The sequence below is a fragment of the Paenibacillus sp. FSL P4-0081 genome (assembly GCF_000758565.1).
GTDB classification, from domain to species: domain Bacteria; phylum Bacillota; class Bacilli; order Paenibacillales; family Paenibacillaceae; genus Paenibacillus_AQ; species Paenibacillus_AQ phytohabitans.
Window position 1 is genome coordinate 6,052,833 of the sequence record NZ_CP009280.1, and the last position, 57,671, is coordinate 6,110,503.

At 47.0% G+C, this 57,671-nt stretch carries 42 protein-coding genes and 1 pseudogene (2 of these 43 cut by a window edge); 15 read left to right on the forward strand and 28 right to left on the reverse strand.

Annotated features, from left to right (window positions below):
• Positions 1 to 412: the 3' end of an ATP-binding protein gene (locus tag P40081_RS36645; RefSeq protein ID WP_052422000.1), read on the forward strand. 920 nt of this gene lie to the left of the window's left edge; 412 of the gene's 1,332 nt are visible here — the last part of the coding sequence; its start codon lies beyond the left edge, outside the window; it ends in the stop codon at positions 410 to 412.
• A gap of 297 nt (positions 413 to 709) precedes the next feature.
• On the opposite strand, the gene P40081_RS25805 is transcribed toward P40081_RS36645, so the two are convergent.
• The 13 genes from P40081_RS25805 to licT form a co-directional block, all read right to left on the reverse strand.
• Positions 710 to 2,053 (reverse strand): GH1 family beta-glucosidase, encoded by a 1,344-nt coding sequence (locus P40081_RS25805; RefSeq protein WP_042141469.1) that lies wholly within the window; start codon positions 2,051 to 2,053, stop codon positions 710 to 712.
• Between the two features lie 5 nt (positions 2,054 to 2,058).
• Positions 2,059 to 3,636, reverse strand: coding sequence for a glycoside hydrolase family 43 protein (locus P40081_RS25810; RefSeq protein WP_042139071.1), 1,578 nt, complete (start codon positions 3,634 to 3,636; stop codon positions 2,059 to 2,061).
• A 33-nt stretch (positions 3,637 to 3,669) separates the two neighbouring features.
• On the reverse strand, positions 3,670 to 6,333 hold the full coding sequence (locus P40081_RS25815; RefSeq protein ID WP_042139072.1) for a glycosylhydrolase-like jelly roll fold domain-containing protein: 2,664 nt from the start codon (positions 6,331 to 6,333) through the stop codon (positions 3,670 to 3,672).
• Between the two features lie 112 nt (positions 6,334 to 6,445).
• Complete coding sequence (locus tag P40081_RS25820) at positions 6,446 to 8,026, reverse strand: type 2 periplasmic-binding domain-containing protein (protein WP_042139074.1); 1,581 nt, start codon at positions 8,024 to 8,026, stop codon at positions 6,446 to 6,448.
• 61 nt (positions 8,027 to 8,087) lie between these two features.
• On the reverse strand, positions 8,088 to 8,957 hold the full coding sequence (locus P40081_RS25825; protein ID WP_042139075.1) for a carbohydrate ABC transporter permease: 870 nt from the start codon (positions 8,955 to 8,957) through the stop codon (positions 8,088 to 8,090).
• Between the two features lie 2 nt (positions 8,958 to 8,959).
• The gene (locus P40081_RS25830; RefSeq protein ID WP_042139076.1) at positions 8,960 to 9,865 is read right to left on the reverse strand and encodes an ABC transporter permease; all 906 of its coding nucleotides are present in this window, start codon (positions 9,863 to 9,865) and stop codon (positions 8,960 to 8,962) included.
• 155 nt (positions 9,866 to 10,020) lie between these two features.
• Positions 10,021 to 11,790 (reverse strand): family 43 glycosylhydrolase, encoded by a 1,770-nt coding sequence (locus P40081_RS25835; protein WP_042139077.1) that lies wholly within the window; start codon positions 11,788 to 11,790, stop codon positions 10,021 to 10,023.
• A gap of 105 nt (positions 11,791 to 11,895) precedes the next feature.
• The gene (locus P40081_RS25840; RefSeq protein ID WP_042139078.1) at positions 11,896 to 13,488 is read right to left on the reverse strand and encodes a type 2 periplasmic-binding domain-containing protein; all 1,593 of its coding nucleotides are present in this window, start codon (positions 13,486 to 13,488) and stop codon (positions 11,896 to 11,898) included.
• 301 nt (positions 13,489 to 13,789) lie between these two features.
• Positions 13,790 to 15,373 (reverse strand): response regulator, encoded by a 1,584-nt coding sequence (locus tag P40081_RS25845; protein ID WP_042139079.1) that lies wholly within the window; start codon positions 15,371 to 15,373, stop codon positions 13,790 to 13,792.
• Positions 15,370 to 17,220, reverse strand: a complete 1,851-nt coding sequence (locus P40081_RS25850; protein WP_231575196.1) for a sensor histidine kinase — start codon at positions 17,218 to 17,220, stop codon at positions 15,370 to 15,372. Before P40081_RS25850 ends, P40081_RS25845 begins: the two co-directional genes overlap by 4 nt.
• Positions 17,221 to 17,435: 215 nt before the next feature.
• Positions 17,436 to 18,848 (reverse strand): 6-phospho-beta-glucosidase, encoded by a 1,413-nt coding sequence (gene ascB, locus P40081_RS25855; protein WP_039298797.1) that lies wholly within the window; start codon positions 18,846 to 18,848, stop codon positions 17,436 to 17,438.
• Between the two features lie 28 nt (positions 18,849 to 18,876).
• A complete protein-coding gene (locus P40081_RS25860) occupies positions 18,877 to 20,763 on the reverse strand; it encodes a beta-glucoside-specific PTS transporter subunit IIABC (protein ID WP_042139081.1) in 1,887 nt (628 codons plus the stop codon).
• Positions 20,764 to 20,914: 151 nt separating this feature from the next.
• Complete coding sequence (gene licT / locus P40081_RS25865) at positions 20,915 to 21,751, reverse strand: BglG family transcription antiterminator LicT (protein WP_042139083.1); 837 nt, start codon at positions 21,749 to 21,751, stop codon at positions 20,915 to 20,917.
• 414 nt (positions 21,752 to 22,165) lie between these two features.
• Between licT and P40081_RS25870 the strand changes: the two genes are divergently transcribed.
• Positions 22,166 to 23,815: an S-layer homology domain-containing protein gene (locus P40081_RS25870; protein WP_042139084.1), complete on the forward strand. Its 1,650-nt coding sequence runs from the start codon at positions 22,166 to 22,168 to the stop codon at positions 23,813 to 23,815.
• 124 nt (positions 23,816 to 23,939) lie between these two features.
• On the opposite strand, the gene P40081_RS25875 is transcribed toward P40081_RS25870, so the two are convergent.
• Together P40081_RS25875 and P40081_RS25880 are read right to left on the reverse strand one after the other, a co-directional pair.
• Positions 23,940 to 24,887 carry an oxidoreductase gene (locus P40081_RS25875; RefSeq protein WP_042139085.1) on the reverse strand — a complete coding sequence of 316 codons (948 nt, stop codon included), beginning with the start codon at positions 24,885 to 24,887 and terminating at the stop codon, positions 23,940 to 23,942.
• Between the two features lie 61 nt (positions 24,888 to 24,948).
• On the reverse strand, positions 24,949 to 25,410 hold the full coding sequence (locus tag P40081_RS25880) for a MarR family winged helix-turn-helix transcriptional regulator (protein ID WP_042139086.1): 462 nt from the start codon (positions 25,408 to 25,410) through the stop codon (positions 24,949 to 24,951).
• 254 nt (positions 25,411 to 25,664) lie between these two features.
• On the opposite strand from P40081_RS25880, the gene P40081_RS25885 reads away from it, so the two are divergent.
• On the forward strand, positions 25,665 to 26,816 hold the full coding sequence (locus P40081_RS25885; RefSeq protein WP_042139087.1) for a YhgE/Pip domain-containing protein: 1,152 nt from the start codon (positions 25,665 to 25,667) through the stop codon (positions 26,814 to 26,816).
• 66 nt (positions 26,817 to 26,882) lie between these two features.
• Positions 26,883 to 27,410 (forward strand): PadR family transcriptional regulator, encoded by a 528-nt coding sequence (locus tag P40081_RS25890; protein ID WP_042139088.1) that lies wholly within the window; start codon positions 26,883 to 26,885, stop codon positions 27,408 to 27,410.
• Positions 27,411 to 27,800: 390 nt separating this feature from the next.
• Here the strand turns inward: P40081_RS25890 and P40081_RS36650 are convergent, their stop codons facing one another.
• On the reverse strand, positions 27,801 to 28,367 hold the full coding sequence (locus P40081_RS36650) for a TetR/AcrR family transcriptional regulator (protein WP_052422001.1): 567 nt from the start codon (positions 28,365 to 28,367) through the stop codon (positions 27,801 to 27,803).
• A 114-nt stretch (positions 28,368 to 28,481) separates the two neighbouring features.
• Here P40081_RS36650 and P40081_RS25900 point away from each other — a divergent pair, with 114 nt between their 5' ends.
• Positions 28,482 to 29,543: a sugar phosphate isomerase/epimerase family protein gene (locus P40081_RS25900; protein ID WP_197074272.1), complete on the forward strand. Its 1,062-nt coding sequence runs from the start codon at positions 28,482 to 28,484 to the stop codon at positions 29,541 to 29,543.
• Here P40081_RS25900 and P40081_RS40135 read toward each other — a convergent pair.
• Positions 29,536 to 29,631 (reverse strand): hypothetical protein, encoded by a 96-nt coding sequence (locus P40081_RS40135; RefSeq protein ID WP_081970540.1) that lies wholly within the window; start codon positions 29,629 to 29,631, stop codon positions 29,536 to 29,538. The genes P40081_RS25900 and P40081_RS40135 overlap by 8 nt on opposite strands.
• 413 nt (positions 29,632 to 30,044) lie before the next feature.
• On the opposite strand from P40081_RS40135, the gene P40081_RS25905 reads away from it, so the two are divergent.
• On the forward strand, positions 30,045 to 31,214 hold the full coding sequence (locus P40081_RS25905; protein WP_042139089.1) for an MFS transporter: 1,170 nt from the start codon (positions 30,045 to 30,047) through the stop codon (positions 31,212 to 31,214).
• 63 nt (positions 31,215 to 31,277) lie between these two features.
• Here P40081_RS25905 and P40081_RS39105 read toward each other — a convergent pair whose 3' ends face one another.
• The 5 genes from P40081_RS39105 to P40081_RS25925 all read right to left on the reverse strand — a co-directional run bounded on the left by P40081_RS39105 (position 31,278) and on the right by P40081_RS25925 (position 35,291).
• Positions 31,278 to 31,505 (reverse strand): hypothetical protein, encoded by a 228-nt coding sequence (locus tag P40081_RS39105; protein ID WP_197074273.1) that lies wholly within the window; start codon positions 31,503 to 31,505, stop codon positions 31,278 to 31,280.
• On the reverse strand, positions 31,474 to 31,857 hold the full coding sequence (locus tag P40081_RS39110) for an SDR family NAD(P)-dependent oxidoreductase (protein ID WP_052422003.1): 384 nt from the start codon (positions 31,855 to 31,857) through the stop codon (positions 31,474 to 31,476). The genes P40081_RS39105 and P40081_RS39110 overlap by 32 nt, the downstream gene beginning before the upstream one ends.
• 320 nt (positions 31,858 to 32,177) lie before the next feature.
• Entirely contained in the window at positions 32,178 to 32,558 is a 381-nt protein-coding gene (locus P40081_RS25915; protein WP_081970112.1) for a carbohydrate kinase family protein, read from the reverse strand.
• A 288-nt stretch (positions 32,559 to 32,846) separates the two neighbouring features.
• Entirely contained in the window at positions 32,847 to 34,220 is a 1,374-nt protein-coding gene (locus P40081_RS25920; RefSeq protein ID WP_042139090.1) for an LLM class flavin-dependent oxidoreductase, read from the reverse strand.
• Between the two features lie 189 nt (positions 34,221 to 34,409).
• Positions 34,410 to 35,291 carry a LysR family transcriptional regulator gene (locus P40081_RS25925; protein WP_042139092.1) on the reverse strand — a complete coding sequence of 294 codons (882 nt, stop codon included), beginning with the start codon at positions 35,289 to 35,291 and terminating at the stop codon, positions 34,410 to 34,412.
• Positions 35,292 to 35,458: 167 nt separating this feature from the next.
• On the opposite strand from P40081_RS25925, the gene P40081_RS25930 reads away from it, so the two are divergent.
• From P40081_RS25930 to P40081_RS25960, 8 genes and pseudogenes are all read left to right on the forward strand, one after another.
• Complete coding sequence (locus P40081_RS25930) at positions 35,459 to 36,145, forward strand: carboxymuconolactone decarboxylase family protein (RefSeq protein ID WP_052422004.1); 687 nt, start codon at positions 35,459 to 35,461, stop codon at positions 36,143 to 36,145.
• A 37-nt stretch (positions 36,146 to 36,182) separates the two neighbouring features.
• The gene (locus P40081_RS25935) at positions 36,183 to 37,373 is read left to right on the forward strand and encodes an amidohydrolase (protein WP_042139093.1); all 1,191 of its coding nucleotides are present in this window, start codon (positions 36,183 to 36,185) and stop codon (positions 37,371 to 37,373) included.
• Between the two features lie 159 nt (positions 37,374 to 37,532).
• The gene (locus tag P40081_RS25940) at positions 37,533 to 39,137 is read left to right on the forward strand and encodes an ABC transporter substrate-binding protein (RefSeq protein ID WP_042139094.1); all 1,605 of its coding nucleotides are present in this window, start codon (positions 37,533 to 37,535) and stop codon (positions 39,135 to 39,137) included.
• Positions 39,138 to 39,219: 82 nt separating this feature from the next.
• Positions 39,220 to 40,164, forward strand: a complete 945-nt coding sequence (locus tag P40081_RS25945) for an ABC transporter permease (RefSeq protein WP_156118690.1) — start codon at positions 39,220 to 39,222, stop codon at positions 40,162 to 40,164.
• A 25-nt stretch (positions 40,165 to 40,189) separates the two neighbouring features.
• Positions 40,190 to 41,065, forward strand: a pseudogene (locus P40081_RS39500) (ABC transporter permease); the annotation flags it as partial.
• 42 nt (positions 41,066 to 41,107) lie between these two features.
• Complete coding sequence (locus P40081_RS39505; protein WP_231575436.1) at positions 41,108 to 42,145, forward strand: ABC transporter ATP-binding protein; 1,038 nt, start codon at positions 41,108 to 41,110, stop codon at positions 42,143 to 42,145.
• A gap of 3 nt (positions 42,146 to 42,148) precedes the next feature.
• Positions 42,149 to 43,144 carry an ABC transporter ATP-binding protein gene (locus P40081_RS25955; protein WP_042139096.1) on the forward strand — a complete coding sequence of 332 codons (996 nt, stop codon included), beginning with the start codon at positions 42,149 to 42,151 and terminating at the stop codon, positions 43,142 to 43,144.
• A 42-nt stretch (positions 43,145 to 43,186) separates the two neighbouring features.
• A complete protein-coding gene (locus P40081_RS25960; protein ID WP_042139097.1) occupies positions 43,187 to 44,563 on the forward strand; it encodes an LLM class flavin-dependent oxidoreductase in 1,377 nt (458 codons plus the stop codon).
• A gap of 211 nt (positions 44,564 to 44,774) precedes the next feature.
• Here P40081_RS25960 and P40081_RS25965 read toward each other — a convergent pair whose 3' ends face one another.
• Positions 44,775 to 45,383, reverse strand: coding sequence for a TetR/AcrR family transcriptional regulator (locus P40081_RS25965; RefSeq protein ID WP_231575197.1), 609 nt, complete (start codon positions 45,381 to 45,383; stop codon positions 44,775 to 44,777).
• A gap of 141 nt (positions 45,384 to 45,524) precedes the next feature.
• Between P40081_RS25965 and P40081_RS25970 the strand changes: the two genes are divergently transcribed.
• Positions 45,525 to 46,508 carry an NADP-dependent oxidoreductase gene (locus tag P40081_RS25970; protein WP_042139098.1) on the forward strand — a complete coding sequence of 328 codons (984 nt, stop codon included), beginning with the start codon at positions 45,525 to 45,527 and terminating at the stop codon, positions 46,506 to 46,508.
• Between the two features lie 126 nt (positions 46,509 to 46,634).
• Here the strand turns inward: P40081_RS25970 and P40081_RS25975 are convergent, their stop codons facing one another.
• From P40081_RS25975 to P40081_RS25995, 5 genes are all read right to left on the reverse strand, one after another.
• Positions 46,635 to 47,363, reverse strand: coding sequence for an NADPH-dependent F420 reductase (locus P40081_RS25975; RefSeq protein WP_042139099.1), 729 nt, complete (start codon positions 47,361 to 47,363; stop codon positions 46,635 to 46,637).
• 136 nt (positions 47,364 to 47,499) lie between these two features.
• Entirely contained in the window at positions 47,500 to 48,240 is a 741-nt protein-coding gene (gene nfsA, locus P40081_RS25980) for an oxygen-insensitive NADPH nitroreductase (RefSeq protein ID WP_042139100.1), read from the reverse strand.
• Between the two features lie 332 nt (positions 48,241 to 48,572).
• Positions 48,573 to 49,994 (reverse strand): glycoside hydrolase family 32 protein, encoded by a 1,422-nt coding sequence (locus P40081_RS25985; RefSeq protein ID WP_042139101.1) that lies wholly within the window; start codon positions 49,992 to 49,994, stop codon positions 48,573 to 48,575.
• A 112-nt stretch (positions 49,995 to 50,106) separates the two neighbouring features.
• Positions 50,107 to 56,403, reverse strand: a complete 6,297-nt coding sequence (locus tag P40081_RS37820; protein ID WP_081970120.1) for an S-layer homology domain-containing protein — start codon at positions 56,401 to 56,403, stop codon at positions 50,107 to 50,109.
• A 197-nt stretch (positions 56,404 to 56,600) separates the two neighbouring features.
• A protein-coding gene (locus P40081_RS25995) for a GH32 C-terminal domain-containing protein (protein WP_042139102.1) crosses the window boundary here: on the reverse strand, positions 56,601 to 57,671 show its 3' end. Its footprint extends 1,206 nt past the window's final position; 1,071 of the gene's 2,277 nt are visible here — the last part of the coding sequence; the start codon falls outside the window, past its right edge; its stop codon occupies positions 56,601 to 56,603.

Here is a 57,671-nt window from a genome sequence, read left to right on the forward strand (position 1 = left end):
TGTGATTCTCTACAAGAAGCAGCTTTATTGTGAAAAAAATGGGATTAAGATGAGTTGTATGGCAGATGGCCGCTGCTTAACTTTTATCTCCTCTACTCATTTATATTCTCTGCTAAGCAATGCCATAGAAAATGCTTTGGAAGCCGTGCAAGCCGTCAATAATGACAAGAAACGGACAATTTCTATATCAATAGGTAAAGTAAACGGTTTGACCGGAATTCACGTCACCAACTATTTCAATGATGATCTTACAATTAGTGACCATTTGCCGCAAACCAGCAAGAAAGATAAGGACCGCCACGGGTTTGGGATCAAAAGCATGCGCCATATTGCTGAACAATATAACGGAACACTATCATTTCAGACAGAGGATGATATTTTTTATCTTCATATTTATTTTCCGAATTCCTGAACCAATCTTTCTTGAGAGCCTTGTCTGTCATGCTGGACGCGGCGTAACTATGTTTTCTGTTTTCGCAAGCTCCATCTTCACGACTAATGCGATGCTCAAACAGATCAGCTTCACGCAAGCCTTTGGTATTCTGATCGATGTCTTCTTCATCCGGATAACGCTCGTTCCGACCTTCCAAAACATTAAAAAACAGGGTGTGCTGATAAAATTATCTGCACGCCCTGTTTTTATATAGTCCTCAACCCGAAATTCTTAATTTTCATCAACCTTATCCATAATCAATGCTAACTTAAGCTATCAAATGGTCATCCATCTATTTGCTATAACCTTTTTATACCAGAAAAAGCTGTCTTTGGGCGTTCTTTTCAATGTGTTGAAATCCACATGAATCAGGCCGAAACGCCTGCTGTAGCCATCAGCCCACTCAAAATTATCAAGTAAAGACCAAGCGAAATAACCCTTCACAGAAACCCCCGCCTCAATCGCCCGGTTTAACTGAGTTAAATGTTTGCTTAGATATGCAATACGCTTGGTGTCCTGAACCTTTCCCTGGACAGGATTGCCATCATAACATGCTCCGTTCTCGGTGATATAGATTGGAATCGGCCCATAGCGATCTGTAATGTGGACGAGTACCTTGTACAGTCCTTCAGGGTAAATCGGCCAGTTAAAGTCGGTTCTTTCATAGCCTTCATCAATATCCTCAAGATCAAATAATCCATTATCCTTCTGATATCGTCCTAATGAGCCCGTATAATAGTTGATTCCAAGAAAATCGATGGGTTGATTAATATCTTCCATATCCCCATGCTGAATTTCAACCTTCGCTCCCGCGGCCTCAAAAGCTGCGGCCATGAACTCAGGATACTCTCCCTTGAAAAGCGGGTCCATAAACCATTCTACCATCCAGCCTATTCTACGGCGGCATGCATCGACATCCTCCTGCTTAGGACTAAATGGTGTGCGCCAGCTTACATTCGGTGCATAGCCGATTTGCCCGGGAACTCCCAGCTTCCGGAACAGCTTGACGGTCCTGCCGTGGGCGATCATCAGATGATGGGCAACATCAAGCGCACTTTGCAGATTCTTCTCTCCGGGAGCCAAATCTCCTATGTAGTGGGCTTTGAAAGAGACACACCATGGCTCATTGAAGGTAGTCCAGTATTTAATTTTCCCTTGGAATGACTGGAACATTATCTCGGAGTACTGGGTAAAGGCCTCGATAGTCTCACGATTCTTCCAGCCTCCTATATCCTGTAGTGTCTGCGGAAGATCCCAGTGATATAAGGTACAGAAAGGTTCAATTCCATTCTCAAGTAGCTTGTCCACCAGACGGTGATAGTAGGCAAGTCCTTCCTTGTTAAGCTCTCCCGTACCATTGGGGAAAACTCTGGACCAGGATATTGAGAACCGATAGGTACGAAGCCCGAGCTCCTTCATATAAGCAATATCCTCTTCATAACGGTGATAGCTGTCACAAGCGATATCCCCGTTGTCACCATTACGGATATTCCCGGGAGCATGCGCGTAAGTATCCCAAATTGACTGGCCACGTCCCCCCTCATTCCACGCTCCTTCTATCTGATAAGCTGCCGTGGCTGCTCCCCAATAAAAATCTTCTGGAAACTGTATTATAGACAATCCGATCACTCACTTTCCTTATAAATAAAGTAATCAAAATCAGCATGCTGCCTGTTGCCTCCCAAATCCTGCACACACATTCCTACGAATGTACCGGTAAAACGCAATGGCTCCGAAGCTTCGTCCGAAAGATGCAGAATATTGATCTCCCCGCCAATAGAACACCAACTCCCAGCTTCAATTGCATAGTAGAACTGCAGACTATCCCGATTGACAACAGCCTTTAATCGGACCGGACTGGAATTCGGCAACTGCAGATCAGCCACTAGCAGCTCATCGTATACTCCATGTTTCGATTGGATAATCCCAATCACTCTGCCTTGCTGCTCAAGATGAGTAATCCTTAAGTACACATAATCTTCTGTGTTATAATAAAGGATCAGGCCGCCCATTTGCTGAAAGCTCTCAGGATCAAATTCGATTACCGTCTCCGCTACCATACAAAATGACTGCTGCCGGCGGGCAACCAAACTCTGCCTGTGGCAGGAGCTTAATGATTCCATTCCCTTTAGCCGCAGAAAGCCTTGCCGCTCACTAAGCGAGATCCAACCCTGGTCCGGAGGTATCCGCAGGGTGTTCCACTGGTTACCCAGCATGGGTGCGTCAAAATCATCCCGCTCCAGCTCCGGTTCAAACGGATGAAGCGGCAAGACTGGTGCCTGTACCGTAGCAGAAGGAGAATTTCCTCCCCCTTCCAGACGAAGCCAGCCTTTGTCGTCCCAGTAACATTTCTGTAGAGCTGTTTCCCTGCCCAACGTACAATGATGGCCGTCCGCCGGCCTTGCACATAAGTGGGCCATATACCATTCACCATTTTGAGTTTCAACCAGGGAAGCATGCCCTGCTTTTTGCAGTTCCAGCCCTGCATTACCGCTGCTAGTCAGCATCGGATTGAGCGGATCAACCTCGTACGGTCCGAGAAGCGAAGTGGATCGCGCAACAGTAACGGCATGCTGATAACGGGTTCCGCCTTCCGCCATAACCAGATAGTAATAGCTGTCCCGCTTATATACATGCGGACCTTCCGTAAATCCTATATCTGTTCCAACAAAGATTGTAGTAGCCGAACCAACCAGTCTTTCTTCGGCCTGCGAATATTCCTGAATGACAATGCCGCCGAACTTGTTCTTCCCCTTGCGGAAATCCCACAACATATTGAGCAACCATTTCCGGCCGTCGTCATCATGAAATAAAGACGGGTCGAATCCACTACTGTTCAAATATACCGGTTCCGACCATGGACCTTCTATATCTGCTGCTGTCACCAGATAGTTATGGGTGTCCTTAAAGGCACCTTTATGAGATTTAACATCTGTATAAATTAAATAGAAAAGACCGTTATCATACGTCAGGCAAGGTGCCCAGACACCATCGGAATCCCCGTTCCCCTGCATGTTCAGTTGTGATATCCGGTCCAATGGCCGATTCAGTAATCTCCAATGAGTCAGATCCTTGGAATGATGAATCTGAACTCCCGGGAACCACTCAAAAGTAGAGGTGGCAATATAATAATTGTCTCCTACGCGTACAATAGACGGATCAGGATTGAATCCCCGCAGTATGGGATTAGTAATGGTGTTCATCTAAATACCTCCTCATCAGGTCTAGTTAGTAGCTCAGCTGCCAGTCACCGGTGTAATTGTCACAGGACCAATAAGGCCGCTAGGCTCTTGCTGGGAGAAGGAAGACAAGAAGTCCCGCTGGTCTTTAACAAGCGTATTTGTAACCTCAATCACTAGGCTGTTGGTCCCTTGGCGAATCTGACCAGCTATCTCCAACCGATACGGTGGGCAAAGGTTCATACCTACATGCTCACCATTAATCCATACTTCTGCCGTTTCATAGACTTCTCCTAGTGCAAGCAATGCGCTGTTACAAGAATTGTTCCACTCAAATTCCGTCTCGTAACGGAACGTGCCAGAAAAGCTGGGCAGGTCTCCACGACCGCTCATATTCTTCAATACTGTTAATGTCTCCCACTCCTTGAACTGCGGGTAATGATCTGCATCGGCAATGGAGACTGTCCACTCTTCTTTTAATTCAAAGGTTGAGCCTGTTGCCCTCTGCAGCGGAGCGGCAGGGTAATCTTTTAGGGAAGGGCCATGCAGCAGGACAATCGATTCATACGGATGCAAAACAAGCTCTACAGTTCTTGCACCTGACAGCCCAACTACCTCTAACCTTCTTATCTGATTAAGAAAAGCATTATAAGCATAAACATCTCCTCGAACCGGTAGAACAATCTTCGTGGATATCACCTGATTCGGGCTTTCGTTAAAAAACATAAAAACATCTAAATCATCATGAGTATAATGATAATTCCGGAGATAGGGCTCGTATTGCTGAGCTCTGACCTCATAATAACCGTCTGCAATAAGCCCTTGCGCAAGCTTGCCTAATTCGCAAGTCTTAACATTCGGATGAGCCGATAGTGATGACAGTTCACCGGATACATCTATACCCTCACTCGAGCGTTCCGGGAATCCGTCAACAAAACAGACGGGTAAGCCTTGTTCGGCAAACTGGAGCAGACGCTCTAACATCGCTGCCGGGAGTGCTTCCGCATAAGGTATAATAAGGCAGCTATAATCCTCGCGGTTCACCACTAATTTATGGTCCTTCACACTAGCTGCCTCCAGAAGAACATCAACAGGAATCACTTCACAATCGATTTGATGCTGCATCAAAGCCTTAACCGGCTTATGAAAGTACATCGCGTTCCCTGACCATTCAGCTTCAGCATGATAGACGACGGCCGCAGACGCTACATGTGTCCCCCCTGAAATCAGGTGGCTAATCCGGTTAATGTAACGGTTAAGATAGCCATAATAGCGGTACTGTGGATTCTGTCCGCCTGCATACATATGCGGCGGGCAATCCGGTTCCGGAAAAGCTTTTTGGGTAAACGCATGCGGAACAAAATGGTTTACGCCGCGGACGAGCATGTGATCTGTCAGCCATTTCATCAGCTTTAAGCCTTCTGTCCAGCCATATGCCCCATATACTTCACACATTGTCCGGCCTTGTTTCTTAGGATCAATATGCCCGAGCGACACACCAAGCTTAGCGAGGCCATAGTGGAAGAATTCACTATCCGTCTCTCCCCCCATTGGCTGGCGGAAAGACAATTGATCAAAGCCGGGAACAATTTGCCACAGCACCACATCAAGGCCAGACATATCTTGTCCCCAGAGTGAACGGAAGAAATGTCCGGTGCCCGGTCCAAGTCTTGCATGCACATTGTTGTCTTCAAGAACATGCCCAATGTATTCTACCCCGCGGCCTCTACACCAATCTCCGATTTGATTGCAGAAATTCTCTGCATAAAGCTTGCTGACAATGTTCATATACGTGTAGCGGACAATATGTGATTGTCCCCCCGTATCATGCCAGAGAAGATGCAGTTGCCTGCGGTAATCCTCACCGAGCGCCTGCTCAAGCAAGGCTGGCATTTCACTGCTCCAGGGAAGCGACACCCCTTGTTTTCCTGGTTTCGAATTAAAGTCGAAGGTAGTCTTATCGTTATAAAATCCGGGTTCGTCTGAAAAGAATCCGGCAAAGGTTTTGCCAAAATCTGCTTTATAGCGTTCATAGACAGGCTCATAGACCGTATCCAGCAGAATGCGGACTGAATCCCGGACAAGCGGGTTCAAATAATCTTCCTGCTGCTTGCTGCCGCCATCCTTATTTTCTGAAATAATAAAGATCCGCCAATAACCCTCAGGGATGTCCCAGTAAAGGGTTCCATCATGCTCGAATTCAGTAATGTCTACGCAGTCCCCAACTAATGCTCCATTAGATGGGTCACGGCGGACCGCAACTACTGAGATCAGCTTATTTGTGCCACTGGCGTTGCTGCGCAGGGAGAATGTCGGCCGGAGTCCGGTCATCAGCAAGGTATCGAGCAGCAGCGAAGCACCCTTTGCAGGACCAAGGGTATCAATATAGTGTTCACCCAAAAATTTACGCTGAAGCTCTTCCGGAGCTTCCTTCACCTTGCCTGCCGCATGTCCAGTCGGAAAATGATCGTCATCCAGCAACCATACCTTCATGCCTCGCATTCGGGACTCATCCATGATAATATCCATGTCCTGCCACCACTTTGGTCCGAGAAAATCAGGATGAGGCCGCGCCTCAACACAGATTGCCCCGATCCCCGATTCATGGACACGGGCAATCTCTTCCCGGATTACCAGTTCCTCTTCACCATGCTGCCAGAGAAAAGGAAGAATGTAATTATCCTCATGGCCTTGCAGCACTTCCGTTAAACGCTTGCTCATGTTTACCTCCTGCATAATCTAGTTTTGTCTTATGTGCTCCTTGCAGCAAAGTCCGGATTAGAATTTCCGCCCGGCCTGTAAATGGCCGAGCGGAAATTTATCGCATTTGAGTTTACTGCTGTACTTTGGCGTACCATTCTCTGGCGCGCTTTGTAACCTCTTCGCCGCCAGATTTGTTCCAGTTCTCTATAAACTCGTCAAATTTGCTTATCGGATACTGTCCAATTATAATTTTGGCTGCATATTCAGTGTAAAGCGTGCGATTATTAATGTCCGGGAAGCCATCGTATACACTGACTGGCATACCATCACCGGCAATGACTTTGGCATATCTCTGAGCTTCCTGCATATTCCGGGTGACCTGATCAATGGCCCACTTAGAATCTTCTGATACCGTGCTATTGAAGAGGTCTATTGTAAGATCCAGTGTCGATATGCTTGTAGCCGGATTCAGAATCTGATTCTGCTGTGTGCTCTTGTCATCTGGAAGCTTAATGGCTTTGCCGTCTTTCATTGTATAGTGCATTCCTTCTACACCAAGGAACAGGTCTTTCCAGTTTTTCTTGTCGTACATATTGTTAAGCAGTTTTAGCGTGGCCATAAGCTTTTCCTCATCCTTGTTATTCTTAACGACCCACAGAGGAGAGGCAAACTTCTTCATCGTATAAAAGCCTTTATAGCCTTCCACCTCAGGTACAGGAAGTACAGAGAACTCTGCCTGCACACCAGTGTTCTTATACAGGTTCTCGAACACCAAATTCCCCTGCTCAACCCAGTGGAAATAAACCCCTACCTTATCCGATTGGATTTTACCTTCCCACTTGTCTTTACTATTTAGAAGCGACTCCTTATCAATCAAGCCTTCCTTATATAGCTTGGCTATGAATTCTAATGCGGCTCTCATGTTTGGTGTAACCGCAGAATATGTCAGCTCACCATTGTAAATATCCCAGTCCGGATAACCCTCGAACATTGCCACGCCATACATAGCAAACAATTGATCCATCCAGCGCACCTGCTCCCGGCCACCGGTTGGAATTTCATCCCTTTGGCCGTTGCCGTTAGGGTCATTATCCCGGAAAGCCTCCAGCACCTTTACATATTCATCCTGAGTCTTTGGCATCTCCAGCCCCAAATTATCGAGCCAATCCTGTCGGATCAGAGCAGCGTATCTGCCGTACTCAACCACATTGGGAATATAATAGATCCCCCCTTGGCCAGTAGGGTCATTTGCCTTTACTACTTTCCAAATATCCTCCGGAATAGCCTCCCACACGTTCGGAGCATATCTAGGCAGCAATTCAGTCAGATTGGCAATCGCTCCGTTCTTAGCGAGACTGTCCTCGAGTCCTTGTTGAGGTACGAACAAATCAGGCATTTCATTAGCAGCGATCTTAAGGTTCAGCTGATTGAGGTAATTGGTCCCTCCATTCCATTCTACATACGGATTAAGAACGCCTACACCCAGCTTTTCCTTATAAAGTTCGTACAGTTTACTGCCTTTGGTAACCGGTTGATAGCCGATGTTGGTACCCCATACTTCAATATCAACAATGTCATCTCCGTTGGAATCCTGGTTCTGGTTAGGAACGTTGGAACCAGCAGAATTGTTAGCATTTCCACTACAAGCGGTTATAGAAGTAAAGGCAAAAACACTTGCTATTAGTAATAAACCAACCCTTTTGAGACTCATATTTCTCCCCCTCAAAAGCTCTTTGTTTCGGATTGCATCCTGATTAGTTTGTGTAAAAGAATCATCCTTTAACAGAACCGATCATGGCTCCCTTAACAAAATACTTCTGCAGGAAAGGATATACTGCAATAATCGGAGCAATTGCAAAGATAACAGTCGCTGCTCTTAAGGTTCGCGTATTATAGTTAAGGTCCATTGTCGATGCGGCACCCGACATGATGACACTATCGTCGGTAATAAATTGGCGGATTTTGATTTGCAGAGGAAACCAGTTTGTATCCTGCAGGAATAATAACGGATGCTGGAACTGATTCCATAGTACCACCCCATAAAACAAAGCAAGGGTAGCCAGTACAGCCTTTGATAGCGGAAGTACGAATTGGAACAACATCCGGAAATATCCACAGCCTTCCAGAAAGGCCGCTTCCTCCAATTCCTTGGAAAATTGCTTAAAAAAGGTTCTCATGATAATCAGATTAAATGGATTCAGAATATGCGGTATAATCAGAACCAGTGGATTATCATAAAGACCGATACCACGCACCGTCAAAAAATAGGGTATTATGGGGGCCTTGAAAATCATTGCGATTACAACAGCCATCATGATGACAGAGCCCCAGCGAAATTCCGGCTTCGACAATGGGTAAGCGAACAGAGCCGTCATTAGAAGTGCCAGCACGGTCCCAATTAAAGTAGTACTTAGCGTCAAAAAGAACGATCTCCATAAATCAGGACGGTCAATAATGTACTTCCATGAGTCAAAAGTAAATTCCTTCGGCCACAATGTGACCAGATTCATGTCTACAGCACTTTTAGAGCTTAAAGAAGTAGCGATTACGGACACAAGCGGTACGAGCGCTATGATAGAGAACAGAATGAGCAGACCTGTAATGATTCCTACGAATGTTTTTTCTCCCTTTGATGCAAGCATATCTACCAGAGCCCCCCATCTGAAATCTTGTTAGACAACTTATTGAAGGTGTAAACCATAATAAATCCAATTACCGATTGAAACAATCCAACTGCAGTTGCGAAACTATACTGTCCCTGCTGAACACCCGTCCGGAACACATAAGTATCCAAAATATCGCCCACATTGTATGTCATCGGAGTCAGTAAATTAAATACCTGATCGAAGCCGAGATCCAAGAAGTTTCCGATATCGAGCAAGAACAGCACAAGCACAGTAGGAAGCAAAATCGGGAATGTAATATGTCGGATCTGTCTGAATCTGGACGCACCATCGATCATTGCTGATTCATAGAGTTGAGGGTCAATTGCACTGATAGCGGCCATGTAGACCACCGTTCCCCAACCCGCATCCTTCCATATGGAGGCCAGCACGTAAATAGGTCTGAAGTATGCACTTTCCTGCATGGCTAGAACAGGCTCAGCACCGAACCATCCAAGAATAATGTTGAACATTCCGCTTAACGAAAAGAAATCGAACAGAATACCGCCCACGATTACCCAAGACAAGAAGTGCGGAATATACAGTGCAGTCTGGACTCCCTTCTTCAATGCGGACTTTCGAATCTCGTTGATCATCATTGCCAATAAAACAGGCACTGGGAAAACGATTACAAGCTTGAAAAATCCCAGCATCAGTGTGTTGCTAAAAACATTGGCGAAATCAGGATGGTGAAGCAGAGTTTTAAAATGTTTGAGACCTACCCAAGGACTATCGATAAATCCCTGGAAAACAGAATAATCTTTGAATGCGATTACAGCACCGGCCAGCGGAATGAATTTGAACACGATGAGAAATATAATCCCTGGAACTGCCATCACATAGAGCGGCCAATATACCTTCATTTGATGAGATGCAATAGATTTCAAAGTTTCCCCCCCAATATTTCGTTGTTGAATTCGTTTACAATATAACTATATATTTTGTAGTTCCATCGCTCAATCGGGCGTTTTTAAGTTCCTACCCGGTCATTTTTAGGATCATAGGACAAAAATACAATCCTATGCCTACTGGTTTTTCTATGCTAGACCGCTTTGTATACTTCTCCTTCGGTAATCCCTTTCTCATTAAATGTATCGACTCTAACATATACCGGTTGACCTTCAATTAGCGCTTTAATCGTTACTTGATTACAGTCGAACAACATATGGCTGTGATATAACTTGTCCGGTGCAAATCCCCAGAGCACATTGTTTCCCACAGTCTCATCCCTATTCCACTTTACTGAAAGGTCCAGCTTGCCCAGCAAATGCGTTTTGATTCCGCTTGCCTGCTTCGGCAATACTCCTTTACCAATTCCGAATACTCTGAGTCCGGAAATACAGGCTGGCTGGTTGAACGGCAGTTCCATGACTGTACATTTGATGAATCTGGCTGTTGTCCCTTCCTCCTGCACGATGAGATCATGTGGCAAATCCGTATTTACTGTCGTTTTATCCTTAATTACAAAATATTCACAACCATCCACAGAGCCTTCCAGGAGCCATCTGGTGACATGTTGACGCTCATCTATTAGTCGGTCTCCCTGCAACAATGTTCCAGAAGGAAGGTCTGCATGCATTTGATCATCTGCAAAATTAATTTGTACGGCATACACGCTACATTCATATCCTAGGTCGACTTCAAGCCATTCTCCCGGAGTATTAGAGTGTGCCTTCCACCACGTCTGCACATTTTCGTTCGTCGCCTTAGAAGCTTCTTTTCCTTTCTCCGATGAAGAAGCTCTAGCAGGTTTCCCATAAGAGAGTAACATCCATTGCGGATTGCTCCATGGATTCATCAGAGACTGCACGATGGAGTACGGCCAGTCTCCGTACCGCTGATTGCAGAATAATTCGCCGTCCTGATCAAAACCGGCCGGCCACAGCCCTAACCGTCTTTCGAATATATGGCTCATACTGATTCTCATAGATGAAGCGTGCCAAAGATTCCCGTGATTATCGTTCATTGTTGATCCGTGTCCGGCTCCCGGTATAAACCCGCCCGGCTTGTAAGAGAATGGATTATTGTTCGCCAGTGTGAACGGGCCTAGTGGGTTATCGGATATGTAGACTCCGTCTGAATAAATATTATGCTCCGTTCCCGGGCTGGCATATTGAAGATAGTATTTACCGTTATGTCTCTCCATCCAAGCTCCCTCAATGTACGGATCGTTTCCGACAGAGCCTTTGAATTTTTTTATAATTTCTTCCGAAGCCCCTGGATTGATGCTGGTGAACTTTTGAACGATAGCATCAATCTGTTCTGGTGATCGGAGATTATGATCTTCACCTTTTCTTTCATATCCAATCCTATCGCTGTTGCCATATATAAGTGCTATTGGTTGTTCTATAGGTATCATAGTCTCAGGGTTTAGTTCTACACCATAAATAGGCGTCTGGTTAGAACAGCCCCAGTAAAAATATACTCTACCGTCAACATCCAAGAATAAATTGGGGTCCCAGAAGGGGAACATTCCTTGGATTTCTTCAAAACTGCTGTTGATTGGATCTTTGGTCCTGTAGAAGGAGCAGCTTCTTGATTTATTCGATGCGGAATAGTAGAGGTACTCCCCGATTACCCGCACATCGGGAGCGTAGTCATAAACCGGCACCCCCTTAAGCGGATGGAGAGTCCAGTCAGTCAGATTGCTGCTTGTAAGAAATCCCGCTGTCATCGACGGAAACAGATAGTATTGTCCATGAAATATCACCAGTGTCGGGTCTGCTGCTTCCCTGAAGGCAACCAAAGTTCCTGCTGTATCAACAAACTGATATTTGTATTCAATATTCAACGGATTACAAATATAAGTCATTTATCTTCACTTCCCTATACTCTGGTATTGGTACCTAAATTCACAAGGTTCATTATAAATCCGCCCGACTAAAACCAAGCCGAGCGGATTCATACGTTAATCCGTTTATTTTTTTACTTTTGCATACCATTCTCTGGCACGCTTAGTAACCTCTTCTCCGCCGGATTTGTTCCATTTCTCTACAAACTCATCAAATTTGCTAATTGGATATTGGCCAAGAATAATTTTGGAAGCATACTCTACATACAGCGTACGGTTGTTTATATCTGGATAGTCGTCATATACACTGGCTGGCATGCCGTCTCCAGCAATGACTTTGGCATATTTTTGGGCCTCTAACATATTTTTGTTAACCTGATCAATTGCCCACATTCTATCTTCTGAAGCTGTACTCTTGTTGAGATCCATCATGAAATCAAGTGTGGATATTTTTGCGTATGGGTCAAGAATCAAATTCTCCTGTGTGCTCTTATCATCCGGGAGTTTGGTTGCTTGACCATCTTTCATCGTATAGTGCATTCCTTCTACACCCAAATACAAATCTTTCCATACCTTTTCATCATACATATTGTTTAGAAGCTTCAGGGTAGCCATCAGCTTTTTCTCATCCTTGTTGTTTTTAACGACCCAGGCTGGAGGAGTGAATCTTTTCCAAGTGTAGAAACCTTCATACCCCTCTACTTTAGGTACAGGCAATACAGTGAATTCAGCCTTTACACCTGTATTCTTATACAAATTTTCCAAAGGTAAATAGCCAGATTCCACCCAGTGGAAGTAATTTCCCACCTTATTGGAATGGATCTTACCGTCCCACTTGTCCTTACTGTTCAGTAGCGACTCTTTGTCTATTAATCCTTCCTGGTAAAGCTTCGAAATGAATTCCAAAGCCGCCTTCATATTTGGACTCACCGCAGAGTAAGTTAGCTCACCGTCATAAATGTCCCAGTCCGGATAACCTTCGAACATTGCTACACCATACATCGCGAACAATTGGTCCATCCATCTTACCTGCTCCCGGCCTCCTGTCGGGATTTCGTCCTTCTGTCCATTACCGTTTGGATCTTTGTCCCGGAATGCCTCCAGCACCTTTACATAATCCTCTTGAGTAGTAGGCATTTGCAGATCCAGCTTGTCGAGCCAATCCTGACGAATCATGCTGGCATATCTTCCGTAGTCTACCACCCCAGGGATATAATATATTTTCCCTTGACCGTTAGGATCGTTCGCCTTAACTATATCCCACATATCTTGCGGTATGGCATTCCACACATTCGGTGCATATTTCGGCAGCAACTCTGTCAAATCGGCAATCGCTCCGTTTTTGGCCAAGCTATCTTCCAAACCTTGCTGTGGAAGGAATAGGTCTGGCATTTCATTAGCAGCAATCTTCATATTCAGCTGATTAAGATAGTTTGTTCCACCATTCCATTCTACATATGGATGAATGACACCTACGCCTAGCTTTTCTTTGTAGAATTCGTACAACTTGCTTCCTTTAGTGATCGGTTTATAACCGATATTGGTACCCCAGACTTCAACGTCGACAATTTCATCTCCTGAAGCGGTCTGATTTTGGCCTTGATTAGGATTAGCAGTTGCGGTTCCCTCGGAATTATTTTTGTTACCACCGCAACCGGTTACAGCAGTAATCGCGAGAGCGCTTGCCGCCAACAATAAACCAATCTTTTTAACTTTCATGTTTTTCCCCCTTAATAACTTTATTGAATCCGCTTACAGTTAAACTATATAACCAGCCAAAGCTACGCTCAATTGGGCATTTTTAAGTTTAAACAAGTCATTTTTAATATCCTGCTTTCTGGCTGAGATATAGATGAGTGCAACCTGAATTCTTTATTCAATCTGGAGTAGACATAAAAAAACGCGCGGTACCGCCGAAACACAGAACTGGATTTCTCAGTTCTTGTTCAATCGCGTACCGCACTAGTTACTTGCGCATTTCAATGTTTGGTTTGAACTTAGAGCTAAAGGAAGTGATGACTTATCTATTCAGTGTGTTTTTCCTGAAATCTCTGGGTTTGCTGCCTGTTAGCTTTTCGAACATCCTTGAAAAATGCTGTGTATCCGAGTATCCAACCATCTGGCAGATTTCATACACTTTCAAATCTGTATTCTCCAACAACTCTTTTGCTTTATCTATCCGCAGCTGTGTCAAAAAATTCAAATAGTTGTCTCCTGTCTTTCGTTTGAACAACTGACTTAAATAATAGGGGCTGATGAAAAAACGAGCAGCCAAATCTGCCAGGCTGATCTGTTCATTGTAATGTTTGGATACATAAACTTTTATTTCCGAAATGATATCTTTTTTCTGGGATAGATTATGCTCCAACTTAAAATGGATAATTCCCTGGATGACTTGGATCATCCATTCCTCCAAATATTCAAGTGTCTTAAACCGTGAAATGCCTTCCAACGATAATATATGTCGGCCGACCCGTTCATTCTGCTGGAGCTGTTGAAAGGATAATTTTCGGATACTTGACAGAAGTATGTTCAAGCACCACAACTGGAGATCTGCGGGATTCATCCACGGCTCGTCGACCATTCCCCGGAAAATCTCATGGATAATTGCTACACACTCCGCTTCATTCATGTTATCCAGAGCTTCTTCCAGTCTGGATATTGTCTCTTCAGAAACCGCATGGCTATGACCCGTTATTTTAATAATTTCAGTATAGGAGATTACAGCGTCTCCTCCCTTAATGACTTTGTAGCTTAGGGCATTTCGCGCTTCTTCAAAAGACCGGCAGATTCCTGTTGCCCCCTTATTCGTTGTGCTAATACCAACGCTGATAGACAACTGTAGTTCACGTAACACTACCTGTTTCAGGCTTTGAACCGCATGAACCAGTCTACCGTAAGGAATATTACTGTTATGGGCGATGACGATAGCGATTTGCGACCCGAAGTAGCGAAACCGGTACACTTTTTGAAAGTGTGTTAAAGCCAGATCTATCTGATGAAAGAGCGGTTGAAAACCAAGTTCTTTGAGCGCATCGATGCTACCGCCGATTTCAAGCATGAGCGAATTGAACCAGAGACCTGTTGTAGGAATTTGGGCGCTCCTCAACAGATCTTCCATCAGTTCTGTATTGTCAGTTCCAAGATCGATAATGTCTCGCAAAGTCTCTTCTTGAATGCGGCTATTAATTTCTTGTTTGAGTTCGTTCACACTCTGCAGTCTGATCCTGTCTGCACGGATCGTCTCCATGACCTGATTTACACTGTCACGTAATTCTTCCTCCTCAACTGGCTTGTTAATGTAGAACTGCACTCCCAACTTCATCCCTCTTCTGGCATACTCAAAGTCCGCATACCCGCTTAGTAGGATGAATTTGGTCGGAACATTCTCTTCTTCAAGCATCTTGATCATTTCGAGACCATCAGCCTTGGGCATCCGAATATCCGTTATTACAATATCAGGTCGCAGCCTTTGTATTGTTTCGAAACCCTCTAGCCCGTTAAATGCTGTACCGATAATCTTACAGTCCGGAAGATATCGGCCTATGATCTTTATAAGACCCTCTACAATGCCTCTCTCATCATCTACTATAACAATTCTCATATCCTATCCCTCCCGTTTCTCGGAATCAATATTTCAATTGTGGTTCCGTCCTTCACTCCGGCAACAATCGTCAGATAATACCGGTCACCATAATGTAGTTTTATGCGTTCCGCGATATTTTGCAGTCCCAGCCCTTTTTCCGCGGGTTCATTCATATCTTCCAGTTTGTATTTGTGCGATTCCGCCCCGTCCAATAGAGCTTGAAGCTCGGATTGCTTATCAAGGCTCATTCCAGCCCCATTATCCGTAATCCGGAATAACATCTCTCCCCGTTCCGTCCAATGCCCCTCAATCACAATATTCATTCTTTGACTATAGTTTTCAAATCCATGATTGATACTATTTTCAACTATTGGCTGAAATACCAGGGGGATGATACTACATTCAAGCATCTCATCGGGTATTTTAAATTCAATCTTGAATGAATTATCGAACCGAATGTTCTGAAGCTGTAAATAATTCGCGGTATATTCCAGCTCATGTTTAACTGTATGGCGTTTTCCTTCCTTGGCTAATGCCAGACGGAACATGCGCGCCAGAATTTTAATCATGTCCGCAGTCTCGTCATCATCCTTTACCAGTGCCTTCATCCGAATTGATTCCAAGGTATTGTAGAGCATATGGGGATTAATTTGGTTCTGGAGGGCAATAAATTTAGCTTGCCGTTGTTTGATCTCCCCGATGTAAACATCTTCAATTAAAGTACGGATGGTCGTAATCATTTTGTTGTAGCTGTGCACTAAACTTCCAATTTCATCGTGAGCCTGCTCTTTCTCAATAGGGAGATATTGCCCTAATTCCGCCTGCTTCATACTTCTCCGGAGCGCCTTAATAGGCCTTGTAATCGTATAGCTTAAACCAAGTGAAAAGAGGGTTATGATCAGACAGCTCATTAGAATTACGATAACCGTCATGACTTTAATTTGATTAATTTTCTGTAGCAACCTTGAGCGAGGAATTTCAGTTTTGATCGATAACTCACCTTGTAAAGTGCTTCCTAATAACGTAATGTAATCTTTGCTTTCGTTATCCTTGATATAATCGCTTCCTGATTCGAGCACTTGTTTCCAGGACAAACGCCCGCTGGCAGCATCGGAATGGTATACAATTTGTTGTTGGAGATTACTTATAACTACGCTTATACCATACTTGTCACGTGCAAGGATGAATTCATGATCGAGCTGCAGCAATGTAAACGGATCCATGTCAATCAGCAGCATCCCTGCATATGCTCCTTCTGAGCTAAACAGCACCCTTCCTACTGTCACAACTGCCCCATCCCCTTTATCCTCGTAGTAGGAACGATCATGTAATCCAGTAATAAAGAAGGTTTCATTGGAATCACGAAGCTTTTTGTACCACTCCTGAGATAACAATAAGTTCTCGTTCACTTTATTCGTTGAAGTACTATACTGATAGACGCCATCATCTCTAGCAATCAGCATAATGGTTCCCATCTCTGATTTGAGCAAGGCAACCCGCATCAGCAACCGCTGTACAGCAAGCCTTTGATTAACGACCTCACTCAAGGGCAAACTGCTTGATTCACCGAGCTTGTAAATCAACTCATTATCTACCAATACTGACTTTGTGACCTCATCATACTCTTTAATAAATTCATTCAACGTAGTTCTTATTTGTGACGTATACAGCGAAGCAAATTCTTGGGAAGAATCTTCTAAACCCTTTGCTGCTTGCCGAAATATGAACGCGCTTACAAACAAGAGAGGAATTACACATACCAACACATATCCAAGCATTAATTTATTTTGAAATTTTATATTTCTTATTCGCAAAAAAAATTTTCGATAAAAACGACTCCAATTCATACCCAATCCTTCCTTCATTCAAAAGTTTCTCTAATCATACAAGAAAATATACTATAAGGATTTTGTAAATCAAGAGGCGTTTTTAATTTTTTTCGAGGTCATTTAAATGATTGTTCTTCATACAATGAATAGCTCTTGCCTAAAACCGAGCCTGTTGCGGGTATCATTATATATATTTCTTCTCGACAGAAAAGCCATCCTTAATGAAAGGACGGCTTTTATCTGTAAAATATTTAGTCTAAGTCAGACCCGTTAGAAGCAATTACCTTCTTGTACCAGGCAAAGCTTTTCTTCTTTATTCTTCTAAGGGTTCCTTTACCATCATTGTCTTTATCTACATAAATGTAACCATACCTCTTTTTCATTTCTCCGGTAGATGCACTGATCAAGTCAATCGGTCCCCAGCTGGTGTATCCGATTAAATCGACACCATCCTGAATAGCCTTCGAGACCTCCAAGAGATGCTCCCGCAAATAATTGATCCGATAATCATCATTAATCGTATCGTCAGCTTCTAGATTGTCTGCTGCACCCAGACCATTCTCTACAATAAATAACGGCTTCTGATAACGGTCATATAATAGATTAAGAGCAATTCTTAGACCCAGCGGATCAATCTGCCACCCCCATTGCGATGAAGGCAAATATGGATTTTTGACACCACCGAACAAATTACCCGCTGTAGTCTCTTTCCCCTCCGGATCTGCACTCACAGCACGGCTCATATAGTAACTGAAGCCAATAAAATCAACAGGGTAGCTTTTCAGAATAAGATCATCCCCGGGTTCTTTTTCAAGTACCACTTCATTCTCCTTGAAAAATTGCGCTGCATAGGATGGATAACCTCCTCTGGCCTGTACATCGCCAAACATCAGGATTTCCCTTTCACCTTGCAGGGCGGCAAAGACATCCTCCGGTGCACTCGTCAACGGATATGCGGGAATATAAGCCAACATACAGCCGATTTGGGCATCAGGTATAATTTCATGACAAGCCTTTACGGCGAGTGCACTTGCTATGAACTGATGGTGTGCCGCCTGATATTGAACCTGTTTCTTATTCTCTCCTTCCCGGAGGATAATTCCACCACCTGTGAACGGATAATGGGCCAGAATATTAATTTCATTAAAAGTCATCCAATACTTGACTTTCCCTTTTAATCTCTCAAATAGAACCTTGGCATACCGTTCATAGCATTCAATGGTCTTACGGCTTCTCCAACCTCCATACTTCTTGGCCAATCCTAAAGGCATTTCATAATGAGAGATCGTAATGACAGGTTCTATATTGTATTTGAGCAACTCATCTATCAAGCCTTCATAGAAGCGGATGCCCTCTTCATTAGGAATCTCTTCATCTCCCTCTGGAAAAATACGTGTCCATGCAACTGAAGTCCGAAAACAGCGAAAGCCCATTTCTGCGAACATTGCGATGTCTTCTTTATACCGGTGGTAAAAATCGATAGCTTCATGAGAAGGATATTCACCTTCAGGAATCTCCATGATCGGCCCTGTAATGCCACGTGGCATTACATCTGCTGTGGACAAACCTTTTCCATCCTCTAAAAAAGCGCCCTCTACCTGGTTGGCCGCTACTGCGCCGCCCCATAAGAAATTTTCTGGAAAACTGTTTGTGTTGGATTTCAAAGTGAGTCTCCTTTCTAGCCAGTTCTGCTTAGACCACAAGAGTCAGCAACTTATCTTGGGCTGTAACCGATGAGCTTGTTGTTTCAATTACATCCAAGTATTCAGCAGTATTTGAGATAATGATTGGAGTGATCGGATTGTAACCAGCTTCCCTGATCTTTTCAAGCTCAAATTCAATCAGTAGATCCCCTTTTCGCACCTGATCCCCTGCTTTAACCCGAGGGGTGAAATATTTCCCTTTTAATTGAACGGTGTTGATTCCAATATGAATCAATATTTCTGCTCCATTCTCGGACCGTAGAATTACAGCATGGCCTGATTTGAGAATGGTACCAACGGTTCCATTCACTGGAGATACGGCTTGGCCAACACTCGGAACAATAGCTATTCCTTTTCCCATAGCACCTTCTGCAAAAGCAGGATCGGGAACTTCAGTCAAGGATTTCACTTCCCCTGTTAACGGGCTGAGAAGCACCTCTTTCTTCAAGACAGATGAATGATTAGAAGAATTGGCACTTGCCTCCGGTTGAATAGGCTTCACTTCTACAGCAGGAGTTGCTTCAGTCACTGCAACAGTTTTTTTATCTTGGTACCCGAAAAGAAGCGTTAGAATCAAACCAATTCCCATAGCGGCGACAATCCCGATTAAATAGTAACCCACCGGTTCAAATGCACCGATCGAGAAAATATTCTGGAAGACAAATGCTGTAGCATACGTATTGAAACCGCCATTAATTGCCCCGCCGACAGCTCCGGCAATAATAACATAGGGGATTGTGCGCTTGTAACGCAGCAATATACCATAAACAGTGGGCTCAGAGACCCCGGCTAACAACAGACTTAATGTAGAGGAACCAGCCAGTGATTTCAAAGTCTTTTCTTTGGATTTAAGGAAGACAGCCAGTGCCACCCCTGCCATTGCAAAGTTAGATGCTGCCCACATCGCAAGGATTGGATCGGTTCCATTCGTAAGATTTGCCAGCACGATCGGAATAATTCCCCAATGGAGCCCAAACACAACTAGGAAGAAGATTAACCCGCCAATTACAGCACCTGTTAACAGCCCGCTAACTCCCATGAGGTAATTGATAGCATCTGCGATCGCGTTTCCGAGATATACTCCAAACGGACCGAAGACTATCGCAGCAAGCGGCACAAGAATGACTAAAGACAACAACGGAACCATGAACGTCTGGAGCTCTTTATGAATGATTTTCTTTAAGTATTTCTCCACATAAGAGAAAATCCAAATGGATACGAATACCGGAAAGACCGTTGATGAATAATCCATTAAGACTACAGGAATGCCAAGAAAAGAAGAGGTGTCTCCATTCGCCAATAATCCCGTAAAGTTCGGTTCCATTAAAGCTGCACCAATAACTCCACCTACATATGGATTTGCCCCGAATTTGAACGATGCAGAAATGCCCAAGAATATAGGCAAGAAATAGAAAACGGCATTTGCTGCTGCTGCCAGAATGAGGTAGGTTCCACTATCCGCAGATAGCCATTCAAAGTTTGTGAATAAGGTTAAAAAAGCTTTAAGTATCCCCGCTCCAGCCATTGCAGGCAATAGGGGAGAAAGACTTCCAGAAATTACTGCGAAAATTCTGGACATGATCTTCTCCTTGGGTTGATCTGCATCTGCGGAAGCAGAATTTCCTGCCCCTAATTTGCTGATTCTCATAATTTCTTGATACACGTGAGCAACGTCATTTCCAATTACCACTTGGAATTGACCGCCACTTTCTACGACACTCAAAACCCCAGCTAAGCTTTTCAGCTTCTCCTTATCCGGTAGCTGATTGTCTTTGAGATTAAATCTTAACCGTGTTGCACAATGGACAAGATTGTTAACATTCTCTTCTCCGCCGATATTTTGCACGATATCTTTGGCTAATCTTTCGTATTTCATTTGTGCTCGCTCCTTTTGATCTCATTCTGGCTGGTTTTATGAAATAAAAAAGCCTGAATAGGTGATAAAGCACACTGAAAAACAGTACACTTATCACGTATCCAGGCTTTGCCCAACTAATGGTAACAACCCTGTTCTTTATTGTAATAGGTTAATCTCTGCTGGTCACTCGCCTAATATGAAGCATAAAATAGACCATTTCACCTTCGGTTGTTTCAACTTGAAACTCTTCCCGTAAATAGAATCTTACCTTCTCACTACAGGAAAAAGCTTCAGGATATTTGGTAACGACTTGTTGGTAAAGTTCATCATCCTCAGAAGGAATCGATTCATGACGCATGGTGCGATAAGAAAAATATTTCAAGTGGGTCACAAAGCGGCTGTAATTTAACGAATTCTCATCCAGCTCTATCCCATAGTGAAGTGTTACTATATTAAGAATTCCTTGAACCATCTGGGTAACTAACAAGGTCTGTTCCATTTCCTGACCATCTTGCTGCCCATTCACGAAATGCATTGCGATAAATCCAGCTTCATCTACAGGCAGTTTAATTCCAGTTTCCTTTTCAATTAAATGTAATGCATGCGTTGCAGCATGAAATTCTTTCGGATAAAATTTCTGTATCTCCCATAGCAGTGCATTTTTAAGGCTCAACCCCTGTATGGTGCGCGTAATTGCGTAGCTAATATGATCTGTCAGAGCCAGGTAGATATTATTACTAAAGGTCGTGCTTAAATCCTTTGCTGCATAACGAATAATTTGATCTGTCAATTCCAGATGCTTTGGAGGAATCTCACTCAGTAATGTAGATAGCCGTTCAGATAACTCTTTGGTCTCCATCACGAAAGTCTTCTCTATTTTTAATGGATCTATATCTTCACCTGGAGTTTTCTGATAGGCTAGTCCCTTTCCAATAACAATGATCTCAGATCGATTTGGTCCTTCAACCAATGCAACATTATTATTAAATACTTTTTTTATCCTCATGAGTTCGCCCACTTTATATTTTTTTACGGACAAAAAAAGCCTAAACGAATCCATAACTAAAATTAAACTAGCATGAATTGGTTTAGGCTTTGCCTGCAATGCAGTTACAACCCTAATATAAATTGTATTTTTATTATATAAGAGGTGGAGAACGTTTTCAAGTGAAAGATAATGTAAAAATATGTTTTTTTATTTTGAAAATATTAAAAAATAACTTGTTGACTTTTTAAAAGTTCATATATATGATTTCGTATGTAGATACGATGTGGATTGTAACCGCTTAATCGGGCAAAACCTAAATCGAATCAGACATGGATTTTTCCTATGTCGGTTCGAGTTAGGTTTTTTTCATTTTAAGCGACTTGATCCGACTCGTGTACAAATAACACAACTTTATAACTGGAGGTAGGTAGGATGCAATTGAGAAAAGGTACTGGTCTGATGTTATCGTTTGTTTTGGCGGTTGGCACCATACTGACCGGTGGACTGTCTGTGAAAGCCGAAGCGGCTTCACCTATGCAAATTACGGCAAATACTTATATTGGCGATACGGGTAGGATGGTTGAATCATTTGATTTGCAGGTGAGCAGCGCAGGCTCATATGCCGATTTGAGAGCATCTGACTTTGTAATTACCGGCAACTTCGATGGTTATCCTGTTAACGAGAATAACGAGACTGTGCAAAACGATTATGCGGATGACGGGGTTGAACTGAGTTGGGCGGATAATATTTTATCACTTAAAGTAAAGCCATTTAAATATTCCGGGGGTCCGGTGTCAGCGTTTGCCGTGACGAATGGACGTTACCCCGAGTTGTCGTTTAATAAGGAATCCGTGACGGTAGTGAAGACACGGACATTCGATGATTTTGTCGCTGGGGAGTTTACAGGAACTAATGGAGAGAAGTTGAACTACAGACTTAAACTGACCGAATCTACAGCCCCACAACCCCTGATCGTTTGGCTGCACGGCGGCGGAGAGGTCGGAACAGACAACCTCAAGCAACTCACCGAGAACAAAGGCGCCGTTGCCTGGACAGATTCTGGTTACGATACATCCGTTCTGGCCGTACAATTCCCAGAAAACTATGGGTGGAAAATCTATAACAATCCCGAAGAACTTTCGTTGATGCGTGATTACTTTGAGGTACAGGCGGAGTTAATCAAGGAGCTTATCGTTTCTGGCAAGGTAGACCCGAACCGCATTTATGTCGTAGGGGTGTCCAGCGGCGGCGGCGGTGCGCTTCGTTTCCTGACGCAGTATCCGGAGCTGTTCGCCGGCTCCATTATCGTTGCGGCGAAAGACGCCGTAGCTGATTACACCGGATCCGTAGATAAGTTTAAATCGGAACTGAAGGACCTGACGGATGTACCGGTATGGCTCGTACATGCACAAAATGACCCGATCACAGATAGCCGGACGAGTACGCTGACTTACGAGGCATTGACCGGTTTAGGCAACAACCAGGCCAAGCTAACTATTTATGATGATGCGTTTCTAGCCTCTCAACAGCTTTACGGAGATTTCAGACACTGTTCGTGGATACCCGTATTTAATGATAAGAATATGTTGGCATGGTTATTTGAGCAGAAAAAGCCAGCTGCGACATCGGTCTCTTTACTGCAGGATGCTCAAGTGACACGCGCGGAGTTGGCTGCGCTATTGGCTGACCAGCTAAAGCTAAGCGAGGTAATCGGTACAGATATTTACACGGATACCGTAAATTCGCCTGAGGATCTGGCTATTCGCCAAAATAAGACGGCCGGTATTATGAAAGGAACCGGTGCAGGCCTGTTTAACCCGGATTTGGCCGTAACGCGGGCGCAGCTTGCGATGATCGCTGATAATGTTATGCGGACTACGGGCCAAAAACAAGCTTCTTCTGTAGCAAACCCGGTAGCCTTCAAAGACGTGCCAAACGGGCATTGGGCTTCCGAAGCTATTGGGCGCTCCGTTGCGGCGGGGATTCTGAACGGTGATTCCGCCACCCAATTCGCACCGAATCGGCCCGTGACCGGGGCGGAAGCAACCAAATTTGTGGAACTGCTGACTGGTAGGATGTAACAAACCAAATACAGTCTGGATGAGCAGCGCTATTACAGAAATGATAAAGCGGCCTCCTCGGCCGCTTTTTCTGCATAATACTGCGCTCGCATCCTTGGCAGAATAGTAACCGGCATGATTTTATTTAGGATATCCCCGATAATATCTTCTCGAAATCCACATTCGTCAACTGTTTGGAGATTTCCCATAATCGTATGGCAGTATTTACATCTTTTGCAGTAGCCGGTATTTTGGCAGGTGCTGGGAATCCCCTTGTTTCTTTAACTCCATCCGGTCCATAATACTGTCCGCTGACGGCCTCCGGGGAGGTTGCTGCAAAAAGCGTTGGCAAAGCCCCTTGTTCAGCCGACTGTAACATTATTGGTCCAAACAGACGAAGCGCAAGCGGCATCTTGCTTTTTTCTCTTGTTCCATTGTCAACCAAATCTGATCGAGATAAGCCCGGATGAACGGCAATGCTCATAACTCCCCACCGTTCAGCCATACTACGACGATGAAGCTCAAGTGAAAAAATCAAGTTAGCCAGTTTTGATTGACCATATACTGGCATGGGCTTATAAAGGAGTTCTGACTGCAGATCATCAAAATTAATTACAGCACTATTGGCGGCAAGGGCACAGACATTGACAACCCGAGGGTTGTGTCCTTTTCGTAAAAGCGGCATAAGATGAGCTGTCAACGCAAAATGTCCAAGGTAATTTGTGCCAAACTGCAATTCAAAGCCATCCTTTGTAACTTGTCGTTCCTGATTCATAATCACTCCGGCATTATTAATAAGGACATCCAGCCTTGGATACTTATCGCGTATCCGTTTTACGGAAGCTTCTATGGAGGCAAGATCGCCAAGATCAAGCTGTTCAAAATGTATATTTGCCGAAACAACATTTGACTGAATTTCTTTGATTGCCGCCTCCCCCTTACTTCTGTTTCGTCCTGCCAGAATAACTTCCGCACCTGCACGGACCAGAATTAAAGCGGTTATATAACCTAGCCCCCCTGTACCTGTGACAAGAATCAAGCGGCCTTTCTGGGAGGGAATATCGGAAATCGTCCAACGCTCTTTATTCTTCATGCATTCATAACCTCTTCCCCTTCTTTTGCTTATTTGAATATCTTCTCTCATTCATCCTGTCTTATTCGTTATTAAGTTTGTTTGTATACTCTATCATACGGTTAACAATCGTTATCATTTGTTTAACATCGTCTTCTCCGAGATGAGTTATGATTTTATCAAGCCTATCGTTAAACTCGTTATCCTTGTTCTTTAGAATCTCACGTCCTTTGGGGGTGAGAGTAACTACAAGGTTTCTACGATTATTCTTGTCTAAGTCTCTGTTTATATATCCTTTCTTCTCAAGTGTCCCCAGCATTTGGGAAACTGCCGCTTTGGAGATTGACAGGTATCCCCGAACGTCGGGCAAACCGATGTTGTTTTCGGAATCGGTGGAATTGTCGGCGATTCCTTTCATTAAAACAAGTTCTGTCATGTTAATGTCACTCTTGTTCCCTCCCGTTTCCATTCCGAGTCCCGCTCCATGTAGCCTCTTTAATTGAAATATCGAATGCACGAATTGAGTTTTTAAGTTTTGATCCATTTTTTATTCCTTTCTTTTAACTGTCAGTTCAAGTCACTTTAAGTTAATAAGTTAACTGTTTAGTTGTTTACAGTATAGTACTTAACTCTTCTGTTTTCAATATAGGATTTTCAATTCTGCCTGCTTCCCTTCACAATATGACAACCTCTTCAATATTAATATAATCCACTATTTCTCGAAACTATTGACAGTATCCATGAAAAGATATACTTTAAATAGAGTATTCTAAATAAAGTATATGGATGGTGTGAGCGATGAAATCATTTTTCAAAAACAAGGCAATTCTGAGTGGTGTTTTTATGATGATTTTTTACCAAATCATTATGATCGGAGTCTTCACTTCCGGTTATAGTGCGGTTCCGAAGAACATCGGCAATCTCTCGGTGGCAATTGTAAATGAAGATAAGCAGTACGGGATGGAATTTGCGAAGCAGCTTGAGCAGGAGCTGCCGTTTCAGGTGCAGACGGATACCGATCTAAAGACGGCTCAGCAAAAGCTTGAAGACCGGGACATTCATCTGATCATGCACATCCCTCAGGATTTTACACAGAAGCTCTCTGCTCCGGACCAGCAAGTTCAACTGGATTATTATATCAACCAATCCAATCCAGCTACCACCAACAGCACAGTACAAAATGTAGTAACGCAGATCACAGAAAAAATCAGTACCCAGCTGCAAACAAGCGGCATTGAAGGTGTACTGCAAAATATGAAGATGTCGGAGGTGCAGGCCAAGGAGATGGCCGCAGGCATTGTTAACAAAGTCCAGGCCAATGTAATAGATTCCAATCCTCAGCCAGCCGGGATGCATAATCAAATGGCTCCAATGTTTCTGACGATGTCCTCTTATGTCGGGGCTATGATATACTCCATGATGGCAATCGGTGCATTGAACCAATTAAAGGGTAAGCTTGGAAAATGGAAAGCCTTCCTTTCGCTGCAAGGTACCAATGCTATAATTTCTCTTATCGTCCCCTTGATCGGGCTTAGCATTTATTTCGCCATACACGGATATGGAGCTGGTACGTTTGTTCATTTGTGGCTGTTGCACGCTCTCGAATTATTCGCAGCCATTCAGTTCACCAGCATTTTCTGCCTCCTCTTTGGACAGGCAGGCATGATGCTAAATCTACCGTTCTTGCTGGTTCAGACCATCGCCAATGGATCGGTGGTGCCACAGGTTATGATGCCAGGATTTTATAAAGCCATTAGCCATATTTCCGTAATGTTTTATACCGTTCAGTTGGACTACAATTTGCTATTCGGCGGAGGGCGTTCTGCTGTACTGCTGTTAGGTCTTAGCCTTATCATGGTTTCAGCGCTTGCTTTGAATACTGTAATCCACCATTTCAAGCCGTACACTAAATTAAGCCCCGGTGATGCACCTCAGCCGCTCTTCATGTAAAATAGAAAGAGCCGAATGCCCTTTACGGCAGACGGCTCTTTTCATATATATTCTAGGAGGAGTCTTATGTCGCTTCAAATATTTATCCTTGGTATCCTGAGCGAGGGGGAGCATCATCCTTACGATCTGAAAAAGCAAGTTCTAAAGCCTCTCGATAATTCATTTCCGATCAACGATGGAACCCTTTATTATAATTTTGAGGTTCTTTTAAAAAAAGGACTTATTCAAAAAATCAAGGTTGAGCAGACCGACAACCGTCCCGAGAAAACGACCTATGGAATTACAGAAAAGGGCCGTGAAATACTGGTGGAAGAAATCTATTCCGCATTTCAAAACTTAACAAATTTCACTTCCCTGTACTCCTCCCTCTTTTTTCTGGATAAGGTTGACAGCAGGAAGCTTGCTTATTTGATCGAAGATGCCATTGAACGGCTGAATAGAAGAAAGCTTTTGATTGAAAATGGCGATTCTGAATTATCAAACATTCCCGATTCTAAAAAATTCTCCGTCCGGCTGATTTCAGAACATGCCCATCAATCAGTCCAAAATGATATTGCCTTGCTGCACAAGCTGCTCCTAGAAGTGAAAGGATGAGCATACAGCAGAAAGCAACTCCAAACTTAGTTCAGTGAGACAAAAAATGCGCGTTACGCCCTTAAACACAAAACTAAATACTTTAGTTCTTGTCCAATTGCGTACCGCGCAAAATTGATGTCAATTCTGCTGAACCCGCAGGCATTTATTTTCAAATCAAACACTTAGTTTGTTTTTCCTGAAATCTCTGGGTTTGCAGCCCACGAGCTTTTCGAACATCCTTGAAAAATGCTCTATATCTGAATATCCAACCATCTGGAAGATTTTTGTATATATTCAAACACCACAACTGGAGATCTGTGGGATTCATTCATGGCATGTCAACTATCCCTTGGAATATCTCGTAGATTGTCTCTTCAGAATCAGCATGGCTCTGATTATTGCAGGCGGTTATCCGTTACCAATCGTTCTTCCAGCCATTTTCAGAATTAATTTCACTTCTTCTTCCGGTGACTCTAAACAATCTGTGAGAATCCATTCTTTAAGAAGTCTTACTGTTCCATACTGGACATACGAGGCAATTGCCTTCTTTTCCTTCAAATCCAATTTTTCCGGTAAATGTTTAATGACCATTTGATCAAACTGCGGCAGTGAGATAGTGATGCGGGAGATTAGATCATAATTCTCCATATCTATTACAAGTTTTATAAATTCAAGATTGTCTTTTATGTATTGTAGTATTCCAGTCAGACATTCATCGATATTTATACCTGCTGCAAGATCTTTGATAACAGTAAATGAAGTATTTTGTATGTATGTCTCAGCGATTTCATTTAACACATCATATTGACTTCCATAGTGATTATAAAATGTAGTGCGATTAATTCCTGCAACCTGGCATAGTTCCCGTATGGATATTTTATTAATATTACGCGTCTTTAACATTTTTAATAAAGCTTCGCCAACCAAGCGTTTCGTTAGCATCACCCTCTGGTTGACATTATTTTTTTCTGACATAAGGCCTCCATTGTATTCGACATTTCCGAAGAATCTGTCGGTTGTAAAATAGACAGATGTTGATATTATTGTAAAGTACTCATGAAATAAGTCAATGAAACGGAGATGTACAAATTGAAAAAAAACAGAAAAAAGGTACTAAAAGTAATCATTGCGTGTATTAGTCTCATAATAATTCTTGTTGCCGGGTATGAAATCAAAGAAAAAATCCGCATTAATAAAATTGTCAAATCACACAAAACGGAGCAAAGCAATATTGTAAAAAGTAAGGGCCGGAATAATTCACAGCATATAACAACTGCAGTTCAACAGATTATGATAGGAACAATGAGTAATAATTATGATAATGCTTTACAAACATTACTTAATATTAAAAATGCAGGTTATGATTCTATCGAATTAAATGATTTTATGATTCACAAGTCTTCCATTCTTGTAAAACTAATGACAAAGTTCTCAGGAATGCCTATTGGCAATGGCGGCAAGCTTGATTGGCCTAAGCTGATTAAGGAAAGCGGACTGAAGGTCGTAAGCCTACATAGTAATCTGGGGAGCATTGAGAAGGATGCAAAAGCGATAGCCGTTGAAGCGAAAAAATTCGGTACAGATACAGTAGTTATTACCGGTATGTACAAATTTGATTATAGTAGTTTAGATGACGTGGAAGAACTTGTTCAAAGTCTGAACCAGGCAGGAAAAGCCCTTTCTGAAGAAGGGATACATCTTTTATATCATAATCATAATGTTGAACTGCAAAAGGTAACCCCCGATAAAACAGCTTACGACATTATTATTGAAAAAACAGATCCTGCATATGTTAATTTCGAGTTTGATAGTTACTGGATGGCCGATGGCGGGGCTAATGTTCCGGCTTTGATGGAAAAACTGGGCAGCCGAATGAAATTATGGCATATCAATGACCGCGGACATACCAAATCAGGTCCCTATATGACACCCATTCTGAAAGAAAATGCTACTGAATTAGGATATGGAAATATGGATCTGGATACTCTCTCAGCAATTGCTATAAAAAACGGAGTAGAAGGTGTTATATTAGAAACTCATAAAAATTGGGTGGATAACGACCCAATCAAGAGTATCCAGGTTAGTGCAGGATACATGCAAGAAAAGTTTGGTGGCCAAGAGAACGAAGTACAGAAAGATAATGCTACCTAACCATTTTAAATTGTAATAGAGCCATTGTGGGATCACCTATCTGAAAGAACTGCGGAAACACAGTGTTGATCACCGCTGCCAGCATCATAGGCACGATGAGCAGCCCGCCACCACGTTGTTGTTCACTTTCTTAATCACCTTCATACATACTCACCCCCCTGCAAAATAAAAATGACCGAAAACGATTACAGGTTGAGTAATCGAAATCGGTCATGCCTGGTTCGCCCAGTAACAGTCCGTGTAAGGAATATAACCTTATTGTAGTCGGCCGCGCCAGAATGTCAATCATCCATTTTCATGAAATTGCTTTCTCCACGAACCCCTCTGTCTTCAGACTCGTTTGTTCTTGCTATTCAAAGCTCGCTGCTCCTAGATAAAGGCTCTTACCCTTACGAGGACATCAAAATAGTGTTATTTATTAATTTATTATTGCTATTTAAGATAGATTTATATTGTTATAATGCTATTGCAAAGTGTATACAAATTGAGGAGAGATTAGAGATGGTTACGTTATTGCTGATTATTATTTACCTGGCATTCATAGGTCTCGGATTGCCTGACGCCTTGCTTGGAAGTGCATGGTCTATTATGAAACTTGATATTGGTGCCACAACAGAAATGGCAGGTTATATATCGTTAACGGTTTCATTCTGTACGGTTGTATCCAGTTTATTTGCAAGCAGATTGTTGCATAGGCTTGGCACTGGAAAGGTAACATTGTTCAGCATTCTATTAACAACGATTTCCTTATTCGGATTTTACTTCTCAAACGAGTTCTTATTCTTTATACTTCTGGCGATTCCTTTGGGATTAGGTGCTGGTTCTGTAGATGCAGCATTAAGTAACTATGTAGCGCTACATTTTAAGGCCAGGCATATGAGCTGGTTGCATTGTTTCTGGGGGATTGGAGCAATGACGGGACCTATTGTAATGTCATTTTCACTGGATAATGGAAATAACTGGCGCATGGGATACCTTACTATAGGGATAGTACTTACTATCATAGTACTAATATTATTGGGATCGCTGTCTTTATGGAAGGTTTTTGAGAACGGTAAGATAGAAGAAGGAGACGAGAAGACACTCATCAGTAACAGAGAAGCCTTACGAATCAGGGGTGTGCGAATGTCCATGGTCTCCATGCTTTGTTACAATGGTTCGGAAACAGCCGCTGGTCTATGGATGGCATCCTTTTTTATTGAAAGCAAAGGAATTACTCCTGGCACAGCAGCAGCCTTTTCTTCTCTATTTTATATTGGAATCATTATAGGGCGTATTTTTTCCGGATTTCTTTCGACTAAATTATCCAGTAAAAGGCTGATACGATACGGTGGGTTAGTTGGCTGTGTCGGACTTCTAATTCTTATTTTACCGGTTCCACATTGGGTTGCTGCAGGAGCATTGCTCATTGTGGGACTAGGTGGAGCGCCAATCTATCCGAGTATTGTTCATGCCACACCGGAACGGTTTGGGGAAAAAGCTTCTTCGAGTGTAATTGGACTTGAAATGGCAAGTGCTTATACAGGTTCTACATTGATACCTTTATTAATGGGGTTTATTGCAAGCCAATTTGGTATGTTTATGGTACCCATTATCTTGCTTCTACTTTTTAGCATCATGTTTGTATCTTCAGAAATGGTTAATAGGGTTTACAAACATAAGCTTATATAAAGTATTGCACTAAAGTAGCAATCTCTTTTCCATTTCACTGTAAATGGGAACGCTGAGCTTCTCCTAGATCAAATCCTTCATTTTATCAGCAATAAGATCTGACGCTCTTCTAGGACTCAAACGATAGAGTTTATCCATTATTTTGGAATCCTTGCCCGCCAAAACTCGAATCTGGTCATTTTCAATTCCTTTCACAATAATTTTGGCAGCTTCTTTAGGCGTTAACAATCGGGAAAATTGTTCCTTACTTATCTCCTTATTATCTGCAACATCCAATCCGGAATTTATCATAATTGTTTGTGCTTACTCCTCCAGGAAAAACAAGGGTTACTTTCACATTTGTATCTTTAAGTTCAGCCCGAAGACCCTCTGTCAAAAGTTTCACAGCAGCCTTGGATGCGCCATAAATGGTTTGACCGGGGACCGGAAGAAATCCTCCCATACTGGATACATTGGCAATATGCACAACTGGTCTTTTCAACAGATAAGGAAGAAATGATTTTACCATATAAAGTGTCCCATAAAAATTGATATCCATAACTAACTTGATTTTATCGTATTCCAATTCATTGACTTTCAAAAACGGATGAATAATACCTGCATTATTTATGATTCCATCCACTTTTCCATGCTGATCAATCACTTGCTCCGGGAGCGCCCCGATAAACGGAAAAATAGTATATGAATCCTCAAATCATCCGTTTTTTAATCCTCTTTACGAGAACCAAAAACAAAAATTATTTGCGCAATTGAATTTCTATGCGAGTAAGCCATATGAATTTCCATTAATTAAGAAGTCGGCATTCTTGAAAAATTCATCCTTATTAGTATTTTTAACAATCAAACATTTGAAGGTACCTCATTAATCGGCCCCTCTGTTTCCTATCCTATATCAGAGGATAGAGTGAAAGGAATAATCCATGATTCACGCGGATTTTTTTATCGTTATAAAATCCTACAATATTACAAGTCGATCCCTATTGTTCTGCACGAAAAACTGTTAAGCATAACGGGCGTCTCCTTACTCTTCGTGATCACTACCATGCTGGTAGATTCGTCCACCCGCTGGACTCCGCTTGTATTCATTCCTGCACTTTGCAATTCATTTACCAGAAACGTCCCGAGACTGTCTCTCCCCACCGCCGAAGCAACCTGCGACCGGATGCCCAGCTTCTTGACATTAATGGCAATATTGGAAGGCGACCCGCCAAAATATCTGGTATATCCGCCACCTTCTAAAGCCCCGCCGTAATCGTTGGAGATCATATCAACTAGCAGTTCGCCCACCGTTATCAGATCGTTCGCTCTATCTTCCAATGGTATGGCCTGACCGAGATTAAACACCTGTTCTCCCCCTAAAACTCCATTATCCTTTCGTCATAATTCCATTCTATTGTTTCTGCCTAAGCAATACTTCAAAAAAAACGTGCTCTTTTTTCAATTCACAGGCACAACACGGAACGTAACAACACACATCTGGTCACTCTTAAAAAGCCCAAACCTATAAGGTCTGGGCCTGATATTCAAATCAAGTAACATTTATATCTGTATATAGAAATTCACGCAGAGCCGTTTGCCGTATTAAAATAACCGGACGGGCTCTCCATCATGGCTCTTGTTCAATGCTAAGCTCTATTCCTCCAGCCTACGGAAGGCTGCCCCCGGATGTGTATCCGCCAGGCGCGTGGCTCCCTTTCCGAACAGCCGCTCACGGAGCGTCGTTTCCTCATACCGCTCCCGGAATATCCCCCGCTGCTGCAGCACAGGCACAACCTGCTCGACGAAGTCGCGGTGTCCTCCGGGCAGGACGTAACGTTCTAAGTTGAAGCCGTCCACTCCCGTCTCCTCCACCCAATACTGCATTTGGTCCGCGATCTCTTCTGCTGTGCCCGCCACAGTAATTCCCCGGAATTCCTTGGCCGAGAAGTTGTCGATGACGTCCTGCACCGTAGGAATGAAGCCGCTGTGCTTAGTGTATCTTTCCGTATGGGTACGGCCTTGCTCTGTCTGCAAATTGGTGAACGGCGCATCAGGGTCAAGGGCTGTAAGGTCGATGCCCGTCGAGGTCTCATAGGTGAGCAGTGCCGCTTCCTCGCTGGCATAACTCCGGTAGGATTCCAGCTTCCGCTGCGCCTCCTCCTTCGTCCGTCCGACGACGGCGGACAAGCCGGTGAAGATCTTGATCTGCTCCGGGCCTCTCCCATAGGCTGCTGCCCGCCGGCGGATATCCTGCACTTGTGCGCGCAGTGCCTCGGCGGTAGGGGCTTTGAGGAAGACGCCTTCCGCATGTTTGGCTGCGAAATCCCGTCCACGGTCCGAGCTGCCCGCCTGGAAGAGAACCGGTGTCCGCTGAACCGACGGTTCGCTTGAGTGGGCTGCGGTCATCTGGAAGTAACGCCCTTCATGCTTGACGATATGCACCTTGGAAGAATCGGCATAGCGGCGGCTGAGCTTGTCACCGGTAACCGCATCATCTTCCCAGCTGCCCTCCAGCAGCTTGTAGCTGACTTCCATGAATTCCTCCGCCTGCTCATAGCGCTCGTCGTGCGGCAGAATACCGCTTCGGCCGAAGGCCTCCGCCCCGCTGATCCCTCCCGTGGCAACCACGTTCCAGCCGATCCGGCCATTGGTGAGATGATCCAGTGTCGAGAACCGGCGGGCATTCGGGAAAGGCAGCTCATACACGGGAGATGCCGTAGTCACGAAGGCCAGATGTTTAGTCGCCGCAGCCAGCGCGGGGATCAGGAGCATCGGGTCGTTGGCTGGCGCATACACCGCCTCCCGGTAGGTGAGCTCCCTCTTATGATTGGGATAGCCGTATGAATCGGCAAAGAACATGAAGTCGAACAACCCCCGCTCCAGAAGCTGGGCCAGCTCAATCCAGAAATTCAGCTCCTTATACCGGTAGGACTGATTATCCGGATGTGCCCACAAGCCCTGAGTCATCTGATTCAGCGTGTTGATGTCGAAGATGCCTAGATGGATTTTTTTCACCTGAGAACTCATTCCTTCCTGCTCTATGATCCGTTTGTTAATAGAATATGAATATCTATAAGTACAGAGGATATCCGATGCCAAGGCGAATGTACAATAGAAAGAAGTGAATCCGGCAATTAGAAATAGTAAAGTCCGCCCCTTTTCGCAGAAAAGCCCCGGGCGAATGCAAGGATTGCACCCGCCCGGGGCAAAGCTGTTTCAGGCATACATCCGTTTGATCTCCTCTACCAGCCCTTGGCTGATCCGGCTCATGGAAGCCTGATTACGGCGGGTCAGAATTCCAAGGGAAGGCCCCTCCATCAGATCGGCTACATCCTTCACCACTGTACCCGGGATCGGCGGCATTACCGCCACTTCCGGCGCAAGCGCAATGCCCAGCTTCGATTGGACGAAGTATTTGATCACGGTAATGCCCGCTACTTCTATACTGCTCTGGCGCAGCTTGCCTATATGCTTGGTAATCATCTCTTCAATCCGGATGCGGAAGGCGCAGGAGCCGGGGGTGAACAGGAATTTCTCATCCTTCAGGTCTTTAAGATGAAGGTCCTCCCGCCCGGCCAGCGGATGATCATCCGGCACGATCAGCTTGAAGGTCTCCTTGAGCAGCGGGTAGAACTCCAGCTCCAGGTTCGGCTCTGGCTGGTTGCACAAGACCAGGTCAAGCCTGTCCTCCAGCAGCATGCCGGCTAGCTCCCTCGTTGTACCGATCGTCACCTTGGTCTGCACCTTCGTCTTCTGCCGGGTGAAGGATGCCAGGATGTCCGGCAGGCGTTTGCTGGCCGACGGCTCAGAAGCGCCGACACGGATAAGGCCGGTCTCCCCCTGAATGAAATCAGCCAGCGCTACGTTCAGATCATCGTATTCCTGCAGCAGCGACCCTGCTCTCTCATGGAACAGGCGGCCCGCCGTTGTCAGTGTAATGGTCTTGCCCCGCTCAAACAGCTTGACACCAAGCTCTTCCTCCAGTTTTTTGATCTGAATCGTAATGGTGGGCTGTGAGTACTGCAGCGCCTCCGCCGCCCGTTGAAAATTGCCAAGCTTCACGATGGTTTGAAAGGTTTTGATAAGTCGAATTTCCAAGCGCGTCACACCTCCCAATCACAACGATTTACTATTTATAAACCGAAGCTTTATATATTTCAATTATACAACTCGTTTCTTTTCCCCTATTATAGCAGACAAGCCGTTAAATAATCCAAGCGGATTACAATGAATTAAAAAATATCATAAAAAGTGAGGCCTCTATTATGAATAACCCAAGCAGCTCAGTTCCGGAAAGCAACAACAGCCTGTACACCCGCCACACCCCGAGTTTCTCCGCCAAGCTGTTCGCATACTCTCCCGAAGGCTTCAAGGCATTCGGTGAATTCAACAAGCAGGCTCTTGCAGCCGGAGTGCTGAGTGTGAAGACTAAGGAGCTGATTGCAGTTGCCGTATCGCATGTCACCGGATGCCCTTACTGCATCGAAGCCCATATCGGCAAGTCCAAATCCGAGCAAACCACTTTCGAAGAAATCTTCGAATCGGTGACTGTCGCCGCTGCCGTCAAAGCCCACTCCGCCTTCTTCAACGCTTCGAACGCGCTGAAGGCGTTCCAGGGCAGCACGGATGCCGATCTCTTCCCGCTCTCCAATATTGAACTGGCTGACAAGCTTGAGGACGTGAACGGGGACCTTTACAACGGGTTCCATGAATTCCTGCAGATTTCACTGCGCGGCGGAAGTATCCCGGAGAAAGAGAAGCTGCTGATTGCGGTCGGAGCCGCGCTCGTCGAAGGCAGCGCGTATTCCATCGAAATCTTCACCCGCCGCGCCAAGGAGGCAGGCATTACCATAGAAGAGCTGGCCGAGACAACTCTTGTGGCCACCGTGCTCAAAGCCGGCTCCGCAATGGCCCACCGCGTAAACGCCCTGCAGGCCTATGAGAGAGAATAAGCAGTGTCCGTACCCGGACAGAGAGGGGGTCGTTCCTATGACAGAGCAAACGAATAACCGCGAAGAATGGCCGGAGGGTCTGGCGGAGCAGCTCGTTGCCTGGCGGCGGCATCTCCACCGCCATCCCGAGCTCTCCTTCCAGGAGGAGAACACCGCCCGCTTCGTTACTGACACTCTCGCAAGCTTCGGCGGCCTTGAGCTCAGCCACCCGACGCCGACCAGCGTCGTCGCACGGCTGACCGGCGCCAAGCCGGGCAAGATTCTTGCTCTGCGTGCAGATATGGACGCCCTGCCGATTCTGGAGGAGAATGAGTTCGAGTTCGCTTCGGGCAAACCGGGCGTCATGCACGCGTGTGGCCATGATGGCCATACAGCCATGCTGCTGGCTGCGGCCCGGCTGCTTACAGAGCGGCGGGACAAGCTGCACGGCGAGATCCGCTTCATCTTCCAGCATGCCGAGGAGCTGCCGCCGGGCGGTGCCATTGAGCTGGTTGAGGCGGGGGTGATGGACGGTGTAGATTGGGTATTTGGCGAACACCTGGCCTCCCAGCTGCCGGTCGGACAGATTGGCATAGCCTACGGCGATATGGCCGCTTCACCAGACAATTTCACCATAGTCATCAAAGGCTACGGCGGCCATGCCGGCTTCCCCCACCGGGCTGTCGACACCATCGCGGTCGGCGCCCAGATCGTGACGAACGTGCAGCATATTGTCTCCCGCTACACGAATCCCCTGGACCGGTTAGTTGTCTCTGTGACTCAGTTCACTGCCGGGGCATCTCACAATGTCATACCGGACACAGCCATTCTCAAAGGCACGGTCCGCAGCTTTGGAGAGCAGGTCCGCCGGGATGCGCGTGAACAATTACTGCGCATTGTGCAGGGCATTACGGCGGCGCATGGCGCTGAGTTCGAATTCGATTACGTCCTCGGCTATGAGCCTGTCGTTAATGATGAAGCGCTCACCCGGATCCTTGAAGAAGCTGCGGGTGAGCTGGTCGGGAAGAATGCCGTCATCCATACACCTCCAGGCATGAGCGGTGAGGATTTCTCCGCCTATCAGCAGAAGGTGCCCGGCACGTTCGTCAACATTGGCGCCGGCAATCCGGATAAAGGCATTGTATACCCCCATCACCATCCGAAATTCACTTTCGATGAATCCGCACTGGAAACCGGTGTCCGGTTGTTCGTACGGGCGGCGGACAAGCTGCTGGACTGGGATTCCTAGCCGTAATCCCCTCAGACTTTAGTTTTATTGATTGCATCCATTAAAAGGATTCAATATACATCTTTAATAAAATCATATATATTTAATTTTAATATATTAAATCCGATTATACTAATTGGATTAATAAAGTTTAGACACCAGACTAAGGGGAGAAACCAGATGAATAAGCTATACCGCCATTCCATTCTAGTACTGCTGCTTGTCTCGCTGCTCGCCGTATACGGCTGCTCTTCGGGCAACGGCAATAACAATGCAGCCTCAGGCGCGGATGCCAGCGCTCCCGGAACGGCTGAGCCGGCCCCGGAGAACCTGGCTTCAGAGCTGCGCTTCCCGCTCGCCCAGCAGGTGCCGACGCTGGATCCGCACTTGTCGCTTAATACCAATGTTTATGTAACGCTGAATATTTTTGAAGGGCTGTTTGCCTTCGATGCCAACTTCAACCCGGTTCCGATGCTGGCCGAATCCTACGATCTGAGCGAGGACGGCAAGACGTATACCTTCCATCTGCGTCAGGGTGTCAAGTTCCACAACGGCAAAGAGCTGAAGGCGGAGGATGTCACCGCTTCCCTCAACCGCTGGAAGTCACTGACCGGCCGTGCGCAAGCCTCGCTGGGAGAATCAGAGTTTACGATAAAAGATGATTACACCGTCGAGCTTGCGCTGAGCGAGCCCCGCAACGACATTATCTCTCAATTAAGCCATGTGCTTAACAATGCCGCGATCTTGCCTAAGGAAATCGTAGAGGCAGCCGGACCGGACGGCGTGAAGGAATACATCGGTACCGGCCCGTTCAAGCTCGTTGAATGGAAGCAGGACCAGTACGTACATGTTGCGAAGTTCGATGACTATCAATCCATCGACACCCCCGCTTCCGGTCTCTCCGGCAAGAAAGAAGCCTATCTCCAGGATATCTATTTCGATATCGTCACAGACAGCGCGACACGCTTCTCTTCGTTCCTCGCGGGCACTTACGATTACGTTGATGTTACTCTAGACAATCTGCCGCAGGTTGAAGGCCTTGCAGGTGTGACGGTGAACAAGAACCTCGGATCGGATATCAACCTGGTGTTCAATAAGAAGTCTCCGCTGTTCTCGAACATCAAATACCGCGAAGCGGTAGCCGCCGTGCTGGACGCCGATGAGATTCTGCTTGGAACAGTGAATTCTCCGGACTTGTACCGCCTTAACCCGAGCTACATGTATCCGGAGAATACGACCTGGTACAGCGAAGCCGGCAAGGAGAACTATAATCAGAAGAATCCGGATAAGGCGAAGCAGCTGCTTCAAGAAGCCGGCTACAGCGGCCAGGAAGTAACCCTGCTTACGACCAAAGAGCTCGGCGGCTCCTTCTATAACGCAACAATCGTCCTCCAGAAGGAACTGGAAGCCATCGGTGTGAAGACCAAGCTGGATATCAACGACTTCGCAACCCTGCTGAAAAAACGCGCTGACCCGAACGCCTGGGACATCTATGTTGGACTGTTCACCATGCCGTCCACCCCTTCCCAGCTGCTCTACCTGAATCCGACCTACGGCTTCGCTGAAGATGCTAAGCTCGCTGAGCTGACCAAGCAGCTGACCGCAGCCTCCACACCGGAGGAGATCAAGACAGCCAACGATGCGCTGCAGCAGTACGAGTGGGAATATCTCGCCGCCGTCAAGATCGGTGACACCTACTCCCAGAGCGCAACACGTGACAAGCTGACAGGATTGACCACGCTGGCAGGTTATCCAAACCTGGCCAATACGAAATTGTCCAAATAAAGCAAACCGGAGCCGCATGAATCCCCCAGGGATTGCATGCGGCCCTTGTCCTTCATCACCCGCCTGGAAGGAGGCTCCATTCTTGGCATTTTACATTACAAGACGGCTGCTGGCCATGATTCCTGTACTCTTCGTCCTGTCCGTGATCGTCTTCCTCATCATCTATCTGATTCCCGGTGATCCCGCTGCCGTCATGCTTGGCGATGGCGCCAGTCCGGAAACGATTGAGGCGCTGCGGGAGCAAATGGGTCTGAACCTGCCTCTTCTCCCGCAATATCTGCGGTGGATCGGACATACGCTGCAAGGCGAGCTTGGCGACTCCTTCTTCATGAGGCAGCCGGTCCGCACAGCACTGGCCGAGCATCTGGGCCCGACCTTCTCGCTTGCCGTGCTGGCAGAGCTTATCGCCATTGTCATCGCGGTTCCCTTCGGTGTTCGTGCAGCCTCCAGAAGAGGAGAGCTTGCGGACAAGGCGTTGACAGGATTTTCGCTGTTTGGCATCACGGTTCCCGGGTTCGTACTCAGCATGTTCACGGTGCTGCTTTTTTCCGTACAGCTTAAATGGCTTCCCGTGTCCGGCTACAAGCCGCTCTCTGACGGCCTGATAACACACCTGAAGTATCTGATCCTGCCGGCCCTCTCGCTCGGCATTGTCCAAGCCGCCTTGCTGGCAAGAGTTACCCGCTCCTCAATGCTTGAAGTGCTGAACGAAGGCTTCGTCAAGACGGCGCTTGCCAAAGGCGTCAGCGAGCAGGGCATCGTATACCGTCACGTCCTGCGCAACGCGCTGCTGCCGATATTGACGGTGATTGGCGGATCATTTGGCGCTCTGCTTGCCGGTGCAGCCGTCATTGAATCCATTTTTAATATCCCCGGTATGGGACAATTGCTTGTCAACTCGGTACAGCGAAGGGATTACGCGGTTATCCAAGGGGTTATCCTCTTCGTCGCCTTCGCTTATGTCATGGTCAATCTCGTCGTGGATCTGCTCTGCACGATCGTCGATCCGAGGGTCAGACTCAAATAACGGAGGGAAAGGAGAACTATTGCTAATGCCCCTATTGGAGATAAAGGCGGATGAATTGGCTGCCCGCAGGCTCCGCCTGAAGCGGGAGAACCGCAAACTGTTCGTGCGGAGATTCTTGGTCAACAAAGCCGCGGTTACCGGCAGTGTGCTCATTGCACTGGTCGCTGCCGTTTCGCTGTTCGCGCCCTGGATCGCAAGCCGCGATCCCTACGCCATCGACGTCGTCAACCGTCTTAAGGCTCCAAGCGCCGTATATCCGTTCGGTACGGACAATTTTGGCCGCGACCTGCTGACGCGGGTCGTATACGGAACGCGGATGTCGGCCGAAGTCGGCTTCGCGGTCGCGCTCGGTTCATCGGCAATTGGTCTCGTCATTGGCCTGTACGCCGGATATTTCAAATGGCTGGATCAAATTCTGATGCGCGTGATGGATGGTCTATTCGCTTTTCCGGCCGTGCTGCTGGCGATAGCAATGATGGCCGCGCTAGGGCCGAGCGTCGGCAATCTGATCCTCTGCCTGATCATTGTCTTCGTCCCTTCCATTGCCCGGATCGTCCGTTCCTCAGTGCTGACTGCCAAGGAGACGACCTATATTGAAGCCATGCATACCTTGGGCGCGTCACACAACCGGATTATCTGGAAACATATTCTGCCCGGCTCCCTGTCCACGCTTATTGTTCAAGGCTCCTTCATCTTTGCCGAGGCAATTATCGTGGAGGCGGCGCTCAGCTTCCTTGGTGCAGGCATTCCCGCTCCGACGCCAAGTCTCGGAAACCTGCTGTCGGACGGCAAGCTGTATATTTACAACTCGTCATGGATGACCCTCTTTCCCGGCCTTGCCCTTGTCCTCGTCGTGCTCGCGATGAACCTGTTCGGCGACGGGCTGCGGGATCTGCTCGATCCCCATGCCCGCCGTTCGTTGACCAAACGCTTGGTCCAACCGCTGAAACAGCGTCCCGTTCCGTTTCAAGCGGTTTCCGCTGCGGCGGATGAGCCGCTTCTGCAGATTAGGGAGCTTAAGACTCAGCTCCATACGGAACGCGGCCGGGTACCCGCAGTGGACGGGGTATCGTTCGAGGTGGGTAAAGGAGAGGTCGTAGGAATCGTTGGGGAATCCGGGTGCGGCAAAAGCGCCACTGCCCAGTCCGTACTGCGGCTATTCGACGAGAAAAGGCTCGCAGAATACGAAGGGGAGATTCGCTACAACGGCATTGATCTGCTTAAGCTCACCCCTAAACAGATGCGCAGTGTCCGCGGCAATGAAATTTCTATGATCTTTCAGGACCCGCTCAGCTCTCTGAACCCGGTTCACACCATCGGAGAGCAGATCGTCGAGACGCTGCGGCTGCACCGGCCCATTGGCAAAAAAGAAGCCTGGACGAAGGCCGTAGAGCTGCTGCGGCTAACCGGTATTCCTGCTCCCGAACGGAGAGCACGCGAATATCCCCATCAGCTCTCAGGCGGCATGCGCCAACGCGTTATGATTGCCATCGCTCTTGCCTGCGAGCCGCAGCTGCTCATTGCCGATGAGCCGACGACTGCACTGGACGTAACCATTCAAGCGCAGATTCTGGAGCTGATCTTAGACCTTAACCGCAGGATGGGCATGAGCGTCATGCTCATCACACATGACCTAGGCGTCGTGGCCGAAGCATGCAGCCGGGTCGTCGTCATGTACCTTGGCCAGGTGGTCGAGAGCGGCGACGTCCGTACCCTGTTCGAGAAGCCTCTTCATCCTTACACGATCGGGCTGATGCAATCGGTTCCCCGTCTGGACGGAGACCGCTCACAAGAGCTGGCTGCCGTTCCGGGAAGTGTCCCCTCCCTTGATCAGATTCCGCAAGGCTGCCGGTTCGCGCCGCGCTGCTCCTATGCGGACGACAAGTGCCGGACCGTTATGCCTGAGCTTGCCGCGCTGCCGGGCGGCGATACCCTGGTCAGATGCTGGCATACCGGTAAGCTGAGTGGAATGGAGGTCTGACAGATGATAACGACAACGATAAAACACAGGGAATTAGCGGTCGAGCCTCTTATGCGGGTCAACGGCCTGAAGAAATATTATTCCGCCGCCAATCAGGCAGGCTTCCGCCAGTCCGTCGTCAAGGCTGTCGACGGTGTCTCCTTTGACCTCCGGGAAGGAGAGACGTACGGACTGGTCGGGGAATCCGGCTGCGGCAAGAGCACGCTGGGCAAGTCGCTGCTCCGATTGACAGAGCCTACAGACGGAGAAGCGTTCTATCAGGGGGTCGACCTGTTCAAGCAGCCGCGCAAAGCGTTTCAGACCTACCGCCGTGAGCTGCAGATGGTGTTCCAGGACCCCTTCTCCTCTCTGAATCCCCGCCAGATTATCGGCCAGGCGCTGGAGGAGGCACTGGCCATTCACCGCATCGGTACGCCAAAGGAACGGACCCTGCATGCGATGGAGATGCTCCACACGGTTGGCTTGCAGATGGAGCACTATTACCGGCTGCCCCACGAGCTGTCCGGCGGACAACGGCAGCGGATTGGACTTGCCCGCGCGCTTATCCTTAATCCGCGGATCGTCATCTGTGACGAGCCCGTATCCGCACTTGATGTCATTATCCAATCTCAGATCATTAACCTGATGCGCCGGCTGCAGGCCGAGCTGAAGCTCACTTATCTGTTCATCGCCCACGACATTGCTGTCGTCCGGCACATCTCCGACCGCATCGGGATTATGTATCTTGGCAAGCTGGTTGAGGAGGCGGATACGGACAGCCTGTTCGCGAACCCGCTCCATCCTTACACACAAGTCCTGCTCTCGGCTGTTCCCGTACCGGACCCGGCAGCACGGCGCCAGCGCATCATTCTGGAGGGCGACCTTCCTTCACCGCTGGACCCGCCCTCCGGCTGCGCCTTCCATACCCGCTGTCCGTACGCCATGGACCGGTGCCGCACCGAGACACCGGTCCAGAGGGAAGCGGCCGAGGGCCATTTGGCCGCATGCCATTTAATTTAGAGCCATCCTCCAACCCCATCACCAAGAAAGGCAGGAATTAACATGAAAAAGATCCATCTCGGCGTATTCGAGGTCAACAGTGTCAACCATCTTACCCAGGGGATCTGGGCACATCCTGACCAACAGCGCGTCCATTACAGCAAGATCGAGTACTGGAAGAACATCGCCCAGCTGCTTGAGAGAGGAAAGTTCGACTTCATGTTCTTCGCCGATACGTACGGCTACCCGAAGCAGCGGACGGAGATGGCCTTCCGGGAGGCAACCGGCTTGCCCGGAAATGACCCGATGATGCTTATTCCCGCGCTCGCCATGGTTACCAAGAATCTGGCATTCACGATGACGACCTCGACCAGCTACGAAGCCCCCTACTCGAATGCGCGGCGCTTCTCCTCGCTTGACCATGTTACAAACGGCCGGATTGGCTGGAATGTCGTGACCACAAGCAACAAGTCTGCTGCTGACCTGTTCGGACGCGAGGATCTGTTCCTGCCCCATGACGAGCGTTATGATATGGCGGACGAATATATGAGTCTCAGCTACAAGCTGTTCGAGGGCAGCTGGGAGGATGATGCCGTGCTGATCGACCGTGAGAACCGCGTATTCACTGACCCGGCCAAAGTGCACAAAATCGTTCATGAAGGCAAATACTTCAAGCTTACCGGCTATCACGGGACCGAGCCTTCCCCGCAGCGGACACCGGTTATCTTTCAGGCGGGCAGCTCGAACCGGGGCCGCGCCTTCGCTGCCAAGCATGCCGAGGGCATCTTCCTGAAAGCACCGACCGTTGAAGTGCTGCGGGATCAGATCAGCGACATCCGCCGCAGAGCTGCCGAATATGGCCGCGACCCTTCGGCCGTTAAAGTATTCACGGGTCTGTCGGTCGTCGTCGGGCGGACCAGGGAGGAAGCCGAGCGCAAGCATGCGGAGTACCTCTCCTATCAGAGTACAGAAGCTACGCTGTCCAGCTATGCCAATGTCACAGGCATCGACCTGACCCGGCTCGATCCCGATTCCTATTTCGAGAATATCCACACCGAGATGGGTCAGACCCATACCGACCGGTTCACCAAGCACAGCAAGACGAAAAAGACTGTCCGTGAGGTAACAGAAGATTTCCTGGAGAAAGGCTTCCGCGGCTTGACGGTGATTGGCACGCCCGAAGAAGTAGCCGACAAAATGCAATACTGGATCGAAGAGACAGACCTCGACGGCTTCAATCTGGAGCCTTACATTCTGCCTGCTTCCTATGAGGACTTCATCGAGCTGGTCGTCCCGGTATTGCAGCGCCGGGGTATTTTTAAAGAGGAATATGAGGAAGGCACCTTCAGGGAGCGTCTATTCGGAAAAGGTGCCTCCCGCCTGCCCGATCACCATCCGGGTGCTGAGTTCCGTGATCCGTCGCGGCTAACGCAGGAATAAGCTATAAGATTATTGAGGTAGAAGATTACCCGGATCTGTAAGTGCTGAGGCGATTATGCCCTGCGTCCCGGTGTAGGAGCGAGCTTACACATGCATAAATCGAGCCGGAGAGGCCTATGCCCCTCCGGCTCGATTATTCTATCTCTATGAACAGAAACCTTGTTCCCTCTGATTGTCTTACAAGGAAGACCTGAGTTCTGACCGCTCATGGTCAAACTGTAGGCTGTGGCTGCGGCACCATCTGATTGCGTTCCATCAGCGCCCACACTTGTTCTGCCAGCTCTGCTGCGGAATACGGGGTAGCCCGGGTAACCAGCTGTTCAATCATACCGGTCATCGCCACCGCCAGAAATTGCACCAGTATTCCCTTATTCATCTTCTGGTTAATCCCGCTCATATCCATCTGTTTGTCGAACCCCCGCAGCAGTACGGCCTGCAGACGGTTTCTGAACGCAGGAACCCCTTTGTTGGCCAGTGCCGCGGCATAGAAGGATGCATGCTGATCCAGGTACTGGAACGTGTAGAGCAGAGCTGCCTCCGTCGGGAAAAGCGCCTGCTCGCCGCACGGCAGACAGCTGTCAATCAACTGGACAAAATGGGTTCTGATACACTGATCCAGCAAATCGTATTTGTCGGTATAATGCAAATAAACGGTGCCCCGGCTTACATCGGCCCGCTCAGCAATTTCGTTTATCGTGATTTGTTCAAAGTTCTTCTCTGCAATCAGCAGGATAAAGGCCTCGATAATAGCTTCCCGCGATTTACGTATCCGTCTGTCCATAAGCAGCTCCTTCTTGGCCCCGTTCTCTTGATTGAACATTTCTCCCGATTCTGTACAGTACTGAACGGATTCAGGAATTTCAGCAATTGATGCAGCCACACAGCATTGGTACGATCATTATATTGAACGTCTATTCGTAAATCAACAGATGTTCAAACATAGAGATCGGAGGCTTCTGTCATGAATGCTATTGTTATCCAAAATTACGGAAATCCCGGAGTGTTCACCCAAATGGCTCTCACTTCCCCCGCCATTACCGATACCCAGGTGCTTATCGAGGTGTATGCCACAACTGCAAGCTCCGCAGACCAGCTGGTCCGCTCAGGCGCATTCAAGCAGGTGATGCAGGTCCGGTTCCCGCATGTGCTGGGCGTTGAAGTAGCCGGAATAGTGAGGGAAACAGGAAGGAATGTGTCACAGCTTAAGGTTGGTGACCGCGTCATGGGACTCTCCAGATTGGGCGGCGGTTACGCAGACCTCGTAGCTCTGGAAGAGAACTCAGCCGTTGTCCTTCCGCCCGGGCTTCCCTTCCAGGAAGCTGCCGCCCTGCCGGCCTCTGCTCTGTCGGCCTGGCAATCCTTATTCCAGTATGGCAAGCTGGAATCCGGCCAGCGGATTCTGATTCATGCAGGCGCAGGCGGCGTGGGACATCTGGCCGTTCAAATGGCCAAACAACATGGCGCCTACGTCATTGCCACAGCCCGAGCGTATAATCACGAATTCGTGCTGAACCTTGGGGCAGACGAAGTCATTGACTACACGACGACTGATTTTGCAGAAGCAGCCGATACAGTAGATGTCGTGCTGGATATGGTGAGAGACGCAGCTATAGATTCAGATACAGGAATAGGAGCAACCGAACAGAAGAACATCCGGATTCTGCGGGACAACGGCAGGCTAATTTCTCTCGTAGATCCGTCGATTGCTGCTCACCCTAAAATCCGCGGCATCGAAGCCAAGTTTGCCTATATCGAGCCTAGCCGAAGTGATCTGGCCTCCATTATCCGGCAGGTCCGCGAGAATAAGCTTAAAGTCCATGTGGATGAAATTTTCCCGTTTACTGTACAAGGAATATCCGAAGCACATGATCATTATGAAACCGGGAGGTTCCGGGGGAAGTTAGTGATTGTCAACAACGAATCTTTACAAAAAGATACGCCATAAACAAAACAACATGTTAGCCAAAGCACTTAAAAACAAACAAGGGTCCCAGCTCAAAATGAGCTGATACCCTTGTTATACTAATGCCGGGGACGGAGGGCAAACGGAGCTGCTATTGGAATACTTAATTTAACTATATATTTCTCTGTTTAAATTAACAATATCTTCATGTGAATATCTTCCTGCAGCTGTTGACAGGTTCTCTATCACTTTGTCCCTTAGGAATGGAGCCTTTTGTTTATTTGCTTTTTTTAATGCAGAGGATAATTCCTCTTTGGTTAGTTCTGTGCAGTATGCCGGAGTTCCTGGCTGCTGTCTCCAAGATTCATTTAGAGAACCACTATCTACCGGATCAAAGCCAAGTTCATTTACTATACTCATAACTTTTTGCTTTTGCTGCAGATCATTACCGGCAACCGCTGTGGCAATACGTCCACTACCGCCCTCTGGAGTTCCGCCATGTTCTAAAGTATAGGCTAATAAATTGTTGAAGGCTTTAATAATGGGTCTGCCTAATTGATTTGAAACCCAGACACTTTCAACCATCCCGATCTCAATTTCTTCAATTATACCGCTTATTTGAGGATAATAATTTGAAGTGTCAACCACAACAACTCCCTCTCCAGCTTTATCTACAACTTTACGAATGCCAGGCAGTGCGTGGAAAGGGATCGATATGATTAGAACATCAATATTTGTAATTACCTCTTCGACACTCACCGATGTTCCTGTAAGTTTTTTACCTTCCAAATGTTCAAGCCCGCGAGCATCTGCAATCTTCACATCATGCCCATTCTCAACTAATTTCCTAGAGATGTTTGACCCGATTGGCCCTGCACCTATAATTCCAAACTTCATTTGATTCCTCCCAAGTATCCGTTCATGATTCTATTTAGCCTGCTAAGTAAATTCGCGAGTAGAACTTACAACAAGCTCCTCTCCATCTGCTTAAAAAGCTATCTTAAAAGCAGGCGCCACATCACTTGATGGCCTTTTACTTATTGGCATATCCTTGCTTATTTAAATATTCCAGCATTTCTGGCAGAATACTTCTTTCGAGATGATCCTGTATATGCTCACTCCATCCTTTTACTTTTTTCACGGTGAACGGAGCTTTAACGGGACGGCCCTCATAATACTTCAGCATCGTTTCATCATAAGCGGCTAATTGCTTTTTATCGAGTGGCTGATATTGGTTTTCAAGCAATACCATGGATTGGGGTAACCGCGGCTTCAGTGCAGGCTTATCTCCAGCCGGAACACCGATACATAGTCCCACCAATGGAATCACATACTTAGGTAGGTTCAATAGTTCCGTTAACTCTTTGATATTAGCTTTAACCCCGCCTATAAATACGCCGCCAAGTCCCATGGATTCTGCTGCGGTTAAGGCATTTTGAGCCATCAGACCGGCGTCCAGTGAACCGATCAGAAGAAATTCAATATACTCAATATCAACATCCGGGGCAATTTGATGATTCCGGTTGAAGTCAGAGCAGAAAATCCAAAACTCAGCCGCTTCTTCAATATAAGGCTGATTGACACAGAGCTGCATCACCTTTTTACGCAGATCCGGATCGGTGATTCTAATGATGGAAACAGCCTGCAGAAGGCTGAAAGATGAAGTCTGATTCGCCGCCTTAAAGATTGCATCCCGTTGTTCGTCTGTCAGGGGTTGACGGGTATAAGAACGAACGGAGGTATGATTGTGTAGCAGTTCAAGCGTAGTATTCATTCAATGGGTCTCCTTTAGGGATGAGGTTGCAATAATCATTAGCTTGCTAATTATATAACAATGCTTGTATCTAGTTATTAGCCTTGAAACCATCATAAGCTCAAGTGATCCATTTGCAAAGAAGGCAATATAAATGAACCTAGTACATCTATTTGTACCTTTAGAGTAGGAGCGATATCATGAGGGTATGCAATGGAGGATAAAAGCTGCCCTTCTGTCTCATAGTCTTACGCAAGCGCCGGCTCCACATTCTTAACTAAGGGGTAAAGGGCGCCAGGGCGCCCTATGTAACCAAATAGACTTTGTATAATATATTCTTATTCCGAAAGCTCTTAGAGAGTTTCTATCTTGACCTTTTTAAACTCTGCTGTACCCTGGCTAACGAATACGGCAAGCTTTCCTTGCTGAATGTCGTACATTCTGACACTCATCGCCACGTCCCCGCCGATATAAATTTCGCAAATCGTGCCGTCAATAAATACCTTCAGCTCATATTCCTGTTCCGGCAGCAGCTTCAGCGGACGTTCCAGCTCCACATCATAAGGGAAGGTTTTACCTCCCTCTTCAGATTGCATAATTGGCCCACGGAAGGTAATTCGGCTGCGCTGGGGCTCCAGCGTGATATAGTAGGCAAAATCAAGACTTTCTCCGGCCCGAAGCATGAACCCCAGACCCTGGGTCGCCCCCGAGAAACGAACGGCTGTAGAAATCTTGCACTGATCGGGAAGCTCCTCCTGTGTGATACAACCTGCAAAAGCATAAGGAGATTCACAAAGCAGCACATCGTCCGTGATCGACCAGTCTCCGGCGACTCCATGGAAGTCCACAGGCACCTGCTTGGCAAAAGCAGAATCAACGCTTTCGGGGACGTTCACGCCTAGCGTTCCGTCTTGGCGTTGTATAATTTCATGCACAATCATATTGCCGCCCCAATCCCAGGTGTCATAGTCTTTGCCTGGAGCTTTGGGCGGGTTCCAGCCGAACAGATCGTCATCCTTCGTCGGATTCCAGCCGAACAGATAACGTTTCTGTCCATCCGATACTGACTTGGCCGCATAATAAGCCCGTCCATCAAAGGCTTCTTCCTGCGGTGTAATCCACGGTCCGTTCAAGGTACGGCTCATCCGGTAAAAGGTGCCGAAACGCCCTGTATATGAAGAGTAGATCAGGTACCACCAGTCTCCCATCCGGAACAAGTCCGGGCACTCATGCGCGCCTACATGCAGGTTCGGTGCATAGAGCGGCTCCCGGTATTCCCAATGCTTGAGATCCTTGGACGACAGCAGACCGGTGCAGCCTTTCCGGCTTGTCGGTCCTTTCGCCAGGGCAGCGATCAGCATCCAGTATTGGCCTTCTTCTTCATTCCAGAATACAAAGGGATCACGCCAGTCCGCCAGCTCATAAATTTCGCCATCCGGACCAAAAGTGTCTTCAGGAATCGGCTCCCATGTTTGCATATCCTTACTGACGGCATGACAGGCAAACTGTTTTCCATCAGGAAAAATACAATAGAACATATGATAGACATCATCCACCTTGAGGATGTGGCCAGTCCCGCCTTCAATTTTGCAAGCTCCATCTTCCCTGTAATTCACGAAATCTTTCGTGCCAAGCAAATGCCAGCCATGATCGAGACCTTCCCGGTAGTTGTCTCTCCACCCGTGCAAATAAAATAGCTTAAACTCTCCGTCTTCATAATAAGGGATGACATCCCCTACCCAAGCGTTGTCCGGACGATAAAAAAATTCTTTCATTAGTAATTCCTCCATCCTTCTTGAGTATGATGATACTCGGTATAACCGTAGAGAAAGCCGGAGTCATGGCGAAGGCGGACATCACCTTGCCTCCCCGGCTTTCCCTTAGCCATTATTTATTGACTTTATCCAGCAACAGCGAGATGATTTGCGCGCTTTCCGCACGATTTACCGTTTCATGTGGCATGAATAACTGGTTGCCGCGCCCGGTAACTAATCCGAGTTCCTGTGAGGCAGCCACTGCATCTGCAGCCCATGCACTAATCGTACCGGCATCATTGAAACTACTCCTTTGACCGAAGACAGGATTCTGTCCTGTATGGAACAGATACGCCTTGTAGATCATGGATGCCATTTCTTCACGGCTTATCGTTTCCTCAGGTGCAAAGGTATCTGTGCTTCTTCCCGTTACAATCCCCGCTTCGTATGCTGCGGCAATAGAAGATGCATACCAATGCTCAGGTTCTACATCCTTGAATGCGGTTAAGCTCGTCCCTGTTATTCCAAGTGCCCGGGTGATCAGGGAAGCGAACTCCGCTCTGCTGACCTTTTGCTTTGGTGCGAAATCCGTCTCACTCACACCCAGGACAATTTGCTTTGCTGCCATCCTTTTGATTACGTCATAGGCCCAATAAGAGGCATTCACATCTTCAAAGGATTTATCATAAGTAAGGACGGCATACTTGCTGAAATGACTCACCTTTGCCGTCCATTTACCGTCTGCATAGGTTCCACCCATATATTCCAGACTGCCGTCATCTGGGATGTAATAAATGCCCGTTATATCTTGGCGGGAATCCTCCTGTGAGCCCAATCTGATTGTGATGGGTTTGGAGAACTTCTCAAGCGTCAGCTTCGTTCCGTCGGGCTTTACAATAGACAATTTGAATTCGTAGATCTCTCCAGCCACTGAAATGGCTGCCTGATTTCTTTGTCCAATTTGCCCAACCCGCTCTTTGCTCTGCTCTGAAGTTAAAGGTTCCATTTCAAAAGAGATCTTCGCCTGCCCAAGCTCACTGCCCGTAACCATTGCCTGTAAATCCTTCAATACTTCTGCGGGAACTTCAATCTCCACATCTGCATGCTTGATCTTCAGCGCATTCTTACCGTCATTGGCTGCCAGAGTCGCAGGGAATAGTACCTGTCGCTCGCCTTTTCCCAACTCGAATAACAGGCTATTCTGACTCTCCGGCTTGCTTGCCGGAACCACCGGTTTACCCGGAGGACTGCTTGGAACGGCTGTGTCAGTCGGGTTGGCTGGTTCACTTGGACCGGTTGGGTCAGGTGGACCGGCAGGGTCAGTTGGGTTATTCGGATTCACCGCATTCTGCACCTTAACCGGTACATTGAAATCATCGACATTAATATGTCCGAACCCGCCTGTAGATTGGTCGACTACCTTAATGTAGAGCTCCTCGCCGATATACTGCGAAGCATCCCAGATCTTACGCTGATACTCCTCATAATTCGTGGCAGTCTCTTTAAACAGCTCTTTGCCGTCCGATGCCCGGACTAGCGTAACATACAGCTTATCGATATCACGCCCGCCGCTAACCAGGAAATTGAGCTTGCCGTTCCCGCCAAGCACGAAATTCTGTGATTTCAGCGTTCCCGTTAAGCTGTCACCTCCGGCTTCTTCGTTGAAGCCCCATAAATGATAGCCGCCCGGAATTTTATGCGACGGATTGAAGTAGATCGTGTCCCAGAAGAACTTGGCATCGGTCACATGAACATCCTGGAAGGCGTCTCCTTCAGTAATCCAGCCTGTTAGGTCTCCTGTAGCAAAATCATGGTTTGGCAGCTCCGTAATATCGGTATACACCGAATTGTCCCAGTTGTCAGGCACATCGACCGGAGCAGCCGGTTCACCCGTCAATGCATTCATATTCCATACTTCCATGGACTTGACTGTAATATCGTTGTCAGCCCAAACCTGTAAGCCCAAAGAATCGTATCGGCCTACATAGACTCTGGTTGTCAGCTTTTTCTTATCATTGGCAAAGGCTTCAACAACCGAACGGTCAAGGAAAATATGCAGCTTCAGGTTCTCTCCGTCCAGATCCACGGTCCCGCCTTGAATCCCGTCTACGCGTACATCGGGATCAATGCTGCTCTTGGTCCGGTCCACATTGAGGGTCCCGTTCGTCTTGTCATAGTAAATCAGTGTTTCCTCCTGGCCGTTATCGGAGCGACGCACTTTGAGACCGAATTTCTGTGCTTCACCCGGATCAATTTCCATCACAATCTCCAGCATGTCACCTTTGACATTATGGATTAATTGATTGGCGGCAGCCAAATTTTCGTCCGTGAAATCAACTACCTTATCTCCCCGGAGACTCTGCAATTCTTCAATGGGCTCAATGCGAAGTTCATCGTGTTCATCCAGGCTCAGGGAAACGGGCAGTGCCAGATTATGAGCCCATCCAGCCTGATATTCAGCCTGCGGCGTTCTTACATTTTGCACCATGGAGTATACGACCGTTCTTCCGTCAGGTGTAACCATCCCGCTCTCGGCGGTTAAATATCCATCTCCCACATCCATTTTGGTGGGTGCGTCCTGATCAGGTATAAACTTGAAGTTATCTCTATCCCAGGTTCCAATCCAGTAAAAGACTTCAACATCTCTTAGCACATCATCAGCTGGAGGAACCTGCTCCGGCTTCTCATGGGGATTAACCATGAAAATGTATTTTTGTTGTCCTGTACTATCCTCACCCAGCGGCAATAATACCGGCAGTTCCCATACCGTACCGAGCTCCGGATAAAGATTTCTGTCACTAACGTATAAAGGCCCCTTATACTCCCAGTTGTACATATCGTCAGACACATACACCAGAGCTGTACCGCTGCTGAAATCTTGAAGGCCGGATGTCACCAGCTGATACCACTTATCTGTCTCTTGGTCATACCATACAAAAGGGTCGCGGAACTCATTATGGATGCCGTTTCCGTTCTGCTCTGTCACCGGCTCAGGATATTTCACCCATTGCTCCAAATTAGGGTCTGACAGATCTGCCGGCGTCGCCAGGCCTGTTCTTTGATTGGGTGACAAAGCGTCATTGCCGGCAGTATAGAAAAGCACAGGATTGCCGTCACGGTCATAAGCTGCGCTGCCAGACCATGCACCATCCGGGTCAAGAGTACCCGCTTCCGGCGCAAGTGCCGGCCTCACATTTTTCCAATGCACCATATCGTCACTCACCCAATGTCCCCAGTGGATTTGATGCCAGAACGGACCTTGCGGGTTATGCTGATAAAATAAATGATACTGGCCGTTATAATAAATTGGTGCATGCGCTTCATTCATCCAGTTTTGCGGAGGCATCGCATGGTACTGTGGACGGTGCTGATCACCGTCAAATACACTAGGATCCTCGTCAATGTCACCATTCGGAATTTCTGGAACCATCCCGCCGTGAAGCGCCTTCACATTCTCATATTCAGCAAGGATCTCCTGCCCCGTAAGCGCTTTGTTCTGCAGTTTCACTTCATCGATAAGTCCGCTGAACATATTGTAGGAGAACAACCCTGCAAACTCTGCAGATCTATTGTTCTTTCCGATAATCAGCTTTTCCGTAGAAGGTGTAACCGGAACATTAACAGGAGTTGCCTGAGAAGCTACTTCCTGACCATTTAGATATAATTTAATAATTCCGTCCTTTTTGTCGAACGTAGCTGCAACGTAATTCCATTTGTATTTTTCGAGCGGATGGTCCTTGACCCATACCTGAATCCACTGTCCGCCGATCCCAACCTGCATCGACCATGTACCGTGGCGGTACATCCCCAAAGCGAATCCTTCCGTCTTATCCTGATCGGACTGGTTCACTATAGCAGACAGCTTGTTTCCGTCTCCCCACTCGTAGCTGCGCGGGGCAACCCAGGCTTCAAGCGTTAACGCGTCACTTACAGGAACGGTATCCTTTGCGTCGATCTCAATATCATTTGAGTATCCATCGAATAGCAAGGCCCCGCCTTTTACTCCGCGCGGAGTCCATCTTGGATCTTTGGAGTCCATGTATCTGGCGTCATTAAATACATAGTTTACATCATGCTCAAGATTGCTTACTTCCTCAAGCGCCTTTTTTCCTGCGCCTTCATCAAGGCTCATGTAGAAAATGGTTCCCGTATTATTCGCTCGAAAAGCGTCAACGGAAATACGGGCTTGATTGGATTGATCGATAACCTTGATATAAAGCCTCTTATTGTAGTGCTTCTGCATTTTCCAGGATATCTGCTCATTCGCACTGACGTTCCCGGTCTTCTCAAGCAGCGTGTTAGTGCCGGCATCATATAATGCAACGTAGGCATCCTCCGGATGGACGATGTCTACTACCGTAAAGTTAATAGTCCCGGTTCCCTGAAGTGTGAAGGTACTAGAGGTAATCGAGCCCTGTCCTTCCAAGGAGGATTTGGCATAATAGTTACCTTCTTTACCAGCCTGGGCATCATTGCTCACTTGAAAAGCGTTGCCCTGGGCGGTCCAGCTCTCTAAATTTCCGGTTTCAAAGCCGGGATTCTGGATTTCAGTCGGCATAATGTTATCTGCCATGACTCCTTCTTCCGGTACGAGTTCATTGAAGGTGTGGAAGGCGTCCGCAAAGATTACTCCCCAATCCGCGTACCCATTATCGACGATCTCCACATATAGCTTCTTCCCGATATACTTGGAGAGATCAGCCTTATAATGCTCCATATTTGCGAGCCGCAGGCCCTGTGCCGGGTCCGGGAACCCGGACTCGTTAAATTCGGTGTTTCCGTACCTGGCGATCATGTCTCCTGTATCCGCATCGATGACGTTCACGTACACTTGATCCGTATGCTTGCCTCCGCCCAGTCTGAAGGTAATCCAGCCTGTTCCGCCCAGCTCGAACGTACTGGAACGAAGCTTACCTGTCGCAGTCTCGTTATACTTCAACCCGTTTAAATGATAAGTGCCTTCCTGGTTATACGGGATTTGTTCAACCCAAAAGGTGGTTTCATCCGACACGCTGTTCGGACCAAACGCTTCTCCTTCTTCAACCGTCCAGCCTGTCAAGTTCCCGGTTTCAAAGCTGGGATTCTCAATTTGATAGCGTTTGAAATCCGGCTTGATATCCGTGGCGGCAATTCCTTCAGCCGGCTCAGCTTCATGGTACATGAAGAAGGCGTCCGCAAAGATCACGCCCCAATCCGTGGTTGCATTATCGACGATCTCCACATAGAGCTTTTTGCCCAAATATTCGGAAAGATCCGCCTTATATTGCTCCATATTGGCAAGCCGTAAGCCCTGTGCGGGATTTGGGAAACCCACGTCAGCGAAGGCGCTATTGCCATACCGGGCAATCACTTGTCCCGATTCAGCCTCCACGACATTTATATAGGCCTTATTAGGATTTTTGGCGCCGCCAAGCTTGAAGCTGATCCAGCCGCTGCCGCTCAGCTCGAAGGTACTGGAACGAAGCACACCGGTCGCAGCCTCGTCATGCTTCCAGCCGTTTAAATGAAAGGCCCCTTCCTGGTTGTACGGAATTTGTTCCGCCCACCAGGTGGCTTCGTCCGATACACTGTCCTGATCGAACGCTTGTCCTCTGACAACCGTCCAGCCTGACATATCCCCGGTTTCAAAACCTGGATTATCGACTTCATAGGGACTGGTTAATTCAATATCCGGCTTAATATCCGTGGCAACAATGCCTTCCGCAGGCTCGGATTCATGGTACATGAAGAACGCATCCGCAAATACCACTCCCCAGTCCGCAGTTGCATTATCGACGATCTCCACATACAGCTTCTTGCCTAGATATTCGGAAAGATCTGCCTTATATTGTTCCATATTGGCAAGCCGCAGGCCCTGTGAGGGATTCGGGAAACCAACGTCCGCAAAAGCGCTATTGCCGTACCGGGCAATCACTTGACCTGTCTGGGCTTCCACGATATTTACATAGGCTGTGTTTGGATTTTTCGCGCCACCTAGCTTGAAGCTGACCCAGCCGCTGCCGCCCAGCTCGAAAGTGCTGGAACGAAGCACGCCGGTCGCAGCCTCATCATTCTTCCAGCCGTTTAGATGATAAGCACCTTCCTGATTGTACGGGATTTGTTCCGCCCACCAAGTGGTTTCGTCCGATACACTGTCCGGACCGAACGCTTCACCATTGACAACTGTCCAGCCCATCATATCCCCGGTTTCAAATCCCGGATTCTGGATTTGGTAGACTGTATCCGTAACTGACAACCCCTCGTCAGCCTTAGGAATAGGATAGACCGCATCCGTAACCGATAATCCTGTGTCAGCCTTAGGGGTGAACGCCTCCCGGGTACCCACTCCAGCTTCGGCTGCAGCCGAGATTCCGGGAGCTACAAGCTGAAGAACCATCACCCCTGCAACCATTCTGGAGATCCATGCTTTGTTTCTTTTGGCTTCTCTCATCAACGAGCCTCCTTCATCATTTCTTATTCATGAAATCATTCATACGTAATTTTGAAATGACTCTCCGTATACAAGGATGCATAGTCATGAAGTAAGAGAGGCGTGAATGAAGCGCTTCCATCAAGAGGAGTGCTAAGTGGCTTAAGTGTTAGTTACATTACCCATCGGGTATAGTAAGGAGCGCCTAGGCGCTCACGTTACCATATAGATTGCATATCCCATATTTCCATAGACTTCACCAATGGCTTACCGTCTCCCCAGAGCTCAAGCCCTAATGCATCCTTGCGGCTTGGATATACCCGGGTCGTCAGGCTTTTCAACCCGTTGGCATAGGCTTCGACCATGGAGCGGTCCACATAGATATGCAGCTTCAGATTCTCTCCTAACAATTCCAGCTTGCCCCCTTGAATCCCCCTACACTTTTCACCCGGATGCAGTGTTGTTTTCGTGCGGTCGACCAGGAGCTTAGCTTCATTGAAATCGTAATACAGCAGGGTTTCTTCTTCTCCATCCGGTGTACACCGGACCTTGATTCCGAGTTGTCCGGCATTGCCCGGTTCCAATTCCAGTTGAATCTCAAGCATGTCGCCTTGTACATCCCCCAGCAGGACATTAGCTTCAGCCAATGACTTGTCCCAGATCGATAACCGTTTCTCGCCCCGCAGCGATTGCAGCTCCTGAATCGGCTCGATGCCCAATCGCCCGTCATCTCTTAAATACACGCTTAATGGCAAACCTCCGTTATGCGCCCAACCCGATTTGTATTCCATTTCGGATGTACGGTCGCCCTGAGCAATTGTAAAGACAATATTCCGGCCGGTCTTCGGATCCACCATACCGCTCGGACCGGTGAAATGAAAATCACCGACATCTATCAATTGCGGTTCTTCCTGATCCGGGATAAAGGAAAGCTTATCCTGATCAAGCTGCCCGATCCAATAGAAGACCTCAACATCGGCACCTTTTCCCACAGGACTAACCAGCAGTAGATGCTTGTTGTCCCCCTGCTTGTCAGTGCCTAAGGGAAGTAGTACAGGAAGCTCCCAGATGGGCCCGAGATAAGGAAACTTCTGAATATCCGCTTCAAAGAATGGGCCCTTGTATGTCCAATTCAGCATATCCTCTGAGGCAAATGCCAGCGCTGCCCCGCCTTCACCTTCAATTCCCGACCCGACCAGGGCATACCAGCCCTCTTCATCCTTCCATACGAACGGATCACGGAAGTCCCCGAATGCGCCCATTCCCTGCTTCTGAACGATAAGCGGCTC

Coding starts and splice junctions, on each gene's coding strand:
- P40081_RS25965 (WP_231575197.1), bottom strand. CDS start 45,383: ATGTTCAATCAAGAGAACGGGGCCAAGAAGGAGCTGCTTATGGACAGA.
- licT (WP_042139083.1), bottom strand. CDS start 21,751: ATGAGGATAAAAAAAGTATTTAATAATAATGTTGCATTGGTTGAAGGA.
- P40081_RS25835 (WP_042139077.1), bottom strand. CDS start 11,790: ATGACTTATATTTGTAATCCGTTGAATATTGAATACAAATATCAGTTT.
- P40081_RS25905 (WP_042139089.1), top strand. CDS start 30,045: ATGGTTACGTTATTGCTGATTATTATTTACCTGGCATTCATAGGTCTC.
- P40081_RS25850 (WP_231575196.1), bottom strand. CDS start 17,220: ATGAAGGAAGGATTGGGTATGAATTGGAGTCGTTTTTATCGAAAATTT.
- P40081_RS25985 (WP_042139101.1), bottom strand. CDS start 49,994: ATGAAAGAATTTTTTTATCGTCCGGACAACGCTTGGGTAGGGGATGTC.
- P40081_RS37820 (WP_081970120.1), bottom strand. CDS start 56,403: ATGAGAGAAGCCAAAAGAAACAAAGCATGGATCTCCAGAATGGTTGCA.
- P40081_RS25860 (WP_042139081.1), bottom strand. CDS start 20,763: ATGAAATACGAAAGATTAGCCAAAGATATCGTGCAAAATATCGGCGGA.
- P40081_RS25840 (WP_042139078.1), bottom strand. CDS start 13,488: ATGAAAGTTAAAAAGATTGGTTTATTGTTGGCGGCAAGCGCTCTCGCG.
- nfsA (WP_042139100.1), bottom strand. CDS start 48,240: ATGAATACTACGCTTGAACTGCTACACAATCATACCTCCGTTCGTTCT.
- P40081_RS25845 (WP_042139079.1), bottom strand. CDS start 15,373: ATGAGAATTGTTATAGTAGATGATGAGAGAGGCATTGTAGAGGGTCTT.
- P40081_RS25810 (WP_042139071.1), bottom strand. CDS start 3,636: ATGAACACCATTACTAATCCCATACTGCGGGGATTCAATCCTGATCCG.
- P40081_RS25970 (WP_042139098.1), top strand. CDS start 45,525: ATGAATGCTATTGTTATCCAAAATTACGGAAATCCCGGAGTGTTCACC.
- P40081_RS25960 (WP_042139097.1), top strand. CDS start 43,187: ATGAAAAAGATCCATCTCGGCGTATTCGAGGTCAACAGTGTCAACCAT.
- P40081_RS40135 (WP_081970540.1), bottom strand. CDS start 29,631: ATGATGCTGGCAGCGGTGATCAACACTGTGTTTCCGCAGTTCTTTCAG.
- P40081_RS25825 (WP_042139075.1), bottom strand. CDS start 8,957: ATGCTTGCATCAAAGGGAGAAAAAACATTCGTAGGAATCATTACAGGT.
- P40081_RS25930 (WP_052422004.1), top strand. CDS start 35,459: ATGAATAACCCAAGCAGCTCAGTTCCGGAAAGCAACAACAGCCTGTAC.
- P40081_RS39105 (WP_197074273.1), bottom strand. CDS start 31,505: ATGATAAATTCCGGATTGGATGTTGCAGATAATAAGGAGATAAGTAAG.
- P40081_RS25955 (WP_042139096.1), top strand. CDS start 42,149: ATGATAACGACAACGATAAAACACAGGGAATTAGCGGTCGAGCCTCTT.
- P40081_RS25885 (WP_042139087.1), top strand. CDS start 25,665: ATGAAATCATTTTTCAAAAACAAGGCAATTCTGAGTGGTGTTTTTATG.
- P40081_RS25820 (WP_042139074.1), bottom strand. CDS start 8,026: ATGAGTCTCAAAAGGGTTGGTTTATTACTAATAGCAAGTGTTTTTGCC.
- P40081_RS25920 (WP_042139090.1), bottom strand. CDS start 34,220: ATGAGTTCTCAGGTGAAAAAAATCCATCTAGGCATCTTCGACATCAAC.
- P40081_RS25880 (WP_042139086.1), bottom strand. CDS start 25,410: ATGGATCAAAACTTAAAAACTCAATTCGTGCATTCGATATTTCAATTA.
- P40081_RS25870 (WP_042139084.1), top strand. CDS start 22,166: ATGCAATTGAGAAAAGGTACTGGTCTGATGTTATCGTTTGTTTTGGCG.
- P40081_RS25935 (WP_042139093.1), top strand. CDS start 36,183: ATGACAGAGCAAACGAATAACCGCGAAGAATGGCCGGAGGGTCTGGCG.
- P40081_RS25875 (WP_042139085.1), bottom strand. CDS start 24,887: ATGAAGAATAAAGAGCGTTGGACGATTTCCGATATTCCCTCCCAGAAA.
- P40081_RS25940 (WP_042139094.1), top strand. CDS start 37,533: ATGAATAAGCTATACCGCCATTCCATTCTAGTACTGCTGCTTGTCTCG.
- P40081_RS25815 (WP_042139072.1), bottom strand. CDS start 6,333: ATGAGCAAGCGTTTAACGGAAGTGCTGCAAGGCCATGAGGATAATTAC.
- P40081_RS25975 (WP_042139099.1), bottom strand. CDS start 47,363: ATGAAGTTTGGAATTATAGGTGCAGGGCCAATCGGGTCAAACATCTCT.
- P40081_RS36650 (WP_052422001.1), bottom strand. CDS start 28,367: ATGTCAGAAAAAAATAATGTCAACCAGAGGGTGATGCTAACGAAACGC.
- P40081_RS25890 (WP_042139088.1), top strand. CDS start 26,883: ATGTCGCTTCAAATATTTATCCTTGGTATCCTGAGCGAGGGGGAGCAT.